The organism is Cellulophaga baltica, assembly GCF_018861125.1.
GTDB classification, from domain to species: Bacteria; Bacteroidota; Bacteroidia; order Flavobacteriales; family Flavobacteriaceae; genus Cellulophaga; species Cellulophaga baltica_A.
The window spans coordinates 328887-386557 of the sequence record NZ_JAHKQN010000005.1 but is presented as its reverse complement, the minus strand read 5'-3'; the positions used below and the strand labels follow the sequence as shown (position 1 = coordinate 386557).

At 31.3% G+C, this 57671-nt stretch carries 50 protein-coding genes and 1 tRNA gene (2 of these 51 cut by a window edge); 26 read left to right on the top strand and 25 right to left on the bottom strand.

All coding sequences use genetic code 11. The annotated features are described in order from the left end of the window. The 3 genes in view from KO500_RS02430 to KO500_RS02420 are tightly spaced (at most 25 nt apart) and all read right to left on the bottom strand, a layout consistent with a single transcriptional unit that may run on beyond the window. Positions 1 to 261, bottom strand: partial view of a pyridoxal phosphate-dependent aminotransferase gene (locus KO500_RS02430; RefSeq protein WP_215954904.1) — the beginning only. It extends 930 nt beyond the left edge of the window; 261 of the gene's 1191 nt are visible here — the first part of the coding sequence; the start codon lies at positions 259 to 261; its stop codon lies beyond the left edge, outside the window. A gap of 25 nt (positions 262 to 286) precedes the next feature. Next, a complete protein-coding gene (locus tag KO500_RS02425) occupies positions 287 to 880 on the bottom strand; it encodes a hypothetical protein (RefSeq protein WP_215954903.1) in 594 nt (197 codons plus the stop codon). Positions 881 to 905: 25 nt separating this feature from the next. Beyond that, positions 906 to 3830, bottom strand: a complete 2925-nt coding sequence (locus tag KO500_RS02420; protein ID WP_215954902.1) for a TonB-dependent receptor — start codon at positions 3828 to 3830, stop codon at positions 906 to 908. A gap of 663 nt (positions 3831 to 4493) precedes the next feature. Here KO500_RS02420 and hemN point away from each other — a divergent pair. After that, complete coding sequence (gene hemN, locus KO500_RS02415) at positions 4494 to 5855, top strand: oxygen-independent coproporphyrinogen III oxidase (protein ID WP_215954901.1); 1362 nt, start codon at positions 4494 to 4496, stop codon at positions 5853 to 5855. Positions 5856 to 5881: 26 nt separating this feature from the next. Further along, on the top strand, positions 5882 to 6706 hold the full coding sequence (locus tag KO500_RS02410) for a universal stress protein (protein ID WP_215954900.1): 825 nt from the start codon (positions 5882 to 5884) through the stop codon (positions 6704 to 6706). A gap of 56 nt (positions 6707 to 6762) precedes the next feature. On the opposite strand, the gene KO500_RS02405 is transcribed toward KO500_RS02410, so the two are convergent. The 9 genes from KO500_RS02405 to KO500_RS02365 form a co-directional block, all read right to left on the bottom strand. After that, positions 6763 to 7152, bottom strand: a complete 390-nt coding sequence (locus tag KO500_RS02405) for a group III truncated hemoglobin (protein ID WP_215954899.1) — start codon at positions 7150 to 7152, stop codon at positions 6763 to 6765. Positions 7153 to 7183: 31 nt separating this feature from the next. After that, positions 7184 to 7891 carry a sulfite exporter TauE/SafE family protein gene (locus KO500_RS02400; RefSeq protein ID WP_215954898.1) on the bottom strand — a complete coding sequence of 236 codons (708 nt, stop codon included), beginning with the start codon at positions 7889 to 7891 and terminating at the stop codon, positions 7184 to 7186. Between the two features lie 3 nt (positions 7892 to 7894). Continuing rightward, complete coding sequence (locus KO500_RS02395; RefSeq protein ID WP_215954897.1) at positions 7895 to 8341, bottom strand: FixH family protein; 447 nt, start codon at positions 8339 to 8341, stop codon at positions 7895 to 7897. A gap of 20 nt (positions 8342 to 8361) precedes the next feature. After that, on the bottom strand, positions 8362 to 9780 hold the full coding sequence (gene ccoG / locus KO500_RS02390) for a cytochrome c oxidase accessory protein CcoG (protein WP_215954896.1): 1419 nt from the start codon (positions 9778 to 9780) through the stop codon (positions 8362 to 8364). A gap of 28 nt (positions 9781 to 9808) precedes the next feature. Further along, entirely contained in the window at positions 9809 to 10756 is a 948-nt protein-coding gene (locus tag KO500_RS02385) for a cbb3-type cytochrome c oxidase N-terminal domain-containing protein (RefSeq protein WP_215954895.1), read from the bottom strand. Then, on the bottom strand, positions 10753 to 10944 hold the full coding sequence (locus KO500_RS02380) for a CcoQ/FixQ family Cbb3-type cytochrome c oxidase assembly chaperone (RefSeq protein WP_215954894.1): 192 nt from the start codon (positions 10942 to 10944) through the stop codon (positions 10753 to 10755). Before KO500_RS02380 ends, KO500_RS02385 begins: the two co-directional genes overlap by 4 nt. 70 nt (positions 10945 to 11014) lie before the next feature. After that, the gene (gene ccoN, locus KO500_RS02375) at positions 11015 to 13216 is read right to left on the bottom strand and encodes a cytochrome-c oxidase, cbb3-type subunit I (protein ID WP_215954893.1); all 2202 of its coding nucleotides are present in this window, start codon (positions 13214 to 13216) and stop codon (positions 11015 to 11017) included. Between the two features lie 19 nt (positions 13217 to 13235). Continuing rightward, positions 13236 to 13424: a cbb3-type cytochrome oxidase assembly protein CcoS gene (gene ccoS, locus KO500_RS02370; RefSeq protein WP_215954892.1), complete on the bottom strand. Its 189-nt coding sequence runs from the start codon at positions 13422 to 13424 to the stop codon at positions 13236 to 13238. Between the two features lie 73 nt (positions 13425 to 13497). Further along, positions 13498 to 15891 (bottom strand): heavy metal translocating P-type ATPase, encoded by a 2394-nt coding sequence (locus KO500_RS02365; protein WP_215954891.1) that lies wholly within the window; start codon positions 15889 to 15891, stop codon positions 13498 to 13500. A 122-nt stretch (positions 15892 to 16013) separates the two neighbouring features. On the opposite strand from KO500_RS02365, the gene KO500_RS02360 reads away from it, so the two are divergent. From KO500_RS02360 to KO500_RS02350, 3 genes are all read left to right on the top strand, one after another. Further along, positions 16014 to 16712, top strand: coding sequence for a Crp/Fnr family transcriptional regulator (locus KO500_RS02360; protein ID WP_215954890.1), 699 nt, complete (start codon positions 16014 to 16016; stop codon positions 16710 to 16712). A gap of 97 nt (positions 16713 to 16809) precedes the next feature. Continuing rightward, positions 16810 to 17712: a universal stress protein gene (locus KO500_RS02355; protein WP_215954889.1), complete on the top strand. Its 903-nt coding sequence runs from the start codon at positions 16810 to 16812 to the stop codon at positions 17710 to 17712. A 112-nt stretch (positions 17713 to 17824) separates the two neighbouring features. Continuing rightward, on the top strand, positions 17825 to 19102 hold the full coding sequence (locus tag KO500_RS02350; protein ID WP_215954888.1) for an NAD(P)/FAD-dependent oxidoreductase: 1278 nt from the start codon (positions 17825 to 17827) through the stop codon (positions 19100 to 19102). A gap of 159 nt (positions 19103 to 19261) precedes the next feature. Here KO500_RS02350 and KO500_RS02345 read toward each other — a convergent pair whose 3' ends face one another. After that, positions 19262 to 19573 (bottom strand): hypothetical protein, encoded by a 312-nt coding sequence (locus KO500_RS02345; protein WP_252732405.1) that lies wholly within the window; start codon positions 19571 to 19573, stop codon positions 19262 to 19264. Between the two features lie 186 nt (positions 19574 to 19759). Here KO500_RS02345 and KO500_RS02340 point away from each other — a divergent pair, with 186 nt between their 5' ends. The 3 genes from KO500_RS02340 to KO500_RS02330 all read left to right on the top strand — a co-directional run bounded on the left by KO500_RS02340 (position 19760) and on the right by KO500_RS02330 (position 22327). After that, positions 19760 to 20908, top strand: a complete 1149-nt coding sequence (locus KO500_RS02340) for an MFS transporter (protein ID WP_215954886.1) — start codon at positions 19760 to 19762, stop codon at positions 20906 to 20908. Further along, positions 20909 to 21697, top strand: coding sequence for a helix-turn-helix domain-containing protein (locus KO500_RS02335; protein WP_252732404.1), 789 nt, complete (start codon positions 20909 to 20911; stop codon positions 21695 to 21697). Positions 21698 to 21775: 78 nt separating this feature from the next. Further along, entirely contained in the window at positions 21776 to 22327 is a 552-nt protein-coding gene (locus KO500_RS02330; protein WP_215954885.1) for a nitroreductase family protein, read from the top strand. 2 nt (positions 22328 to 22329) lie between these two features. Here KO500_RS02330 and KO500_RS02325 read toward each other — a convergent pair whose 3' ends face one another. Together KO500_RS02325 and KO500_RS02320 are read right to left on the bottom strand one after the other, a co-directional pair. Next, the gene (locus tag KO500_RS02325; protein WP_215954884.1) at positions 22330 to 23088 is read right to left on the bottom strand and encodes a carboxypeptidase-like regulatory domain-containing protein; all 759 of its coding nucleotides are present in this window, start codon (positions 23086 to 23088) and stop codon (positions 22330 to 22332) included. 78 nt (positions 23089 to 23166) lie between these two features. Next, positions 23167 to 23676 carry a DUF456 domain-containing protein gene (locus KO500_RS02320; protein WP_215954883.1) on the bottom strand — a complete coding sequence of 170 codons (510 nt, stop codon included), beginning with the start codon at positions 23674 to 23676 and terminating at the stop codon, positions 23167 to 23169. 180 nt (positions 23677 to 23856) lie between these two features. Here KO500_RS02320 and KO500_RS02315 point away from each other — a divergent pair, with 180 nt between their 5' ends. From KO500_RS02315 to KO500_RS02270, 10 genes are all read left to right on the top strand, one after another. After that, on the top strand, positions 23857 to 24219 hold the full coding sequence (locus KO500_RS02315; RefSeq protein ID WP_215954882.1) for a BlaI/MecI/CopY family transcriptional regulator: 363 nt from the start codon (positions 23857 to 23859) through the stop codon (positions 24217 to 24219). Continuing rightward, a complete protein-coding gene (locus tag KO500_RS02310; protein ID WP_215954881.1) occupies positions 24216 to 25676 on the top strand; it encodes a TonB family protein in 1461 nt (486 codons plus the stop codon). Before KO500_RS02315 ends, KO500_RS02310 begins: the two co-directional genes overlap by 4 nt. 151 nt (positions 25677 to 25827) lie before the next feature. Then, positions 25828 to 26307, top strand: a complete 480-nt coding sequence (locus KO500_RS02305; protein WP_215954880.1) for a hypothetical protein — start codon at positions 25828 to 25830, stop codon at positions 26305 to 26307. Positions 26308 to 26312: 5 nt separating this feature from the next. Beyond that, the gene (gene ruvC, locus KO500_RS02300) at positions 26313 to 26909 is read left to right on the top strand and encodes a crossover junction endodeoxyribonuclease RuvC (RefSeq protein ID WP_215954879.1); all 597 of its coding nucleotides are present in this window, start codon (positions 26313 to 26315) and stop codon (positions 26907 to 26909) included. Between the two features lie 3 nt (positions 26910 to 26912). Then, positions 26913 to 28079 (top strand): radical SAM family heme chaperone HemW, encoded by a 1167-nt coding sequence (gene hemW / locus KO500_RS02295; RefSeq protein ID WP_215954878.1) that lies wholly within the window; start codon positions 26913 to 26915, stop codon positions 28077 to 28079. Positions 28080 to 28094: 15 nt separating this feature from the next. Next, entirely contained in the window at positions 28095 to 28844 is a 750-nt protein-coding gene (locus KO500_RS02290) for a cyclase family protein (RefSeq protein ID WP_215954877.1), read from the top strand. After that, positions 28844 to 29494 (top strand): DUF4230 domain-containing protein, encoded by a 651-nt coding sequence (locus tag KO500_RS02285; RefSeq protein WP_215954876.1) that lies wholly within the window; start codon positions 28844 to 28846, stop codon positions 29492 to 29494. Before KO500_RS02290 ends, KO500_RS02285 begins: the two co-directional genes overlap by 1 nt. 8 nt (positions 29495 to 29502) lie before the next feature. After that, a complete protein-coding gene (locus KO500_RS02280) occupies positions 29503 to 29859 on the top strand; it encodes an MmcQ/YjbR family DNA-binding protein (protein ID WP_215954875.1) in 357 nt (118 codons plus the stop codon). Positions 29860 to 30130: 271 nt separating this feature from the next. Then, positions 30131 to 31903 (top strand): MutS-related protein, encoded by a 1773-nt coding sequence (locus KO500_RS02275; RefSeq protein WP_215954874.1) that lies wholly within the window; start codon positions 30131 to 30133, stop codon positions 31901 to 31903. A gap of 5 nt (positions 31904 to 31908) precedes the next feature. Beyond that, the gene (locus KO500_RS02270; RefSeq protein WP_215954873.1) at positions 31909 to 32913 is read left to right on the top strand and encodes a metal-dependent hydrolase; all 1005 of its coding nucleotides are present in this window, start codon (positions 31909 to 31911) and stop codon (positions 32911 to 32913) included. Between the two features lie 13 nt (positions 32914 to 32926). Here the strand turns inward: KO500_RS02270 and KO500_RS02265 are convergent, their stop codons facing one another. Then, the gene (locus tag KO500_RS02265; RefSeq protein ID WP_215954872.1) at positions 32927 to 34027 is read right to left on the bottom strand and encodes a DUF4407 domain-containing protein; all 1101 of its coding nucleotides are present in this window, start codon (positions 34025 to 34027) and stop codon (positions 32927 to 32929) included. Between the two features lie 154 nt (positions 34028 to 34181). Here KO500_RS02265 and KO500_RS02260 point away from each other — a divergent pair, with 154 nt between their 5' ends. Next, on the top strand, positions 34182 to 34763 hold the full coding sequence (locus KO500_RS02260; RefSeq protein ID WP_215954871.1) for a PhnA domain-containing protein: 582 nt from the start codon (positions 34182 to 34184) through the stop codon (positions 34761 to 34763). 122 nt (positions 34764 to 34885) lie between these two features. On the opposite strand, the gene KO500_RS02255 is transcribed toward KO500_RS02260, so the two are convergent. The 3 genes from KO500_RS02255 to KO500_RS02245 form a co-directional block, all read right to left on the bottom strand. Continuing rightward, positions 34886 to 35590 carry a toxin-antitoxin system YwqK family antitoxin gene (locus KO500_RS02255; RefSeq protein ID WP_215954870.1) on the bottom strand — a complete coding sequence of 235 codons (705 nt, stop codon included), beginning with the start codon at positions 35588 to 35590 and terminating at the stop codon, positions 34886 to 34888. A 105-nt stretch (positions 35591 to 35695) separates the two neighbouring features. Continuing rightward, positions 35696 to 36595, bottom strand: coding sequence for a YHYH protein (locus KO500_RS02250; RefSeq protein ID WP_215954869.1), 900 nt, complete (start codon positions 36593 to 36595; stop codon positions 35696 to 35698). A 165-nt stretch (positions 36596 to 36760) separates the two neighbouring features. Beyond that, a complete protein-coding gene (locus KO500_RS02245; protein WP_215954868.1) occupies positions 36761 to 38152 on the bottom strand; it encodes a dipeptidase in 1392 nt (463 codons plus the stop codon). A 139-nt stretch (positions 38153 to 38291) separates the two neighbouring features. Between KO500_RS02245 and KO500_RS02240 the strand changes: the two genes are divergently transcribed. Then, positions 38292 to 38373: transfer RNA gene (locus KO500_RS02240), tRNA-Leu, on the top strand. 130 nt (positions 38374 to 38503) lie between these two features. Here KO500_RS02240 and KO500_RS02235 read toward each other — a convergent pair. Then, positions 38504 to 41323 (bottom strand): TonB-dependent receptor, encoded by a 2820-nt coding sequence (locus KO500_RS02235; protein WP_215954867.1) that lies wholly within the window; start codon positions 41321 to 41323, stop codon positions 38504 to 38506. A gap of 95 nt (positions 41324 to 41418) precedes the next feature. Beyond that, positions 41419 to 42696, bottom strand: coding sequence for a hypothetical protein (locus KO500_RS02230; RefSeq protein WP_215954866.1), 1278 nt, complete (start codon positions 42694 to 42696; stop codon positions 41419 to 41421). A gap of 481 nt (positions 42697 to 43177) precedes the next feature. Here KO500_RS02230 and KO500_RS02225 point away from each other — a divergent pair, with 481 nt between their 5' ends. After that, complete coding sequence (locus KO500_RS02225; protein ID WP_215954865.1) at positions 43178 to 43861, top strand: response regulator transcription factor; 684 nt, start codon at positions 43178 to 43180, stop codon at positions 43859 to 43861. A gap of 44 nt (positions 43862 to 43905) precedes the next feature. On the opposite strand, the gene KO500_RS02220 is transcribed toward KO500_RS02225, so the two are convergent. Then, a complete protein-coding gene (locus tag KO500_RS02220) occupies positions 43906 to 44916 on the bottom strand; it encodes a YHYH protein (RefSeq protein ID WP_215954864.1) in 1011 nt (336 codons plus the stop codon). A 400-nt stretch (positions 44917 to 45316) separates the two neighbouring features. Between KO500_RS02220 and KO500_RS02215 the strand changes: the two genes are divergently transcribed. The 3 genes from KO500_RS02215 (at position 45317) to KO500_RS02205 (ending at position 50825) form a co-directional block, all read left to right on the top strand. Continuing rightward, on the top strand, positions 45317 to 48361 hold the full coding sequence (locus KO500_RS02215) for a SusC/RagA family TonB-linked outer membrane protein (protein ID WP_215954863.1): 3045 nt from the start codon (positions 45317 to 45319) through the stop codon (positions 48359 to 48361). Positions 48362 to 48383: 22 nt separating this feature from the next. After that, a complete protein-coding gene (locus tag KO500_RS02210) occupies positions 48384 to 49934 on the top strand; it encodes a RagB/SusD family nutrient uptake outer membrane protein (protein ID WP_215954862.1) in 1551 nt (516 codons plus the stop codon). Positions 49935 to 50120: 186 nt separating this feature from the next. Next, positions 50121 to 50825 (top strand): FadR/GntR family transcriptional regulator, encoded by a 705-nt coding sequence (locus KO500_RS02205; protein WP_215954861.1) that lies wholly within the window; start codon positions 50121 to 50123, stop codon positions 50823 to 50825. Positions 50826 to 50866: 41 nt separating this feature from the next. Here KO500_RS02205 and KO500_RS02200 read toward each other — a convergent pair whose 3' ends face one another. Further along, entirely contained in the window at positions 50867 to 51364 is a 498-nt protein-coding gene (locus KO500_RS02200) for a heme-binding domain-containing protein (RefSeq protein ID WP_215954860.1), read from the bottom strand. A gap of 158 nt (positions 51365 to 51522) precedes the next feature. On the opposite strand from KO500_RS02200, the gene KO500_RS02195 reads away from it, so the two are divergent. Both KO500_RS02195 and KO500_RS02190 read left to right on the top strand, forming a co-directional pair. After that, on the top strand, positions 51523 to 52875 hold the full coding sequence (locus KO500_RS02195; protein ID WP_215954859.1) for a cytochrome-c peroxidase: 1353 nt from the start codon (positions 51523 to 51525) through the stop codon (positions 52873 to 52875). 116 nt (positions 52876 to 52991) lie between these two features. Further along, complete coding sequence (locus KO500_RS02190; RefSeq protein ID WP_215954858.1) at positions 52992 to 54002, top strand: YHYH protein; 1011 nt, start codon at positions 52992 to 52994, stop codon at positions 54000 to 54002. Between the two features lie 88 nt (positions 54003 to 54090). On the opposite strand, the gene odhB is transcribed toward KO500_RS02190, so the two are convergent. Further along, positions 54091 to 55314 carry a 2-oxoglutarate dehydrogenase complex dihydrolipoyllysine-residue succinyltransferase gene (odhB, locus tag KO500_RS02185; protein ID WP_215954857.1) on the bottom strand — a complete coding sequence of 408 codons (1224 nt, stop codon included), beginning with the start codon at positions 55312 to 55314 and terminating at the stop codon, positions 54091 to 54093. Positions 55315 to 55365: 51 nt separating this feature from the next. Then, positions 55366 to 57671 carry the 3' portion of a 2-oxoglutarate dehydrogenase E1 component gene (locus KO500_RS02180; RefSeq protein WP_215954856.1) on the bottom strand. The gene runs 487 nt beyond the window's last position, so 2306 of the gene's 2793 nt are visible here — the last part of the coding sequence; the start codon falls outside the window, past its right edge; it ends in the stop codon at positions 55366 to 55368.

The window sequence follows — 57671 nt, the reverse complement described above, 5'->3', positions numbered from 1 at the left end:
GCCAATTGCAGCGATTGCTTTAGATGATGGTCCATAAGGGTTTTCATTTGCGTTTAATTTAGCAGCAAGTTCCAAAGGTTTTGTTGCATTTTCAGGTAAAAATTCTTTAAAAAATGGAGTGTAGGATATATTGCCTTGCGCATCTAAATCTAATGGTTCAGATGCAAATGCTCCGTAAGATAAATAAGGTGCAGCTACAACACCTGCAGCGGTGAGGGCTCCTCTTTTTAACCAATCTCTTCTGTTTACTTTTGTTTTCATATTCGTGCTTATTATGTTAAAAATTCTAACTCTGTTCTACAGGCTCAGCATTTTCGCCTAAATCACCACTAGCTACTATAGTTCCTGTACCGTCACTTGAATAAATATTTAAATGACTATCCATAGTTAAAATAGAATCATAAAAATCAGTGTCTGTGATAACAAAGAATTTTGTTTCTCCTAATTCGCCATAATAATTTAATAGGGGTAATGCTTCTGTTGTATCGCCATCGCCATCAATATCATCAGAATCAACTTCAGTAGTTGATTCTCCATATTGATAAATAAACCCTTCAACATCTGATAATTCTACCATTGTTGTAGTTTCTGTTCCAATTGCTCCGGCTACAATTTCACTAGGGTATAACTCTTGGTATTCTGTATTGTAAACAGATACTTGAACTAAGGTTTGATTTAGGCTTGTTTGCCAAAAAACTATTCTCCCATAAATATTTGTGCCAGTTGGGTCAGTAGAGTTAACTGTGTAGGCAATATAATCTGTTAATGTTCCACCACCATCTGCAGTAGTTGTATCTGCATCTAACTGATCTACCTCACATGAGGCAAGAAATAGAATGATGAAAAGTATGCAAAGTTGTTTTATATAGATTTTAATCATGATATGTTTTTTAAATTAATAATAATTAGAAAGAAAAACTCATTCTACCAAAGAAATAGGCGCCATTAGAGCCTTGCTGGTAATTAGAATATAAATAGAAACCTCTATTTGCAGCAATAAGAATATCTGGATAATTATTAAAAATATTATTCCCACCAACCGTTAAACTAACATGTTCTGTAGCTTTATAAGTAAGTCCTATGTCTGTTACAAACTGCTTTGAAAAAGTTTGGTCGTCATATAAGCCATTAGAATCTAGTGTATTGTCTAAGGTAGTTACCTCACCATATAGCGTACCACGTAACATACCTGACCATTTGCCAATTGAATAAGTTGCGGAACCAATTAAATTAGTATTTGGTGTTCCTGTTTCGAACTGACCAATACTAGATCTATCGACATATTTAGCTTCTAATTCTTCATCAGTTAATGTTGTGTTTAAATCTGGTACATTAGAATTTTCAAATGTATTTTTTCTAAATACTCCTGATGCCATTAAACCTAACATACCTTCTCCGATACGTTCATTATAGTTGGCAACAATCTCGATACCTTTTGTGCTAACATCACCACCATTAATTCTAAAAGAAGCTAACCCAGAGCCAATTACTGGTTCTAGTGCTGGAGCATCAGTTGCGCTAAATGTGCTTGTTTCAAAAATTCGATCATCAATTTTAATAGAATAAGCATCTACAGTCAATTCTATTTTGTTAAATAATTTAGTGGTAAAACCAAGACTAAAATTAGTAGATTTTTCTTCAGTTAATTGTGGTATGCCTAATGCTCTTGCTGCACTACTTGAATTTTGATATGTAGTTGCATCAAATGGATCTAAACCTACAAAGAATGTAAATGTATGTGAGTAGTTTAATTCTTGCAATGAAGGTGCTCTAAAACCTGAACTAAAAGAGCCTCTTACAGCAAAGTTATCTGTGATAGAATATCTTGTTGCAAACTTACCTGTGAATACGCCACCGAAATCAGAGTAATTCTCAGTTCTAAATGCAGTACTTACAAACCATTTGTCAGTAACATCCAATTCCATATCTAAATATAAAGCGGTAACTGAGCGATATTCATCACTTTCATTAGTTGGAGCAAAACCCCTAAAACATTGGCAGTTAGCAGAATATTGTTTGTTGAATGATTGACTTACACCAGCATATTCTAAAACGGTTGCATCACCATTTTCATCAACTAAGGGTTGAGAGTCTATATCTTCTAACGGGAAACCGTCAGGACCTAAAAGAACTTCATTGTCTTCTGTGGCAGTGTAAATACCAGCGTCGCCAGCTTCATAACTTTCTTCTTGGCCTGCTATAATTTTGTAGTTTTCAACACGTAGTTCTGTACCTATTGCAATATTAAACCCTGAAAGAATATCATCGTAATATCTTGAGATATCAAAATTCATGGTGTTTTGAGCAAAACTATGAGTACCTAAATTCATTTCTGTAGGAGACTCAGACTGTAAGCTTGCATTGAATGTATTGAACATGTCAAAAGTCATTTTGTTTCTTCCAAATGTGTTACTGAAGTCAAAATCAAAATCACCTAATTTACCATCAATTCCACTAGTAAAACCTATATTAGTTTGTGTAGTTGTAATTTGCGGTCTAAATCCGTTAGGGTATAAATCGTAATTAGCTCTATCTGTTTGCGCAGGTCTTCTAAAGAAACAACTAAAAGCATCAGTATATTTATAACCAAAATCTCCAAAAGAATAGAAGTTTGTGTTCTCATTAATTGGTAATTCCATATGGTATGAAATAACTCCTAGATTTGATCCTGCAGAACCAGCAAAAGTTGAAAAATCTTTAGCGGTTAAACCTCTTGCCGCCATTAAACCAGCATCCGTTGTAAGTGTTGCTGCTAAATCTGTATCACCAGCTGCTTGAGCGGCAACTAATTCTGGGTTGGTAATAATTACATTACCATCTGTATCTGTTCTTTGATTATTCAAATAAGATTCTCCGTAAGGTGTAGCATCACTAATATTAGGTCTTATTGTTTTTTCTGCTTGGCGGTATGTACCTGTAACATTTATGTAACCACCGTTATCAAAACCTAAACCATAATTGGCTGATAACTGATAATTAAATCCATCAGCTTCTGTATCAGATAATAAATCTTGGTTTTCTTCACTTATGTCAGAATCACTCAAATCGGGAGCTTTGTTAGGATAACCACCCATAGTTAAACTTCCACTAAATTTATTTGTTCCTTTTTTAAGAACTACGTTCATAACACCGGCAATGGCATCTGAACCATACTGTGCAGAAGCACCGTCTCTTAAAATTTCTACTCGTTCAATAGATTCAGGAGCAATAAAACTCATATCTACGGCATTTGCAGCACTTCCGGTTTGTGAAGCAGCAAGTAATGCAGAGGTATGTCTACGTTTTCCGTTTACCAAAACTAACATTTGGTTTGGCGCTAAACCTCTTAGGGTTGGTGGATCTACTGAAGAAGATAAATCTCCACCTTGCGATTTAAAAGCACTAAATGATGGTGCTGAAGCAACCAACATTTCTGCTAGACCTAGTTGTGGCATGTTAATACTTTGTGTAGCGATGTTTATAACATCAACTGGCGAGGCTGTTTCTAGTTTTGTTCTAGCTTGTCCTCTTGATCCTACAACAACCATTTCATCTAATTGTTGGGCTGTAGCAGCCAACTGAATTGTAATGTAAGTTTTATTATTAATAGCTATTTCTTTTGAAGCATAACCTAATGATGAAAAGGTCAATGTTCCAGTTGACGGTGCGACTATTTCAAATTCACCATCAAAATTTGTTACGGTACCTTTGCTAGTACCTTTTACGACAACATTTGCTCCTGCTAATGGTTCACCGGTGTCATCGGTAATCTTTCCTTTTATATCAATTTCTTGAGCAGAAAGCACAGAAAAGGAGCCAAATAGTAATAATGTGAGTAAGAGTTTATTCATTTTCAGAGGGTTATGGTTATTAAAATAATGGTTGCAAAATCATTAGCCTTCTCGTTAGCTATATAGTTTTGTAAACATCAATAGTTTTTCTAAAAACAAAAGTTCCGGAACTTTTACTAAGGTAATTAAAACGTAAAATTTACGTTACTCAATATTAATTATTGTTTTTGATATATAAAAATCAATAAAAAACAAAAATGACTGAATAAAATGTATGTATTTTGTGTGTTTATAGAATATTTTATATTTTCACCTGTTTTCATTAATGATTTTTACAGAATGAATATTTGGCTCTTTTACAAATTGTCAAATTCGCAATTAATCTCACTTTTTATTATTGTCAAATTTTAATAATTATCTTAAATAAATTATATAATATTTATTTTTTTACTTTTTTTATTGATTATATTTAATTTTAATAAGTTTTTTTGCAGGTGATTTTTCTTCTTATTTTAGGTGTAAAGGGCTGTTATTAAGTGATGTAAATTTATTCTTTTATATATTTCGTAAAGTTGGACTACAAATAGTATAAACAATTACTTATGAATAATAGTTGTTTGGCAATTAATATCAAATGTATTTTTTTATTTTAAAATCGTAAACTGACATTTGTCATATTTATTTTGACTTATTGCCAGTAGGTTTGTAGCAAATAAATTACAAATGTGCAGTTTAGTTCAAAAATATAATATACCAGGTCCTCGATATACAAGTTACCCAACTGTTCCGTATTGGGATATGAATTCTTTCTCAGGAAAAAAATGGGAAGAAACATTACAAAAAAGCTTTTCAGCGAGTAATGCTACTGAGGGTATAAGTTTATACATTCATTTACCTTTTTGTGAAAGTATGTGTACATTTTGTGGTTGTCACAAACGTATTACTAAAAGAAACGATGTTCAAATACCATATATACAAACGGTATTGAAAGAGTGGGAACTATATTGCAAACTATTTGATGAGAAACCAGTTGTTAAAGAATTACATCTTGGTGGTGGAACACCAACTTTTTTCTCACCAGAAAATTTAAAATACTTAATAAACGGAATTTTAAAAACTGCAGTAAAAGCTAATAATCATGAATTTAGTTTTGAAGGCCATCCAAACAATACGACAAAAGAGCACTTACAAGCTTTATATGATGTAGGGTTTAGGCGTGTGAGTTACGGTGTACAAGACTATAATGAGAAAGTACAAAAAGCAATACACAGAATACAACCGTTTGAGAATGTAAAAAATGTTACCGATATAGCGCGTGAGATTGGGTATACCTCAATTGGTCATGATATTATTTTTGGTTTACCACATCAAACCCTTGAAGATGTTGAAGCTACTATTTTAAAAACAAAAAGTTTAAAACCAGATCGTTTAGCTTTTTATAGTTATGCTCATGTGCCTTGGATAAAAGGTAACGGTCAGCGTGGTTATAATGAGGCAGATTTACCTAGTGCCGATGAAAAACGAGAGCAATATGAAAATGGAAAAAAATTGCTCGCTGAGGTTGGTTATAAAGAAATAGGAATGGATCATTTTGCTTCAAAAACAGATAGTTTATATAAAGCATTAGATAATAAAAAATTACATCGAAATTTTATGGGGTATACTGCTTCAAAAACTCAGCTAATGATTGGTTTAGGGGCTTCAAGTATAAGCGATAGTTGGTATAGTTTTGCACAGAATGTAAAAAGTATTGAAGAGTATCAGCATTTGGTAGAAAATAACATAATTCCTATTTATAGAGGACACATTTTAAGTGATGAAGATAAAATTATCCGTCAGCATATTTTAGATTTAATGTGTCATTTTAAGACTGAAATAAAAGTTAACGAAGCTTCTTTTTTTAATGCTAATCTTGTATTAAAAAAACTGAAAGAAATGGAGGCTGATCAATTAATTGAGATTAATAACAATATAATTCAAGTAACAAAAAAGGGAATGCCATTTATTAGAAATATATGTATGGCATTTGATATGCATTTACACAGAAAAGCTCCAGAAACTAGGCTTTTTTCAATGACAATTTAAATATTCAACTTAAAAAAATAAATACCATGAAAAACATTATCGTACCTGTAGATTTTTCGATTCAATCAGAAAATGCATTAAAAGTAGCAGCTTCTCTTGCAAAAAAACATAATTCTGTAATTTATGCAATGCATATGTTAGAGTTAAACCAAGCATATATATCATCAACAGAAGGTTTTCAACCAGAACAGACCGTTTTTTTAATGAAACTAGCGGAAAAGCGTTTTCAAGACTTTATTAAAAAACCATATTTAGATGGTATCACAGTAAAACCTGTAATTAAACATTTTAAAGTTTTTAGTGAAGTTAATGAAGTTGCAGAAGCGAATAATGCAGACCTTGTGATTATGGGTTCACATGGTGTTGATGGATTGATGGAGGTCTTCGTGGGCTCTAATACAGAAAAGGTAGTTAGAAATTCAGACACTCCAGTATTAGTTGTAAAGCATGACATGGAAAATTTTGCGCCAAGCAAAATGGTTTTTGCTTGCGATTTAGAAGAAGAAAATATTCATGCTTACCAAAGAGCAAAATATATTGCGGCACAATTTTCAATTGATTTGCATTTATTATATGTAAATACACCTGCCGATAATTTTTTAAGTACTGAAGCTATTAAAGGTAAAATTGAAAAATTTTCTACGGCAGTAGGGCCAGAGCTCCTAGATGTAAAAGTATATAACGATTATAATGTCGAAAAAGGTGTTATTAATTATGCAGAAGCGGAAAATATAGATATTATAGGAATACCTACACACGGTAGAAAAGGGTTATCTCATTTTTTTATGGGTAGTATAGGTGAGGATATTGCTAATCATTCGACAATACCAGTGGTTACATTTAAGATCTAGTTTAGTTGGTTGAATTGTTGTTGAAAAGGGAATGTTTTTTATAAATATTCCCTTTTTTATTTAGTTCTGTGTTGAAAAATTTTCATGTACAGCATCGTATTCATTTGTCGAGCTCTGTTTTTAGCAATAAAAGCGGTATCACCAGTATATAACTCATCAATAGTTTCAAACCATAAATTTAACCAAAGCCCGAAATGTTCAGGACTTACAGTATGGTTCATTTTATCATCAACATCGTTATGCGCTTTAATTGGGTTGCCGTGATATTTTCTTTTTAAGAATAATTGTGTTTCCCAAAAATTAGTAAGTAACTCTAAATGACTTTCCCAATCGGTAATAATACCATTAAAAATAGGACCCAAAACAGTATCTTTTCGAACCTTTGCATAAAAGCTTCGAACCAATTTACTTACATCAGTTCTATTTTCTAGTTCTTTTTGAGCCATAAGTTTTTGTGGTTTGTGAGTATGAAGGTACTTAATTTACATGACATTCCATCGTTGCTGAAACAACTTCGGTTATAGGTTTTGGTGATACATAAGGTATTCCTAAACTTAGGCCTCTTAAAATAAATAAAGCGCCAATGAGTACTACAAATACAGGAATTAGTTTTTGTATTTTTTGTTTCAAACCGTTTTTAAGTAAACTACTAAAGTAGATTGCTGTTGTCATTAATGGAATAGTTCCTACGCCAAAAAGTGTCATGTAAAGGGCCCCTTGTAAAGGTGAACCCATTGCAATTGCACCAAAAAGTGCCATATATACTAATCCGCAAGGTAAGAACCCATTTAAGAAACCTATAGTTAAAAAAGTATCAGGTGTTTTCTTTTGAAGTTCTTTACCAAGTTTATTTTTTACTTTTCCTATAATCTTATAGATTGGTTTTGATAGGTTGAATTTATTAAGTTTTTGGTGTGGAATTAAGACAACTATTATCATTAAAACTCCAATAGCAATCGATAGTTTTTGTTGCATACCAAAAACAAATAGCCCTTTACCAAGCAAGCCAAAAATTAAGCCTAAAATACTATAAGCAAGCAACCTTCCGAAATGATAAATAAAAATCTGACTTATTTTTTTAAAATTACTAGATCTATCAACTGGAAGCATAAAGGCAATTGGTCCGCACATACCTACGCAGTGTAAACTCCCCATAAAACCTAATATGATTGCAGCTAGTAGCATAGTTTAATATGTAATATTTTCTTTAAATAAATAGTCTTCATCATTGTATTTCCAGGTAACTTTAATGTCCCATCGACCTTCCAATAAACGTTTGTCAGGTATGAGCAAATTGGAGTCAGAAATACTTATGGGAAAGTAAAAATCCAAGTGTTTATTAGAAGGTCTGTATAGAGACACTGTTCCTGTTATACTCTTATAGTCAATATTATCTGGAAATTTTAATTGTAAGCCATCAGCAGTTTTTTGCATTGTAACAACAGCATTATTATGTATTGAATTATTCTCAGCATCAATCTCTTGTTGGTAAGCTAATTCAGCTTTATAGTATTCTGGAGTTACTAAATCGTGATTGGCACGATCATCCATACTCATTCTAATTATAAAAAATAGAATAAAACTTATAAAACCAATAATAGCAATTACAATTCCGGTTCCCCAATTAATCTTCATGATTTCTTTCTTTTAAAATATTATTTATAGCTTCTTGGAGCTAAAAATGAAGTTGTAGTAGTTTCTATTAATTTGTCGCCACTATAAACCCCGATTTCAAGTTTTTCTTTATCGTCTTTTAATGCACTATTGTTAATTTCAATAAATAACGTACCTTCAGATAAATCTTGAGCAGGAACATCAAAATCTTCGTGTCTGACTAATATAATATTTCCTTTATGTGATAGTAATTTAAAATGTACATCATCAACATTTTTAGTTGTTTTATTAATTAGTTTATAAGTGAAAACATTACTTATTACATTGTTTGGTTTGTGTTCATATAATTGGCCAGGTAATCTTAAAATAGTGGCTTCAAGATCATTTCTTAAAAACAACATACCTACAAGAATACCAGTTAAAATAAAAAGTACTGCAGTATACCCTTTTAAACGAGGAGTGAATTTAAATTTTTCCTTTTTTACGATTTCATCTTCACTCGCATACCTAATTAATCCTTTAGGTAAGTTTACTTTATCCATTATAGTATTGCACTCGTCAATACAGGCAGTACAGTTTACACACTCTAGTTGAGTACCATTTCTAATATCAATACCCGTAGGGCATACATTTACGCATTGGTTACAGTCAATACAATCACCATTACCTAATGCATTTCTATCTTCACTTTTACGAAATTTTTTACGACCATTTTCACCTTCACCTCTTTTGTGATCATAAGCAACCACAATTGATTTGTTGTCTAATAAAACGCCTTGCATACGACCATAAGGACAAGCAATGATACACACTTGCTCTCTAAACCAGGCAAATATGAAATAGAAAACACTGGTAAATATTAATAATGACACTAAAGTTCCGACATGCTGTAAAGGGCCATCAATTACATATCTAATCAAGCGATCACTACCTATTAAATAAGCAAGAAAAACATTTGCAATTAAAAATGATATAATAAAAAATAGAAACCATTTTAAAGTTCTCTTTCTTATTTTTTCAGCATTCCATTCTTGTCTATCTAACTTTATTTGAGCACCTCTGTCACCATCAATCCAGTATTCAATTCTACGGAAAACCATTTCTAAAAATATGGTTTGCGGACACATCCATCCACAGAAAATACGACCAAAAGCAACAGTAAATAAAGCTATAAAGACAACTCCAATAATCATTGAAATAACAAACAAATGAAAGTCTTGTGGCCAAAACGGAAATCCAAAAATATTGAACCTACGCTCTAAAACATTAAACATCAAAAATTGGTTTCCATTTATTTTTATAAATGGAGAAGCTACTAAAAATAACAACAAGGCGTAGCTAACATACTTACGATATTCGTATAATTTTCCACTTGGTTTTTTTGGATATACCCAAGCTCTTTTACCATCTTCGTTAATAGTACCAATAGAATCTCTAAAATGTTCGCTGTCTTGAGCCATTTTTTTTGATGTTTAATGCTTTATTTTATTAATTCAGAGCTACACTTACAGAATCAGTAACAACATTTAATTCCTCAGCAGGAGCTACTTTTTCAGCATTTGGATCTACCCAAATATCACCTTCAGCAGGTTTTGGGTTTGCAGGTGTAGAACCGTTAAGAGTAGTTAATACATAACTAGCTACTTGAGCAATTTCTGCAGGTTTCAAAGTTTGTTTCCAAGCAATCATCCCTTTACCATCTCTACCACCTTCTGAAATAGTATGGAAAACATTTTTAATACCACCGCCTAAAATCCAATGTTGATCGGTTAGGTTAGGGCCTATACCACCACCACCATCAGCCATATGACAAGCAACACAGTTTGATTGAAATGTTTTTTCACCAGCACTTAAGTCAGAAGCATCAGTTAATAGTTCTACAGTATCTTCATCAACTAAATCTTTAGCAGTCTTTTTGTATTCTTCAATTTCTTTCAAAGCTAAAGCTACTTCTTGTTCATATTCTATATCTTGGTTGTCACCGTTGAAAACGTGAAAACGTAGTAGGTAGACAAAACCAAAAACGATACTTGCATAGAACATATATACCCACCAAGGCGGTAATTTGTTATCTAGCTCTCTAATACCATCATAATTATGATCTAAAACTATTTCACTTTCAGCTTCCATTGGTTTAGAACCTAAAAGTTTTATATAAGTTTCTTTACCCCATTTCCATTCCCATTTTTGTTCTTTTTTGGCTAGGTAACGTTTTTGAGCTTCTTCAGATAGTGTTTGAAACATTACATTTTCAATGGCACTAAGTATTAGCTCTATTGCCCCTAATATTACAAGAACTAGTAATAAAAAAAGTTGAGTTATTGGATACTTTATTATTGCGGGTTGATCACCAGAGTCTATAAAATATTCCATTAATCCGAAGATAATAAAGAAGATTACTGGAACTCTAATCCACCAATTTGATTTATTTTTCATAATTCGAAGTTTTGTTGGTTGTCTTTTTCAATAGGTAATTCACTAACCTCTTTTATATATTCTTTTGATGCAGTAAAAACCCATCCAAAAAGAACTATAAAAAAGATAAAGAAGATTAATAATGATATGATAGGGTAGGTTGCTACACCATCTATAGTTTCCATGTAACCTTTTACGAATTTAAACATGATTTCTTTTGTTTTAAGAGATTATTCAGAGGTAGATAAAAGGTATTAGTTACCTCTGAATAATCAGTTTTTATTTTGTTTCAGGTACTAACTCTCCTGTTTCTTTTATTTTAATATCTGTTCCTAAACGCTGTAAGTAAGCAATTAAAGAGACAATTTCACGATCTTTCATTTCAATAAATGCTTCACCATTTTCAGCAGCATACTTTTTATCAGCTTCATAGTTTTTTGCAAAATCAGGATCAGCATACAAGCTCTTTTCAATTTTAGTTGCTTGTTTATCCATAGTAGCATTTGCATTAGCTATATCTTCATCTGTATATGGTACACCTAGACTAACCATAGCTTTCATTTTATCTTGAATATCAGATCTATCGTGTTCATTTCTAATTAACCAAGCATATGATGGCATAATAGAACCAGATGAGGTGCTTTGTGGATCGTACATGTGGTTTAAGTGCCAGTTGTCAGAATATTTACCACCAACTCTTAATAGATCTGGTCCGGTACGTTTACTTCCCCATAAAAAAGGATGATCATAAACAAACTCTCCAGCTTTAGCATATTCGCCGTAACGTTCAACCTCACTTCTAAAAGGTCTTACCATTTGTGAGTGACAACCCACACAACCTTCTCTAATATATAAATCACGACCTTCAAGCTCTAGTGGAGTGTAAGGTTTTACACTAGTTATGGTTGGTATGTTTGATTTCACTAAGATGGTTGGTATAATTTGTATTGCTCCACCAATTAAAATGGCAACTGTTGCTAATATGGTTAGCTGTACAGGCTTACGCTCTAACCAAGTATGGAAAGTTTCACCAGCAGTTCTACTTTTAGATACTTTAGTTAATGCGGCAGCTTCAGCTAATTCATCTTCAACATCGCTACCAGCTTTAATAGTTAATACTACATTATAAATCATAACACATGCGCCAATAATATACATTGTACCACCAATAGCACGCATCCAATACATTGGCATTATTTCAGTTACGGTTTCTAAAAAGTTACCATAAACTAATGTTCCGTTAGGGTTAAAATCTTTCCACATTAATGCTTGCGTGAACCCAGCAACATACATTGGTAGTGTGTATAAGATGATACCTAAAGTACCAATCCAGAAGTGAAAATTAGCAAGTTTTAACGAAGCCAAACGAGTTTTGAACATTTTTGGAACCAACCAATAAATCATACCAAAAGTCATAAAACCGTTCCATGCTAAGGCACCTACATGTACGTGAGCAATAATCCAATCGCTAAAGTGAGCAATGGCGTTTACATTTTTTAAAGATAACATTGGACCTTCAAAAGTTGCCATACCATAACCAGTAATTGCAACAACCATAAATTTTAAGGTAGGATCTGTTCTTACTTTATCCCAGGCACCACGTAAGGTTAGTAAACCATTAATCATACCACCCCAAGATGGAGCTAAAAGCATAATTGAGAAAGCAACACCTAAATTTTGTGCCCAGTCTGGTAAAGCAGAATACAATAAGTGGTGTGGACCTGCCCATATATAAATAAATATTAATGACCAGAAGTGAACAATAGATAATTTATATGAGTAAACAGGTCTGTTTGCTGCTTTAGGAACAAAATAATACATTAAGCCTAAAAATGGAGTAGTTAAGAAAAAGGCAACAGCATTATGGCCATACCACCACTGCACTAAAGCATCTTGAACACCAGCGTAAACGGAGTAACTTTTTAAACCACTAACAGGTAATTCTAAACTATTGAAGATATGAAGAACAGCAATAGTTACAAATGTGGCTAGGTAAAACCAAAGAGCAACATATAAATGACGTTGTCTTCTTTTTATCATGGTACCAATAAGGTTAATGCCAAATGCAACCCAAACTACAGCAATAGCAATATCTATTGGCCATTCAAGTTCAGCATATTCTTTTGATGTACTATACCCTAATGGAAGTGTAATTGCAGCAGCAACTATAATTAATTGCCATCCCCAAAAATTAAAATTACTTAAAAAGTCGTTGAACATACGTGCTTTAAGTAAACGTTGGGTAGAGTAGTATACACCGGCAAAAATAGCATTACCTACAAAAGCAAAAATTACTGCATTTGTATGTAAAGGTCTCAAACGTCCAAAGCTTAACCATGAAATACCATCAGTTAAGTTTGGGAACATAAACATAAATGCAAGTAGAAGCCCTACTGACATACCTACTATTCCCCAGAACATAGTTGCGTAGAGGAATTTTTTAACGACTTTGTTGTCGTAATAAAACTGCTGTAATTCCATAATAGATTATTTAAACTTTTTATTTAGTTGGATAGGTTTGTTCTTTGTTTTTTGGAGATTTTTCAACAAGTTCATCTTCAAAAAGCATGCGTACAGAAGGTGTGTAAGAATCATCGTATTGTCCATTTTTTACGGAGTAAATAAATGCAACAAAAAAGATAATCGCCACAACAATACTTATTGCTAATAACATATAAATAACACTCATACCTACCTGAATTATACTGTAAAACTACATTGATGTTAATGCTGATAAAATGACATTTATCATGTTTAAAAAATTATCTTAATTTTTTTCCTAAAATATTGGTGCTTACTGTCGTAAATACCACAATACTTATTGAGCTTAAAGGCATTAGAATAGCGGCTATAACAGGTTCTAATTGGCCCGTGATGGCAAAATAAAGCCCAACAACGTTATAGAGTAATGATAACATAAAACTCCATTTTATAATCTTCATAGCCTTTTTAGAAGCTATAATGTAGTTGTATAATTCTTTAAACTTAGTAGCATCTAAAATAGCATCGCAAGCAGGAGAAAAGATGGTTACATTTTCAGATATGGCTATACCAACATTACTTTGTGCTAATGCTCCGGCATCATTTAAACCATCACCTACCATAAGTACTTTTTTATTTTGGTCTTGTAGTGATTTTATAAAACTTAATTTATCTTCTGGTTTTTGATTAAAATATAATGGAGTAAGTTTTGGTAATAAAGCTTCAAGTCTACTTTTTTCGCCTTCATTATCACCCGATAAAATAGCCACTTGAATGGTCTCACTCATGGCCTTAAAAAAATCAGAAATACCTTCGCGATATTCATTTTTAAAAACATAACAGCCTTTGTATGCATCATTCGTGCTTATGTAAACTGATGTGTTTTTATCCGTTTCAGCTACTGTGTTCCCCACATAATTTGCAGAACCAATTTTTATTTTCTGATTATTAATTGAGCCAACAATACCTTTGCCTAAATGTTCTTCATAATCATCAAGTGTTGCAATATCATTTTCAGCAAGCATATTATATAAACTTCTACTTAATGGATGGTTTGATGCTCTTAACGTACTTTTTAATAACAATTCTTCTTCATCAGTAAGAGTGATACCTTCATAAACTGCAGTACTTTTTTTAGCAGTAGTTATAGTTCCAGTTTTATCAAAAATTGCAGTATCTATTTGTGCTAATTGCTCAATAGTTTGAGTATCTTTTAAATAGAATTTTTTTCTACCATAAATCCGAAGCATATTACCCAGTGTAAATGGTGAAGCTAATGCAATTGCACATGGGCAAGCAATTATTAAAACGGCAGTGAAAACATTTAATGCTTTACTTGGGTCGTAAAACAACCAAAATAAGGTTGCTATAAAAGCAATACTTAGTACAAACGTTGTAAAACGTTTTCCAATACTATCCGTAAGAGTTTGAAATTTACTTGATTTATCTTCTTGAAAAACGGCATTACTCCATAATTGAGTTAGGTAACTTTGTGAGACAGATTTTAATACATCAATCTCAATAACCCCGTTTAATTGTTTTCCACCAGCAAAAACCTTATCTCCTGAATTTTTAATAACAGGTTCAGATTCACCCGTAACAAAACTATAGTCTATAGTCGCATTGCCTGAAATTAGAATAGCATCAACAGGTATTAATTCTTCATTTCTTATTAATAAACGATCTCCTTTTTTTATGTCATGTACTTGAATTGTTTTTTCAGTATTGTCGCTTAAAATTTTTGTTACTGCAATGGGGAAATATGATTTATAATCACGTTCAAACGATAAAAATGAATATGTTTTTTGTTGAAAAAATTTACCTAGTAATAGAAAAAACACAAGCCCAGTTAGGCTGTCAAAAAAACCAGGCCCCCAATCAAAAATAATTTCTAAAGTACTTCTAATAAATAATACCAAAATACCTAGTGCAATTGGCACATCAATATTTAGTAATTTCGAACGCAACCCTTGATATGCCGCTATAAAATAATCACGACCAGCGTAGAATACTACAGGCAATGAAAAAATAAACATTAGCCACCTAAAAATTGTTTGATATTGGTTAAGCCAAAATTCACCACCAGAACTTTTACTTGATGATAAATCAAAATACTCAGGGAATGATAAAAACATAACATTGCCAAATGCAAAGCCAGCAACACCAAGTTTATAAATTAAACTACGATCGGTACTTTTCTTTTTATTATCAACATCATCTAATGAAATATAAGGTTCATAACCAATATGAGCTAAAAGCACTACAACATTTTTTAATGTAGTTTTAGTTGGGTTGTAACTTATTCTTACTGTTTTATTAGGAAAGTTAACTTGTGAGTTTGTGATTGAAGGAGCTAGTTTGTTTAAATTTTCTAATACCCAAATACATGAACTACAGTGAATTTTTGGAATATAGAGATTTACAATCTGTAAGTTTTTGTCATTAAATTCAGTTAGTTTTTCTACTATTTCTGTGGCTTCAAGAAAGTCAAATTTTCCTTCAATAATATTTGGTGTTGAACCTGCACCAGACTGCAAATCATAATAATAAGACAAGTCGTTTGAAGAGAAAATTTCATAAACTGTTTTGCAACCATTGCAACAGAAATCCTTTTCATCAAAATGGATTAAAACTTTACAATCATCGTTGCAATGATAACATTTTTTTGAAGCCATAATTTGTAACTTTATTCCTGAGTACAAAATTGAAAATCAGATGTATAGTAAAACATGATAATTGTCATGTTTAGAATTTTTAATAACTTGTAACTTTGTTGTGTCAGGTAAAAAATAAGGGAATGGAAAGCGATAAAAAATCAAGGTGTGAGCAGTGTATTATTCGTCAATTTAACTCATTAAGGGCGATGAGTAAAGATGAATTACGTAAAATTTCAGAAACCAAGACTACAAAAACAATTAAAAAGGGAGATCCTATATTCGAAGAAGGTGAAAAGTTAAATGGTGTTTTTTGTGTTAGAAATGGTATATCAAAACTTTCAAAGTTGAGTCCGAATGGTAAAGATCAAATCGTAAAATTGGCAACTAAAGGTCAGGTTTTAGGACAACGATCTGTGATTGCTGAAGAGACTTCGAATTTAAGTGCTGTAGCGGTTAATGATATGGAAGTATGTTACATACCGAAAGACGGTATTGTAAATACATTAAATACGAACCCAAATTTTGCTGTTGAAGTACTTCGTCATATGGCACATGATTTAAAAGAGGCTGATGATGTAATTGTAAACATGTCACAGAAAACGGTAAAGCAACGTGTTGCTGAAGCTTTTTTATACATGAAAAATAATTTTGGAGAAGATAGTGATGGCTTTTTAGCTTTGACATTATCTAGAGAAGATATTTCTAATGTAGTTGGAACCGCAACAGAGTCATGCATTAGAATTATATCAGAATTTAAGAAGAAAGGCTATTTAAAAACTTCAGGCAAAAAAATAGGAATTGCGGACGAAAAATCACTTTTAGACCTTGTAGAAAGTTGAAAAACAACACCCTGCAATAAAAACTTGTAAACCTGATAATTGTCATAGTTTTCATTTTTCAGTTGGTATAGTTTTACATCAAGTAAAAACTAGAAGCATGAAAAATATATTAATCCCCACTGACTTTTCTGAAAATGCCTGGAACGCTGTAAAATATGCGATTGAGTTGTTTAAAAATGAGCAATGTAATATCTATTTATTAAATACATACACGCCAAATATTTCGGCGAGTAGGTTTATGGCAACAGCAGTATATGAAGAAAAAAATACGGTAGAAAATTCTTCTAAAAAAGGCTTGATAAATCTTTTAAGAAGGATAGAAAAAGAATACCCTGATCCTGCACATATTCATAATTTCAAAACCATTTCGTCTTTTAGTTTTTTAGTTGATGAGGTGAAAGAGTTGGTTGATGATTATAACATTCAAATGGTTATTTTAGGCACAAAAGGAGCATCAGGAGTATCAGAAGTTTTTATGGGTAGTAATGCTGTTCGTATTATAAAAGCTGTAAAAAAATGTCCGGTATTGGCGATACCTGAACATTTTGAATATGAAACTCCTAAAGAAATTGCTTTTGCAACAGATTTTAATCGTTTTTATACCCTATCAGAATTACAACCTTTACTAGAGCTAGCAGAAACTTTTGAAGCTGTTATCCGTATTGTTTATGTTCAAAATAAAATAAAGGCGTTAACAGAAGTCCAACAATTTAATTTAAATATGCTAAGAAGATATTTAAATACTACGGAATATTACATTCACACCATTTCAGAGATGAATTCGGTTTCAAACACGTTAGAGGTTTTTACGGCTGAATTACAAGTTCATTTATTAGCAATGCTAAATTATCAGCATAGTTATATGGAGCGCATGACTCGAGAGCCTATAGTTAAAAAAATGGCTTTTCATACACAATTACCTTTATTGGTACTTCCTGAAATGGGAATTGGACTTATGCCTAAGAAAGATATTCCCGTTTTTTCGGCAAATAAATTATAGTTTTTTTAAGGATAGTATTGTTTTGTTATAGAACTTAAAAAAAAGTGTTATAGATATGTAAAATAAGGTTCAAACAGCCTTTGTTTAACTAAATTTGTTAAAAATTTAGCGTATGAATCTTCCTAATACTAATCAGAAGAGAATCGTCATTATCGGCGGCGGATTTGCCGGTATATCGTTAGCAAAAAAGCTAAAAGAGTTAGATGCTCAAGTTGTTATGATTGATAGGCATAATTATCATACATTTCAGCCTTTACTTTATCAGGTTTCGACTAGTGGTTTAGAACCAGATTCTATTGCTTATCCAATTCGTAAAATACTAAAAGAGCTAGACAATTTTTATTTTAGATTAGCTAATGTTGATAAGATAGATCCTGAAAAACAAGAAATATTTACAAGTACAGGGGTATTAAGTTATGATTATTTGGTAATGGCAACAGGTACAAAAACCAATTATTTTAATAACGAGAATATTGCTAAAAATGCCATGCCAATGAAAAGTGTTCCGCAGGCATTAAATATTAGAAGTTTGGTATTACAAAATTTTGAGAAAGCTGATGATTCTACTTCAGAAGAAGAACAAAAAGCTTTATTGAACTTTTGTGTTGTTGGTGCAGGGCCAACAGGGGTTGAGTTAGCAGGTGCTTTAGCGGAGTTGAAACATAATGTTTTTCCTAAAGATTATACACATTTAGATATTTCAAAAATGCGAATTCATTTGTTTGAAGGCGGACCTAGAGTTTTGCCTCCAATGAGTGAAAAATCCTCAAAAAAAGCTACTGAGTTTTTAGAAAAGCTAGGGGTAGAAATACACTTAAACACTATTGTTCAAGACTATAATGATGGTATTGTTACTATACGTGGGGGAGAAACAATGAGAAGTGAAAACTTCATATGGTCTGCAGGGGTTACCGGTGCTACTATAGATGGTTTTAAAGAAGAACATTTGGTTGAACGGTTGAACAGGTATAAAGTAAATAGTTTTAACCAAGTAGAAGGTTATACCAATATTTTTGCTATTGGTGATATTGCGTATATGGAGACTGAAGATTTTCCGAAAGGTCACCCGCAGGTAGCACAGCCAGCAATACAGCAAGGAGAAAATTTAGCTAAAAACTTTAAAAAATTATTAGCGAATAAAGCACTAAATCCTTTTAAATATATAGATAAAGGTTCAATGGCAACAATTGGAAGAAACAAAGCTGTTGTTGATTTACACAAATTAAAATTTGGAGGTTTTTTCGCTTGGTTTATATGGATGTTTGTTCATCTTATGGCGTTAGTAGGTTTTAGAAATAAAGTGATTGTATTTTTTAATTGGGGTTATAACTATATTAATTATGATAAGGCCGCACGATTAATTGTGCGACCTTATAAAACAAAATCATAAAGATTATATAAAACAAAAAACCTTTTCTATATTTGCAATGTTGTGTTGTACTTAGTAATAAGTACAAGTTGTGGTAAATCATTTTAAAGCAACTTTAAAATGTATAAACCGATGAAAGGCTTTCCTATTATGGGAGGCTTTTTTTGTTTAAAATAAGTCTTAATTACCAGATTTATCTAAGTTCGCACGTTCAGGTTCTTCTAAGTTATCTTTACTTTCACCTCCTTGGCCAAATAGACTGTTCTCTTCATCTTTTAATTTTAAATGATTAGTAGTGTTAGGTTCATTTCTGCCCGGTACATCTAATTCATCACCTGAAAAATCTACACGATTTTCTCTTTTTTGAAGCAGGCTATCATCACCGGCATCCATACTCAATCCTTTTTTTCCTAAGGCTTGTAAATCATCTTTAGTAACGTTAGAATTATATTTTTTAGTTTCTACAATATTTTCATTTTTTTTCTTTTCCATCATCTTCATTTTTAAAAGTTCAAGTACAATTTCTATTTAATTTGAAAATTGGATGATCTTTATTGAGTTTATAATTGATGCAGTAGATAAATAGCTGCCAATTTCCAAAATGGTATAATTATTTAGAAATTAGGAAACATTTTATTCGTGTTTTACACGGAATTTTGCAGTCTAAATATGTAACACATGAATAAAATTAATACACTAGGTATTGCTATAATACTTTTTACCAGCTCATTAACAATAATGGTTGGTACTGTTATTGCTCCATCATTAACAGAAATAGCTAAACAATTAAACTTTGCTTATAGTCCAGGATGGTTAATTACGTTACCTTCTTTAGGTGTAGTTTTATCAGCTTCACTTGTAGGTAGGTTGTTAAATAAAATAGGAGCTTTTAAACTATTGTGCTTGGGGTTAATACCTTATGCTGCTTTTGGTTTTTTAGGTGGTTATATAACTAACTCTTATCTATTAATTGCAGATAGAATTTTGTTGGGTCCGGCTGCAGTTGCGGTACAAGTTGCATTGACTTCTTATATCGCAGATTATTTTGTAGGTAAAGAACGTATGAAACTTATTGCATGGCAAGGTATGGCCATAGAATTAGGGGGCGTTGTATTTTTATCATTAGGAGGAATATTAGGTGACATAAATTGGCGTTTTCCTTTTATAATTTATCTAATTGCTTTATTGTGTTTTGTTTTTGCTTTAATTTTTCTTCCTAAAAATAATAAGGTAGAAATTGATTTGAATACTGAAAAAACTTTAATTAATAGTAATGAGAAAAGAGAAGTAAATCTAATATTTTGGGGATCATTTGCAGCAATGGTTTTGTTTTTTGTAAGTTTTGTACGCTTGCCTCAATTTTTACCTGATAGTTTTGGTTTTTCTGATAGTTATGTAGGATATTTTATGGCATCAATATCATTAATAGCAGTAGTGTCAGCTAGTCAAATGCCTAAAGTAGTAGATAAGTTAAGCCCATACAAAACAGTAGTTTTAGGTTTTATATTTTTTATGATGGGGTATATCTGTTTTGCATTTGCCACATCAATTATACTATTGGTTTTCGGAGCATTATTTACAGGTATTGGTTTTGGTTTTACCATTCCGTTATTCAATCATATGATGGTTGAAGTCAGTACGAGTAAAACTCAAGGTAAGAACTTAGGTTTGTTTTCAATGGGAGTTTTTGCTGGCCAGTTTATATCAACATTTATTGAATTTGTGGCTGATGATGCACGTTATATTTTTGGTACAGCTTCATTTTTAGCACTATTAATAGGCATTGTTTTTTTCGTTATTTTTAAAAAAATAAAGCTTATTCAGTAAATGAATAAAATGTTTTATATCTTTTCAATTGTGAAAAACTGGAAAGATAAAATTTATATAAATAATAATTTAGGCCAAGATCCACCTTTATTGTCTAAAAATTCATTTGGAATTTTTTTTGACACCAAAAATGATACAACGGTATACTTTAAGCCTTTAAATGAAGTGTTTTCTTCGTCATTAAAAACTGATACAAAAGGCCTTGTTCTATATTTTGAAAGGGACTTTATTGAAGAAGATGATGAAGAATATGCTTTAGATATTTTAAATTTATTTAAGCTTAGTTCAGATAGTATATTAAAAATTAAAGAAAAAGATTTTACAGCTATTGCTACCGTATTATCTTTAATTAAAGAAGAATATAAACATAAAGAAAACGCATATTTACTTATTAAAACACTATTAAAAGTGTTGATGCTTAAACTAATTAGGATACAAAACTCAGGGTATTTAAAACAAGATTTAAATCAGAAACGAGTTTTTTTGTTCTTAAAATTGATGGAATCTAACTATATTGAAGAAACTTCAGGTGATTATTATGCGCAACAAATGGGTATTAGTGAAAAAAGGTTAAATCAGATTTTAAAAGAAAAATTAAACTTAACGGCAAAGCAAGTAATTCAACAAAGACAGGTGACCGAAATTAAAAGAATGTTAAAGCAAAGTAGTATTACTTTAAAAGAAATGGCTTTTTATTTCGGATTTGAATCTTTAAGTAGTTTTTCTCGTTTTTTTAAACGTCATGCATTTATGAGTCCAAGCGAATACAAAGAAATGATTGAATCTTAGTTTTAATACAAAACCTTATTAAGAGTTTAACCATTTAAAATCTATCACTTAACTTTGGTGTTCTAAAAGAAGTTTAAGATGTTATTTGATTTAATCAAGAATAGAAGATCTGTTTTTCCTGCTCAATATAATGATCAACCTATAGCGAAAGAGACTATTGAAAAAGTTTTAGAAGCAGCTAATTGGGCTCCTAGTCATAGGAAAACTGAACCGTGGCGTTTTAAAGTTTTACAGGGGGAATCTAAAGAAAAATTAGGGTTGTTTTTATCTTTAAAATACTTAGAGAATGATGCTTCGCCAAAAGAGTTTAAAGCAAAAAAAATAATACAAAATCCTAAAAGTGCAGCTGCTGTTATTGCTATTTGTATGCAACGTGACCCTGAAGAAAGTGTTCCCGAATGGGAAGAAGTTGCAGCTGTAGCTATGGCTGTGCAAAATATGTGGCTAATGTGTACAGAGTTAGGTATTGGTGCTTACTGGAGTTCTCCAGGTTTAATAAAATATATGGGAGAGTTTTTTGAAATGAATAGAGGGGAAGTATGTCTTGGTTTCTTTTATATGGGTAATTATGATGAAAAAGTTTCTGATGCAGTACGAATGCCACTAGAAGATAAAGTAGATTGGTTGTAGTTTTATTCTATAATCAAATTTTGAGCATAGCTGTTCCATTCATTTATTAAAAAGAAGGCGAATTTATCATGTTGATAATTTTCAATCATTTTTTCAATATTTTCATCTTCAATAAGATGAGTGTAAAATAATTGTAGTTCGCCATTTTCTATTTTTAATTTATCTAAAAGATAAGCGCTATAGTTTTCTTCTAAAAAGGTAATTCGATTTTCTTTTTTCTCAAGTTCTATTGCATATTTCATTCGTTTGGTACGGCCACTAATCTTATTTATTATGGGATCTACAGCTAATTTACCACCCAATAATGATAGAAGATGAATAGCTTTAAAGTCACCTGCTGTTGCAAGTTTACGCTCATATTGTGAAAACTCTTTTTTCTCTTTTGAAATTATACCTAGAGAAAGGGAGTTTACAGAAGAATACTCCACAACTTCAACACCCTCTAAAACTACAGTTTTTTCAAACATTTGTATGTTTAAACTGTCATTCTTCAAGTCGTTTTGAGTAATAATTCTTTCTAAATTTTTCATTCCAATATAAGAGAAGTGTAAGGTGTCTCCAATGGCAGCTTTTAAAGAAAATAAACCCTTATTATTTGAGATCGTATTTTCATTACTTGAAAGGTTTTTTACAGTGACACTTTCTAGCACTATATCATTATAAATTACCTTAGCGCTAATTGTATTTACTTGAGAATAAATACCAATTGGAAGTGCTAATATTATAGTAATACTCAATAACTTATTTATAGTTAATAACATACAGAAAGTTTTGTGAGAAAAATAATGACTTTCTGAAAGTATGAAATTTTAAAAGGTATGTAAAAGAATTAACATTTTTTAATACAAAAAGGAGAATAATGCATACCTGTATTCCCAGCTTTTTGATATAAAAAGTCCGAAATAGATAATACTAATCATAAACTTCATAAAAGTACCAGTTAAAAACCCTAGAAAAGAACCAAAAGCAGCCTTAAGTGCTGTTTTGTTATCGGCTTTATTAATTAACTCACCAATAAAAGCCCCTAAAAAAGGACCAATTATTATCCCGCCAGGTATAGGTGCAATTAAGCCAACAATAAGGCCAACAGTAGTACCAATCATTCCCGCTTTTGTACCGCCAAATTTTTTAGTTCCCACTGCAGGTATTATATAGTCCATCGCAAAAACTAAAATTGCAATACCTAATGTTATGCCTAAAAACCACCAATCTTGTGGTATGACACTAGTTAAAAAAAGCAATAATAAACCTAGCCAACTAATAGGTGGCCCCGGTAAAATTGGTAAAAAACTACCAAAAATACCTACGATTACACAAATAAGACCAAAAATAAATAAAGTAATATCCATAGTTATTGTTTACACGTAAGACGAATATAATCTGTTTTTGTTACAGTTTATTGATGAATTTAAAGGTAAATATAATTAAATCAACTAAAAAGTTAGTTTAAACTAATAATTTAGTTATATTTGAACTAATAATTTAGTTGAAAGGTTTTTGTAGAACAGATTTAACTATAAATATATACAATGAAACAGTTAACAAAAGCAGAAGAAGAGGTAATGCAGGTTTTATGGCAATTAAGTAAATGTAATGTTGCTTCAATTATTGAAAAATTACCAGAACCTAAGCCGAAATATAATACCGTTTCTACCATTGTTAGAATATTAGAGAGTAAAGGTTTTGTTGATCATGAACAAGAGGGTAAAGGCTATTTGTATTTTCCAATTTTAAAAAAGGCGGAATATAGTAATCAGTCTATAAATAAATTGGTTGATGGTTATTTTCAAGGTTCTTTTAAAAGTATGGTGTCATTTTTTATGAAAAAAAATGACATGAATTTATCAGAGCTAGAAGCTGTTTTAGACGAAATTAAAAAAGAAGAAAAATGATACAGTATATCTTAGAAGGTATAGCTTTTCAGCTTTTGTTTTTAATTATTTATGATCTGTTTTTAAAGAAAGAAACCTTTTTTCAATGGAATAGAGTGTATTTAATTGGTACTTATGTTTTGTCAATGGTTTTGCCTTGGGTAAAGATTGAGGCTTTAAAAACAAAAGTGTCAAATGAATCTATTTTTTATCCGGAATTCTTATGGAATTTAAATGATGCAGAGCTTGTAGTTAATGCAAGTCAGCAAACAGAAGTATCATGGGTATTAATTTTTTTCCTTTCAGGAATAGCAATAGCAACATTACTATTTGTATATAAACTGATTCAAATATTTTCATTAAAGAAAAAAGGAGACGTACATTATTTTAATGATTATACTAGAGTTGTAATTAAAAATAGTGAGATTGCATTTTCATACTTTAAGTCTATATTTTTAGGAGATAAGGTAGTTTTAAAAGAGCATAATAGTGTTATAGCGCATGAGTTAGTTCATATACAACAAGGTCATTCTTACGATTTAATCTTTTTTGAAATTTTACGAATATTAAACTGGTTTAATCCCTTAGTTTACGTTTACCAAAGTAGAATATCAGAAGTTCACGAATTTATTGCAGACTCTATAGTTGTAAAGACAAATAAAAAAGAACATTATCAACTGTTGCTGTCACAAGTTTTTCAGACACAACATATTTCATTCATCAATCCATTTTTTAAATCATCATTAATCAAAAAACGAATCGTCATGTTACAAAAATCAAAATCAAAAAAAGTATTTCAATTAAAGTATTTAGTTTTAATTCCACTAATATCTGGTATGTTAGTATATACCTCTTGTGAAGGGGAAAGTAAAATTGAGGCAGAAACTGAAATCACTGAAACTTCATTAATTGTAGCTTCAAGTAAAACAATTGAAGTTAATGATTTGGAAAACCAATCCGAAGAAGAAAAAAAAGAAATGAATGCTTTAGTTGAAAAAGCTAAAAATGCTAAAGAAACTGCTATATATACTATTAACGATAAAAACGGAAAGTATATAGAAATTAAAACAGATGAAACAGGAATAGTTTCTGTTGATGTTCATACATCAGAAACTGATTATGATAATGAGTTGAGTGTTCCTTTTGGTGTTGTTGAAGAAGTTCCAGTTTTTCCAGGTTGTGAAGATGCTGAAGACAAAAGAGCTTGTTTTCAGAAAGCAATGTATAAACATATAAGTAAAAACTTTAAATACCCTGAAGAAGCACAAGAACAAGGTATACAAGGTAAAGTAAATTTATTATTTATAATTCAAGAAGATGGTTCTATAGGTGGTCTTAAAATGCGAGGCCCTAGTCCTTTATTAGAAGATGAAGCTTCTCGTATTATATCAAAATTACCAATAATGACTCCAGGGAAACAAAAAGGGAAAATAGTAAAAGTTCCTTTTTCTATTCCAATTACATTTAAGTTAAAATAAGTAGTATTATAATTGATAGAAAATTAAACAAAAGTCAAAGTGTAAACTTTGACTTTTTTGTTTATTGTTATTTAATTAAAACAGGAAATACACTTAACAAGTAATTAAATACACTAAAAAATCGTAATTTTCGCAAAAGATTTAAGCGCACATGCGTATAGTACTAATTTTATGTGGATTTTTTCTTGTTGTTTCTTGTGATTTTTTTACTTCAAATGAAGTGAAAACACAAGAATTGATTACTCAAGAAATGCAACAGATTAATTTTAATGAAGTGGATCAGTTTCCGCTTTTTGAAAATTGTAATGAAGCTGATTCTAAAGAAGAAAATAAAGATTGCTTTAAAGAGACTTTAATTCGTAATTTATATACCTCTTTAGACGGTTTTGAATTTATATTAAAAGAAGAAGTTGTTGATACGCTTTACGTTGATTTTTTAATTGATAAAGTAGGGGAGGTTGTTGTTTTAGATATTTCTCATAATGCAATTGTTGAAGAACAAATACCAGAATTTGACGCTGTAATCACACGTTGTTTATTATCATTACCACAAGCTTCACCAGCTTTAAAAAGAGGAATTCCTGTAAAGGCAAAATTTAGAATTCCGATTGTACTTAACACCAAATATTAATCCTTTTGGCAAACGAAAAAATTATATTAGGGATTGATCCTGGAACTACTATTATGGGGTTCGGACTTATAAAAGTGGTCAATAAAAAAATGGAGTTTTTACAAATGAATGAGTTGTTATTGCAAAAATATGACGACCATTATGTGAAATTGAAGCTTATTTTTGAACGTACAATTGAGCTTATTGATACGTATCATCCAGACGAAATTGCTATTGAAGCTCCCTTTTTTGGCAAAAATGTACAATCTATGCTAAAATTGGGTAGAGCACAAGGGGTTGCAATGGCGGCAGGTTTGTCTCGTGAAATTCCGATTACTGAGTATTTGCCAAAAAAAATTAAAATGGCCATAACAGGTAACGGTAACGCAAGTAAAGAGCAGGTTGCTAAAATGTTGCAAAGTATGTTAGGTTTAAAAACTTTGCCTAAAAATTTAGATAGTACTGATGGTCTTGCTGCTGCAGTATGTCATTTTTATAATGCAGGAAGAATAGAAGCTGTTGGTAAAAGTTATACAGGTTGGGATGCTTTTGTAAAACAAAATTCCAATAAAGTAACTAAAAGAAAAACACCTGCTACAAACCTAAATAAGAAGAAACTTTAGTTTATGGAAAATAAGTTGAGTTCTTCTTTCAATAGTGGAGGCGGAATTTATATCCACATACCTTTTTGTAAACAAGCTTGTCATTATTGCGATTTTCATTTTTCAACCAGTATGGGGAAAAAAGAAGAAATGCTATTGGCTATTCAAAAAGAACTAGAACTTCGTAAACTAGAATTTGAAGGTGAAATAGTAGAGACTATTTATTTTGGTGGTGGTACGCCATCAGTTTTAAGAACTAATGAAATTCAAAGTTTAATAAATACTGTTTACAAAAACTTTAATGTTGTAAATAACCCAGAAATTACGCTTGAGGCTAATCCTGATGATTTATCAGAAGAAAATATAATAACACTTTCTAAAAGCCCAATAAACAGACTCAGTATTGGTGTGCAATCTTTTTTTGAAGAAGATTTAAAATTAATGAATAGAGCACATTCAGCAGCAGAAGCGGATGAGACTTTGAAAATAGCTACTCAGTATTTTAATAATATTTCAATTGATTTAATCTACGGGATGCCTAATATGACCAATGAGAGGTGGGTTGCGAATATTGATAAGGCGTTATCATTTAAAATCCCTCATATATCAAGTTACGCGCTTACGGTTGAACCTAAAACAGCATTGGCTAGCTTTATAAAAAAAGGTTTAATTAAACCTTTAGATGATGCTTTGGCTCAAGAACATTTTGATATTTTACTTCAAAAAATGAAAGCTAATAGTTTTGTAGCTTATGAGACTTCAAACTTTGGTAAAGAAGGTTTTTTCTCTAAAAACAATACTGCATACTGGTTAGGTAAAAAATATATAGGTGTTGGACCATCAGCACATTCGTACGATGGTATTCGTAGAGGTTGGAATGTAAATAATAACCCTAAATATATTAAAGCAATTTTATCTAATGAATTGCCAATGGAAACAGAGACGCTTTCTAAAACCGATGTGTATAATGAGTATGTGATGACGGGTTTGCGAACTATTTGGGGTGTTTCTTTAGAAAGAATTGAAGATGAATTTGGTATTAGATTTTATGATTATTTACTGCAACAAGCTAAAAATCATATAGAATCAGAACTTTTGAAGGTGGAAAATAAAACATTGTTAACCACTAAAAAAGGAAAATTTTTAGCAGATGGTATTGCTTCAGATTTATTTATGATTAACTTGTCGTAAACAAGTAATCATTACGTGAAATCAACAATTACACACAAAAAACAGCAGTATACTATTGATTTGTCTAAACCTTTAGATATTTCAATACCAATAAAAGGCACTACATCAAATGTAAATGCATGGTATATTTCAGAACCTAAAATAGCACCACATACTGAAGGTGATTTTATAGGTAAAGTAACTGAAGGGGCTTCAACAAATTTTAATGATATTTGGTTTAATCCTCATGCGCACGGTACACACACGGAGTGTGTTGGTCATATAACCAAAGAGTTTTATTCTATAAATAAGAATTTAAAAAAGTTTTTCTTTCTAGCTAAAGTAATTACGGTTGCTCCAGAAAAATTGAATGATGACTTTATCATTTCAAAAGCACAATTAGAATACGCCTTGGGTGATGCTTCACCAGAAGCTTTGGTGATTAGAACTTTGCCAAATACAAGAGGCAAGTTATCAAGACAGTATTCAAATACAAATCCGCCATACTTGGTAGAAGAAGCTACTGAGTTTTTAGTAACAAAAGGTATAAAGCATTTATTAATTGATTTGCCTTCGGTAGATAAAGAAAAAGATGCAGGTGTTTTAGTGTCACACAATGCTTTTTGGAACACGAAAGGTAAAGTAAGAATGGATGCTACAATTACAGAGTTTATCTTTGTGAAAAATACAATTAAAGACGGTCACTATATGCTGAATTTACAAGTCGCCCCTTTTGAGAATGACGCCAGCCCAAGTAGACCAATATTATATAAAATTGAAGCATAGTGGATAATATATTTGATACTTTTTTAGGGTTAATTTTAGGAGCAATAGCTACATATTGGGGTTATTCTTATTTTAGAAAAAAGAAGAATAAAGAACTAACACAAGTGCAATCGCATGTTTTATTAGAAAAAATAAAGAGTGTGTGTAAGCTAATTTCTGTTGAAGGTGATTTTGCTGAAATTTACAGGTATGAGAACACCAAAGAGCATTTTTTGAGTCTAATATCAAGTAAAAAGAAAGCATTAATTGTAATTAATGCAAAAGCACAAATTGGTTACGATTTAAAGAAATTGATTTTAAATGCAAATACCGATAGCAAAAAGATAGTGCTCTCAAGTTTTCCGCAACCTGAAATATTATCTATTGAGCCAGAACTTGATTTTTATGATATTAAAAATGGTATGTTTAATTCATTTACACCTGATGATTTAACTGTGCTAAATAAAGAAGCAAAAGAACATATTTTAGAGAAAATTCCAGAAAGCGGATTAATGGAAACGGCTAGAAGCGAAGCCTTAGAAGCTATTTTGTTAATAGAATCTATAGTTGAGACTATTGGTTGGAAATTAGATTATACAGCTTTAAAAATAGAAAATAAAGAAGATATAATTGACCGCAAAAATAAACTACAACGGTTTTTAGAAAAGTGATTTTTTGAATGAATATAGAAGAACTTAGAGCATATTGTATTGCTAAAAAAGGAATCTCGGAAGAGTTTCCTTTTGATGAAACCACCCTGGTTTTTAAAGTAATGGGTAAAATGTTTGCTTTAATTTCATTAACACGCCTACCTACACAAGTAAATTTAAAATGTGATCCTGAACGGGCGATTGAACTTCGTGAAATTTATGATGGGGTTATTCTGCCAGGTTATCATATGAGTAAAGTTCATTGGAATACCGTTTTAATTGAAAATATTTCTCCTACAGTTCTTACAGAATTAATTGACCACTCTTACGATTTAGTTGTATCGAAACTTACTAAAAAAAACCAAAATTTATTAGGTGAGTTTTAGTTATGTCTATGAATAATTTCTATTCGTCGACACTTTTTTTATGTTTTGACGAAAAAAAACCAATAATTCTTAATGAAATGTTAATTTTACTTTGTAGTTTTAATGAAGGTGTTAATACAAAACTTAAAAACTTGTCTATAATAGGTTCAATCCCCCCCGAACTTAGGACATGTCAAAAGGCTGGCTTTTAGCTGGTCTTTTTGTTTTTAAATTATATAAAAGACTTATTTAGTTTCTAGTATCTTTACAATTCATTTACTAGAAAATTTTAATGCAAGAATTAGCATCTTTTTACAACAAAAAAATAGGCACTTACCAAGAACAATTATCAAAAATTAAAAAAGAACTATTTGTTTCAAGTATGGTAAGGTTAACCATATTTATATTAGCAGTAATAGGTATTTATTTTTACTATAATACTATTAATGTTGTTATAGGAATATTAATAGTTTCAATAGCTCTTTTTTTATTTTTAGTATCGAGGCATACTGATATTCTTTATAAAAAAAACAAGGTGCTTTCGCTTATAAAAATTAATGAAACTGAGCTTAAAGCATTGAAACGTGATTTTTATGATTTGCCAACAGGTAAAGAATACAAAAACCCACTGCATCACTTTAGTCAAGATATTGATTTGTTCGGCAAAGGTTCCTTTTACCAGTATTGTAATAGAACTGTTTTGCCTCAAGGAAGTGAAACCTTAGCAGGTTTGTTTACCGAGAATTCTATTAATGATATTGAAATAAAGCAAGAGGGTATTAAAGAACTTGCTCAGTTGCCCGATTGGCGACAAGAGTTTTCTGCGGTAGCATCATTAGTAGAAACTGAAACCCCTTATAACACAATTCTAAATTGGTTAGCTAATTACAAAAGGTTTTTGTCTAAACCCATGAAAATAGCACCTTTTATATTTGGTAGTATTTCAATATTGGCTTTTATAGGTTTTTTTATAGTACCATTATCAATATTTGCATTGCTAATTGTGCTTGTTGTTGGTTTATTAATTACAGGTTTTTTTGTAAAAAACATTACCAAACTATCAGCTGATACGGGTCGGATACAAACAACATTTCATCAGTATCAAAAATTAATTTTAGAAATTGAGAATATTGAATTTAATTCAGAATTATTAAAAAAGAAAAGAGATGCTGTATTGACTAATGGCGTAAAAACTTCAAAAATACTTCATGAATTTTCTAGAATATTAGGAGCTTTAGATCAGCGTAATAATATATTATTTGGCATTTTTGCAAACGGCTTTTTCTTGTGGGACATATACCAATCGTATAAAATTGAAGAATGGATATCTAAACATGGTGACCAAGTACAACATTGGTTTGAGACTATCGCTTTTTTTGACGCGTATAATAGTTTAGGAAACTACAGTTACAACCATCCAAATTATGTTTTTCCTAAACTTACGAGTAATAATACGGTTTTAAACTCAAAAGGAGCAGGGCATCCGTTGTTGAAACCTGAAAAGAGTGTGCTGAATGATATTCATATTGATAGTGAACAGTTTTTTATTATCACAGGCGCAAACATGGCAGGTAAAAGTACCTTTTTGCGTACCATTTCATTACAAATTGTTATGGCAAATGTTGGTTTGCCAGTTTGTGCTAAAGATGTTGAATATTCGCCAATTAAATTAATTACAAGTATGCGAACTACAGATTCATTGACAGATGATGAATCGTATTTTTTCTCTGAATTAAAAAGACTTCGTTTTATTGTAGATGAAATTAAAATTGACCGTTATTTTATTGTTTTAGATGAAATATTAAAAGGGACCAATAGTACTGATAAAGCCACCGGATCTCGAAAATTTGTTGAGAAATTAATAGGTTCAAAAGCAACCGGAATTATTGCTACGCATGACTTAAGTCTGTGTGAAGCTTCAAACGATTTATCGCAGGTCGAAAATCATTATTTTGATGCAGAAATTATAGATAATGAATTGCATTTTGATTATAAATTTAAAGATGGTATTTGCCAGAATATGAATGCATCATTTTTACTTAAAAAAATGCAAATAGTTGATTAGTTAAAATGGATTCATTAACTCAAATAGTATTAGGAGCTGCGGTAGGTGAAGTAGTATTAGGGAAAAAAGTAGGTAATAAAGCCATGCTTTTTGGAGCCATTGCAGGTACAATTCCTGATTTAGATGTGTTTACTAAATATTTTACTGACGATCCTGTTTCTGCAATAGAAATGCATCGTGGTTTTAGTCATTCTATTTTATTTTCGGTACTATTTGCGCCAATATTTGGTTGGTTAATTTACAAACTACTTCCAAAAGCAGGTGCAAATTGGAAAGAATGGTCTTGTTTGATGTTTTGGGGGCTTTTTACGCACCCAATACTAGATTCATTTACAACTTGGGGTACGCAATTGTTCTGGCCTTTTAAAATGCGTTTAGCTTTTATGAATATTTTTGTGATTGATCCGCTATATACCATTCCATTTATGGTGTTTTTAATATTGGCGATGTGCCAAAAGAGAACTTCAAAAAAACGTAAAAAATACAATCGGTTAGGTTTAATTGTGAGTACAAGCTATATGGTGTTATCTTTATTTTTAAAGTTTATAACGTATCAAAAATTTACTAATGCATTAGAAGAACAGGGGATTGATTATCTTCAAATAGATACAAGACCAAGTGCTTTTAATACTATTTTATGGACTGCAAATATTGAAACAGAAAATAGTTATTTGATTGCTAATTATTCTTTTTTTGATTCACAACCTATTTATTTTGAAAACTATCCAAAAAATAGAGCTTTGTTAGGCGAGTTATCCGATAATAAAAATATCAAACGTTTAATAGCTATTTGTGAAGGTTGGTATATTATTTCAGAAAAAAATGGAGAACTCTATTTTAATGATTTAAGATTTGGTTTAATGAGTTTTGATAAAACAGAAAGTAGGTTTGCCTTTAGCTACTTACTAAAACAAAACGGATCAACATTAGAAATAGAAGAAACACCCAAAGATTCCAAAGATGCTAAAAAATTATTGGCGGGGCTCTGGAACCGTATTTGGGGTAACTAGCTTAGTTTTAAATTTAAAGATTTTTAATTTGAATGTCTTGAAATGCATCAGCTTGAAGTTTTAAAAGTGCTATTGCTTTTTTCTTCTTATAGGTATATATTTCGTCCTCTGAAGCAATTTCATTATAAATTTTTGAGTTTAAAATCTCATCAGTGTCTACCAATAATTGTCTTTGTTTTACTTTTTGTGAAGCCCATGATTTTACAATACTTTCGGCTTCTTCTAATTTTATATCATAAATACCTTTCGGAGCAAGTAATTTTGCAATAATTGGTGAGGTTTCAATAGCTAAGAATAATAAAAAAATAAAGAAAGATGGTAACCAAGGTAATTTGTTTAAAGCGGTAATTCTAGCCATTAATCCATCAAAAGCTTCAATAATTGGCTGTGATTGTACTACAGATTTATCATAAAGCTTATTTAGTTCTGTAATTTCGTTTTCAAATAATCTTATTTTTTTTGAGTTTTCTTCTTTCAGTATTTTTAAATCAGCAAGTGCAGTATCATGTTTTTCTCGTTTTTCTTTATAAACAGGGCCTTTGCCTAATAATTTAGTGCCTGCAGTTCCTTCTGCTTCTGAAATATATGTATTATACAAGTTGTTTGTTTCTATTTTTTTAGTAGTTATTTCAGCTTTCAAATTTAGAATGTTGTTTTTTAAGCTTTCTATTTTTGGCTTGTACTGTAGTGCAAGTTGCTCTTTATTGGCTAATGTTAGTTCGTTTTTTTGTTCTAATAAAATTTGATTTACCTCTTTTTCAAAAATTTTGAGTTCTAAAGGTTTTGATATTACGACAGCAATAATAACTGCTAATATTAACCTTGGTGTAGCTTGTAATAATTCAGCTTTAAAATTATCTCTTTTCTTTATAGTAGCAACAATAAACCGATCAAGATTAAAAATTAGAAGTCCCCAAATAAAACCAAAAAAGACAGCTGTGTAACTATTGTCAAAAACAGTGAATAATGCATAACTGCTAGAGATAAAAGCCATAACTGCAGTAAAAAATATAGTGGCGCCAATACCTGCATATTTATTACGCTCACCTTCTGAACATTCATTTAGAATTGAAGAATCTGCACCAGAGCACAGAATAAAGAATTTTTGTAACATGATGATTTGATTTTTGATTGATGATGTATTAAATATACAATATGTATTTAGTACTGCAAAAAGGTGAAACGTTACATGTTTTTAAATATTAAATGGTTGTGTTAAAGTGAATATTAAATTATAATTTTAAGTTTGTACTTATAAAGTTTATGTTATGAGTAGTGTTTTAGAAGAGTTACAAGCCCGAAGTGGTAACACATGTGAATTATGTGCGTCAACAGATGATTTAAAAGTTTATGAAGTACCACCAGTATCGGTTAGTGGTATTGATAGTAGTCTTTTAGCTTGTGGCATTTGTATAGATCAAATAGAAAATCCTGACAATACCGATCCAAACCATTGGCGTTGTTTAAATGATAGTATGTGGAGTGAATTTGATACTGTAAAAGTTGTTGCATGGAGAATGCTATCACGTTTAAAAGGTGAAGGGTGGCCTAAAGATTTATTAGACATGCTGTATTTAGAAGATGATACTTTGAGGTTTGCTAAAGAAACAGGAGAACACTTAACCGAAGCAGATAAAATTATTCATAGAGATGTAAACGGTGTTATTTTAGAAAATGGAGATAACGTAGTTTTGATAAAAGATTTGAAAATTAAAGGCTCGAGCCAAGTAGCAAAACAGGGTACTGCAGTTCGTAGAATATCATTAGATCGTGAAAATGCTGAATTTATTGAAGGTAAAGTTGGCCCAACAATGACAGTGATAGTTACTAAATACGTAAAAAAAATATAGTTGTATTACAGTTACAAAAATAAAATCTGCTTTCTAAAAGCGGATTTTATTTTTTAAAGTATTCGTAGTAATTTTAGTAAAACAGAAAGAGCCGTAACACCTAAAATTAATTTTTGTTAGTATTATTTTCTTGGTTTTTTTGGTCTTTCAGTAGAATAACCTATAAGATCCGGTTTTTCGTTTTGAACATTGTAGCAAAGAGATGCTCTATTTAAACCATATGTATTGCCATTTATAATTTCATTATTAATCTGAAGTTTTCCTGATGTTCTCCATGCTTTTTGCTTTCCATTTCGTTTTCCATTCTTATAATTAAACTCACAAAAAGGAGAGCCATCTCTATACCACCTTTTTTGAACACCTTCTTTAATACCATTATAGTACCAGTAGCTTATTTTTAAGTTGCCATTTTTCCAATAGATATAATGTCGGCCAGTAATTTTGTTGTTTTTATACTGTTTTGTTTGGCATAGTCTACCATTTTCATAATAACTATTGTAAGGACCATGTCGTTTTCCATTATAAACAGAAATATAAACAACCATTTTAACTTTAGGATGGTACTTTTTTAAGATTCCAGAATATTTTTTGTCTTTAAAATAAAAAAGTCCATTCTTAATAGAAAAATTAAGATTAGAATAAGTAATAGTATCGTTTGGAACTCCCGATAGGTCAATAACAGTTTTAACCTTTTGCGCCAGTAATGCTTCACTATTTATCACTTGTTTATCATTTTTATTTATAGCTTGTTTACATGAGCTAATCCCAAATAGTATGATAAAGGCTAAAACAAAATAATAGTGATATTTTAAGAAAAGTGCTTGCATAGTGAATTAGAAAGTTAACTATAACTAGTCTGTAGTTTAAAATAAGTAAAGAAAAAGATAGCTATAATAGTTTTTAAATTATTTGAGCTATCTTTTTATTAAATTTTAACCTCCAGTATAAGGGCCGGGGGTACCGTGGTAAGCACCTTCTTTAATCACATACCAACCAGTATTTAGGTAATTTGTATTACTACAGTGGTAATGATATATTCCATCAGGAAAATCTGCTGTAACATCAGTATGACCTCCGTTTTCATCTAAATCATCAGGATAAGTGCCATCTTCTTCTTGACGCCCATATATTGGATATCCGTCTCTTAAAAAACCAATTAAATTAGAATCATTTACAGTCGGATAACTACTTCCATCGTCATCCGCATAAATACCTAATTGTGCTGCTGTATGGTAATGATAATCTGAATTTGGACCAGGGTGTGCACCTGCCGAATCAAAAGTACTCATGGCAACTACACCAAGTACAGTAGCACCTTCATAATTATTGTAGATTGGAACTCCGTTTAAAGCTAATCCTATTAAACCAAGATCTGTCTCTTCTTTATTTTCGGCTTCTTCAGGATATGTAGGAATTTCCATGCTATAATCAAAAACAATCATTTCCGTATTCATGTTATTTTCATAGGTAATAATTGTATTGCCGTCATCATCGCTACTCATTAACCTACTTAATTCATCATAATCATCATCATAAGCATCAGTATCGTCAATAATGTAGCTCGGAAAAGGCTCGTACAATTCGTGCTCCATATTTTCAATATCCCAATATGGTGTCTTATGATCAGGTAAACCTGTACTAGTTATAGTGATAGTTTCACCATCTACATTAACCGTTACATCATTGTCTGTATAAAATGAACTTTCAACTACCGATGAAATATCTACAGTTGTTTCTTCATCATCTTCTGTTGTACTATCATCAGTATTATCTGAATCACTACAACTAGAGAGATAGAATAGTGGTATTAAAATTAAAAAATACTTTTTCATTGTTTAGCTTTTTATAGATAAGTTGTTTTTGAATTTAAGATTTAAAAAGCTAACTTATTTTACTATTATGTGAGTAAGCCTTATAATTCAGTAAATAATGACTATCTATCAGTTACTATTTTAATGAAAAAGTATTTATGTAGCTTTTAAGCTGTAAATAATTGTTTATTTATTAGTCATTTCAGTAAAGTACTTATAAAAATACGGTATAGTTTCAATTCCTTTTAGGTAATTCCATACTCCAAAATGTTCGTTAGGTGAATGAATAGCATCACTATCTAAGCCAAAGCCCATTAAAATTGTTTTACTATTCAATTCTTTTTCAAAAAGAGAAACAATTGGTATACTACCACCACTACGTTGTGGTATTGGCTTTTTGCCAAAGGTGGTTTCATAAGCTTTTGATGCAGCTTGGTAGCCAAGTGTATTTATTGGTGTTACATAACCTTGGCCACCGTGGTGAGGTTTTACTTCAACAGTTACACCTTTAGGTGCAATACTCTCAAAATGAGTTTTAAATAAATCTGTAATTTCTTGCCAGTCTTGGTTAGGAACTAATCGCATAGAAATTTTAGCATAGGCTTTACTTGCAATTACTGTTTTAGCACCTTCACCTGTATAACCACCCCAAATTCCGTTTACATCAAGTGTTGGTCGAATAGAATTACGTTCATTTGTAGTATAGCCTTCTTCACCATATACAGCATCAATATCTAAAGCTTTTTGATAGTTTTCAAGGTTAAAAGGAGCCTTACCCATTTCATCACGTTCTTCTGTTGATAGTTCTTCTACCTTATCATAAAAACCAGGAATAGTAATATGGTTGTTTTCATCATGTAAACTCGCAATCATTTTTGTAAGTACATTAATTGGATTTGCAACAGCACCTCCATACAAACCAGAATGTAAATCTCTATTAGGGCCTGTAACTTCTACTTCAACATAACTTAAACCACGCAAGCCAGTTGTTATTGAAGGTACATCATTAGCTATCATTCCTGTATCAGATATTAAAATAATATCATTAGCAAGTTTCTCTTTATTATTAGCAACAAAAATACCAAGGTTGTTACTGCCAACTTCTTCTTCACCTTCAATCATGAATTTCACATTACAAGGTAAATTATCAGTTTTTACCATGTATTCTAATGCTTTTACATGCATATACATTTGACCTTTATCGTCACAAGCACCGCGGGCAAAAATTGCACCTTCAGGGTGTAATTCTGTTTTTTTAATAACAGGTTCAAAAGGAGGAGAGGCCCATAAATTAATTGGATCTGCCGGTTGTACATCATAATGACCGTAAACTAATACTGTTGGAAGCTTTTCGTTAATTATTTTTTCACCATAAATAATTGGATAACCATCCGTTTCACAAATTTCAGTAATATCACATCCAGCTTTTTCTAAAGCCTCTTTAACAGCATTTGCTGTTTCTATAACATCTTGTGAATAAGCAGTATCTGCGCTTACTGAAGGCATTTTAAGTAAATCAATTAGCTCGTTTAAAAAACGATCTTTGTGTTCTGAAATATAATTTTTTATAGAATCCATTAAGTCAAATTAATCTTTTATAAAAATACAAAAAAGAAGTTTTTTTAAAGAAGTATTTATAAATTGATTTTTTAATTTATATTTGCACTCCTTTAGCGAAATAAATATTATTTTTCTGAAGGAAAAATTAGGGTTTTATGCAGGCGTGGTGGAATTGGTAGACACGCTAGACTTAGGATCTAGTGCCGCGAGGTGTGAGAGTTCGAGTCTCTCCGCCTGTACAAATAAAAAGCCGAAGATGTAAATCTTCGGCTTTTTTGATTTTAAAAAACATTCCTTTCTAATATTCAAAACAAAGAAAAGCCCCAAACGGGGCTTTTATATATTAATTATGAATGAGATTCTATAAATTTAGAACTTATAGCTGTATCCTAAAGAAATTGCTTGCCCAGGAGTTCTTATCGAGTAGATTTGATCTTCTGCGCCAAAAGATTGGTAAACACTTTCTCTATCATCATTTAAGATGTTTTGGAATCGTAATGAAATTTTTGATCTTTCTTCTTTACCAAATGATTTTCCAAAATTCATTGAAACATTATGAAAAGGTAAAGTATAAACATCAGGCACTGCTCTAATTCCTACAACCTCTAATGTTTTTCCTTGTACGTTATAAAACATTCCGGCAGTAAAACCGTTTGTTTCTCCATTATAGTTGAAACCAACATTAATTAGGTAAGGTGATTGTCCTTGTAATTCACGTGTGTCTTCAATAGTTTCACCATCACGAGCTGCTGATACTCTAGAGTTGTATTCAGTTTCACTCATATCTACGCTAGATTCTATAATTGAAACATTTAAGTTTAAGCTTATTTCTCTTAAACCTGCATCTATAAACTCAAGTCCTTGCCTTAATTCTACCTCTGCACCAAACACATTTGCTGAAGATACATTTTGAGGTTGAAAGTTGTTAGGTGCTGCTTCAAATGCTACAATTTCAATAGGATCTTTAAAAGCTTTATAAAAACCACTTAATGCGAAAAATTGCGAGCTAGATCCGTAACGTTCAAATCTAAAATCATAGTTGCTTATGTATGTAGGTTCAATATCAATATTACCAATAAAAACAGTACTGTTTAATGGGTTTGCTATTTCGGCAATAGAAGCTTCTTTAAATGAAGGTCTAGCTGTTGTTCTACCATAAGAAGCTCTTATTTTAGTGTTACCTTCTTCATTTAAGTCATAAATAACATTTGCAGTTGGAAAAATGTCTGAAACATCAATTATTTTTTCATTATCATAAACAATGCTACCAGAGTTATTTTGCCCAGTATAGTGTAAGTCAAACTTTTCAAATCGGACACCTAATGTACTTTTAAACCTATCACTTAACTGAAATTCTTCTGATACATACGCTGATGATACTGATGAATTAGCATCAAAAGTATTTACAGGCTCATAGTTTCCTGAAACATAAGTTCCTTCATCCGTATCTGTAGTCCAAATATTTTCTTCAAGTAATAAGTTATTTGGGTCACCATTAATAGCAACTGCTGGTGTACCTCTAACTTCAACTAGATATTGATCAATTCCGTAATCACGTTGTTTGTACGTATGACCACCACCGAATAATAACTTAGCATTATTACCAAATAACTCGTGTTTTTTAGTTAAATCTATTTTTCCAGATAAATTAGTTTCAGTTAACTCTCTCCATATTCTTGTAGGAGCACCAAGCGTGTTTGCATCTAAAATTAAATTTCCAAGGCTGTTATATACAAAAGAAGTTACTCTTATATCTTTATCTTTAATAACAGAATAAGTTGGAGATAATTTCCAATCAAAAGTCCAAGAAGCATCTTCATTAGTATGTGTACCGGCTAATAAAGCATTAGATATTGATCTTTGTGTATATTCAATATTATCTCTAACACCAGTAACAGTATTATCAATTAAGGTTTCAACATTAAAAAAGGCATTGGTAGATTCACCATTTTGAATATGCAATAAATTTAATCTGAATTTAGATTTTTTAGTTTTTAAAGCGATACCACCTAATGCACTTGTTAAAACATTATCTACAGAAATATCTCCTTGTTGTAAACGGTCAGCCACCAATTCAAAATCGCTTGAATCAGTAGATTCTTTCTGCCAATAATTATTTTCTGCATCTTCAAAAAATTCTGAAGTATAGCGGTAATTTAATGCCAATTGAAAACCTAATTTAGATGTTTCACCTACATTGTATTGATTACCAAAAGCTAATCCCATATTATAATTCATGAAATTTTGCTTTTTTTCAACACCCATTTGTGGGGTTAAGCTACGAGTAAGTGTTGTTAACTCACTATCACCTGAGACTGGATTTGGGATTGATTGTGAACGTGAGAAAGGTAAATCTCTATCGCCATTATCAAAACCAAGAAAATCAGTTGAACTTTTATCTGAAGATAAATAGTCTTTGTTAAAATGCATTGATGAATTATAGGTTAAACCTACCGTTACACCTAGCTCTTTTCTTACTGGAATATCTTTAGTTACAATATCAACAAACCCTCCTGTAAAATCAGCTGAAGATTCAGCAGTAAAAGATTTTACAACTTGGATATTATCTAGAATTGTTGTTGGGAATAAGTCTAATTGTAATGTATTTCTATCTGGATCTAATCCAGGAACATCCATCCCGTTTAAGGTTGTCTTTGTGTATCGATCACCCAAACCACGAACATAAACGTACTTTCCACCTTGAACAGAAACTCCAGGAACTGATTTTACAGCTGATGCTATATTATTTGCTCCTGTACGTTTGATGCTTTGTAAAGAAAGTCCGTCTAATAATTTCACAGATGCTTTTTGCATTTGTAGAACAGAAGCTTCAGAGTTTTTTTTAACTGTTGTTGTAACAACAACTTCATCTAAGGCATTTGCAGCAGGATCAAGTGTTATATCTACAATTGAAAATTTGTTTGCTGTAACTGCTACTCCTGTAACTTCTTTAGATTCATAACCTAAGTAAGAAAATATTAAAGTATAAGTACCTGGTTCTAATTCAATAGAATATTTACCATCAAAATCTGATGTTGTTCCTTTTGTACTTCCTTTTACGAAAATGTTAGCAAATGGTAAAACATCATTTGCTTCACTGTCAAAAAGTGTCCCAGACACGCCACTTTGGGCGAATATAATTGATGAAAATAATAATGAAAGTACTAGTAATGTATTTTTGATTGTCATTATCTTATGTTTAGATGTAAAGGCTCGTTCGAAATTTATTTCAAACGAGCCTTAATTTTATAAAACAGACTTATTAAGTTTGTTGGGTTTATTAATTAAAATCCAAGTCCACCTTGAGTGTTAGCATAAGTCCAAGCAAAAACTGAAGTATCAGCTCCTACTGTTGCAGCACCAGCTTCAATAGCAGTTGCAAAACCAGTAGAATCATCAACAAATGTTGTTGTAACTTCTTCTAATCCTGTAGTAGCGAATATTTCAGTTACTTCAGTTATATCACTTGGAAGAACAATTTCCCAGCTAGAAAGAGTTAACTCTTCGTTGTTATAATTAGTAGCTGAATCATCACCATTTAAACGTACAGTTGAAGAACTTGGGAAACCAGTAACATAAACATTGTTTAAGTTAGCAAGTAAGCCACTTCTAAAATCAGCCATACGACGATTGTTTGCTGATTCATCATCATCATTATTTCCAATTAAAGTAATACCATCTAAAGTGAAAGTTCCTTCTAATGTACCTTCTGGTCCGTCTAATTCTAAAGCAGAATCAGAATTTACACCTTGAGCAACAACAGAATTAGAAATTGTACCTGTGTAAGCTTGATCTAAATCAATACCATCATCATGACCAAGATATACTAATATGTTACTAACGTTAACAGCACCACCAAAAATTTCAATACCATCATCATCATTAGAAACAATTTCAATGTTAGAAACTGAAGTTGCAGAACCAACACCACCTAATGTAAGACCGTTAATTTCGTTATCAGTACCTAAATCAGCACCACCATGACGAATAGAAATATAAGATAAAGTACCTGAGTTATCAGCTGAATCATCTCCACCGTAAAGACCATAAGTATCACTAGCAGAAATACCTTCAATTTGTTGTTCAGTAGCATCACCTTCTAAAGAAACAGGAGCGTTACCTAATACTATTAAACCACCCCAAAGACCAGCTTCGTCAGTGCTTAAAGTTCCAATGTAGTCACCAATAGTAACATCATCTAAAATAGAAGTAAAAATAATTGGATCATCTTCAGTTCCCACCGCATAAATACTAGCGTCTCTTTGTACAATTAAAGCAGAAGCTAAAGAACCTGTACCTTCTTCACCTTTGATGATTGTACCTGGCTCAATAGTTAAAGTAACACCTTCACCAACAATAACTTTACCATCTAATACATAAATAGTATCTGCAGACCATGTTGTGTCTTCAGTAATTTCACCTGTTAATGTTACTGTAGTTTCATCAACTACTTCTTCCTCCTCTTCTTCAGTGGTTGAATTATCATCATCACTACTACATGCCACAAATAAAATAAGTGTGAATGCAGTAAAAATAAATTTTAAATTTTCTAGAATTTTCATAATTAAATATTTAGTAAATGTTTTGCTGCAAATAAACATGATTTTAGATTTTACTTTTGCAAAGAACCATTTATGTTTGGTTTAACTGTTTATTATATTAATGTTTACAATTTTTAATTTTGTTACCTAGTTGTTACTAAAATCTAAATAAAAGAAATATTTCTTAACAAATATTTATTGTAAATTTGCTAAAATATCAAATGTGATTCATTTTTTTAAATGTTGAAATACTAATGTTTATAGGGTCTAAAGAGTAGTATTATTTTTTTAATTTTACTTTTTGATATATTAATTTTTAAGTGTGTGATTTATGTTAATTAAACGTTATGTCCTACTGTCTTGATTCAATTAATTTCTGGTTTACAATAAGTGTCCTATTGAAAATATTTCATTTTAAAAGCAGGAATTAATAACGAAAATGCACTAATGAATTTATGTTTTTTACTCGTTTTTACCTTACGCTTATTTAAAATTATAGAACTTGAAACAATCAAAAAATAAAATATTACTTGTTGATGACGACGAAGATATTCTTGAGATATTAGAGTATAATTTAGTTAAAGAAGGTTTTAATGTTCACATTGCTAAAAACGGAAAACTAGCAATAGAGGAAGCTAAAAGTATTATGCCAGATTTAATTGTTCTTGATGTTATGATGCCAGGTATTGATGGCGTTGAAACTTGTGAGCAACTAAGAAGTATATATAACTTAAGAAATACATTAATTGTCTTTTTTAGTGCACGTAACGAAATGTATACTCAATTGGCTGGTTTTGATGCAGGTGCTGATGATTATATAACAAAACCTATTAAGCCAAAATTAATAGTGGCAAAAATTAAAGCATTATTGCGCAGGCAATCTATTGAAAATTTTGAAGAAGTAAGTTTTGATATTAATGGACTTACTATAAATAGGGATGAATATTCTGTAATTGCTGAAGGAACTAAAATTATTTTGCCTAAAAAAGAATTTGAACTTTTAGCATTATTAGCATCAAGTCCTAATAAAATATTTAAAAGAAAAGAGATTTTAAATAAGGTTTGGAAAGATAATGAGGTCAGTTCAAGAACAGTTGATGTTCATATTACAAAGCTTAGAAAAAAAATAGGAGAGAGTCATTTAAAAACAATGACAGGAGTAGGTTATAAATTTGAGACAGTTTAAAGTACTATAAAAACTTGTACTTTAAACTGTCTTATTTTTTATAATTAGTAACTGGCTACATAGGCCCCGTGTAAACAATCGATAAAATTGTTATTTCCTGCAGAATCTATATGATAATGGTATCCACGGACATCATCTGAATGACCACGACAGTCATCAAGGTCACTAGGTTCGTTCCCATCTGCATCAGTCAGTTCGTAAATTGCGTATCCATCCATGGCATAACCTATTAATGCAGCATGATCATCAGTTTGCGTAATTGTAGTGCTATAACCAGTTGCTGCATGGTAGTGGTATCCTTGGTGAACATTAATGTGACCACCTGCATCATCAAAAGGGGCAAGTGTATAAGCGCCTAAAATGTCACTTACTGGTGCGGGTGCGGAATATTCAATACCATTAAGCGCAATTCCTCTCGTTGAAGGACCAGCTTCTACTCCTGGACCACCTGTAGCTAAAAAATTATATGTACTTGTTTGGTATTCTGGAGTTATAGGTATTATCCATGTTTGTTCAAGATCAGAAATATAAGAAGGTAGACACTCTACACAATAGTTTTTATATTCTTCACCAACATCAGGGTTAGCTGCCGCTATACAGTCTTCTTCTGTTTCTGTAATATAAACGTCTCCGTTATCATCATACATTAACCAAGTGTCGTCATTATAAAAGGTTGATAAATTTTCAACAAATGCACCATCAACATCGTATACGTTGCCATCATCCAACCAAATTCCACCAGCTTCAGCATCGTCTTCAATATTATCAGGACACCAAGGGCCCATATCATGATCTTCAGGTGTACTAGTTGTTACAATTTGGTAACAATCTGTTTCCGTTCCATCAGATAGAGTGCAGGGTATTGTTGAAATTGAAAGCGATGAGGTGAAGTAATCAGAATTTACATCAATAGAAGTTGAAGTTGTTACGTCATCTTCAGTTGAAGTTTCATCGGTATTCTCACTGTCACTACTACAAGAATAATTTATAGTTGTAAAGGTTATTACTAAACTAAAAATTTTGATTCTCTTAATAATTGTTAAGCTCGTATTCATAATTAGGGATTTTTAAATAAAATTCATATCAAATATGAGTTAAATTATGTTATAATATATACAAATTCAGTCAATTAGGCTTAATTATAAGTGAAATATGTTAGCTGTTTATGTTAATTAACAAAATTCTTTATATTTTTTTTTAATTCCATAATACCATCCGATTTTGTCGAACTTTTCAATGTTGGCGTAGGTTTGCTGATATATGAGACTCGTAATTTTAATTAATTAAAATTGTCAAATGCCTATTTTTTACTCATTTTAAATATCAAATTGATAAATAAATTATTTTTTAACTTTAAAATAACATACATTTGGTTTTCCAAACTGGTTCACCAATTTGGAAAACCATTATAAAAACACTCTTAAAAAGAAATTATTAATTAAAACAAAATTTGAAATGAATTTAAAAACTCAACTTATTTTAATGATGATATTGTTTTTCAATTTGTCATTATTTGCACAGGACGGTTACAATTTGACCGGTACTGTAATCGACGAGACTAGCGTTCCTGTTCCCGGAGTGAACGTAGTTATTAAAAATACTACAACGGGAACATCAACAGATTTTGATGGGAACTATTCATTAACTGTAAAAAAAGGAGATGTTTTAGAATTCTCTTCTTTAGGATATTCTAAAAAATCAGTTACTATTACAGGGCAAACAACACTAGACATTACGTTAGCAGAAGATGCTAGTTTATTAGAAGAGGTAGTTGTTGTTGGTTATGGGTCACAAAAAAAGAGTGATATTACAGGTTCTGTGTCTTCAGTAAAAACAGAAGATTTAACTGCTTTTCCGGTATTAAATGCAGAACAGGCACTGCAAGGTCGTGCAGCTGGTGTAGTTGTACAATCTAATAATGGTGGTGAACCAGGTGCTCCTATAAGTATAAAAATTAGAGGTAATACTTCAATTAATGCAAGTAGTTCACCTCTTATTGTAGTTGATGGTTTTATTGGTGCAACAATGCCACAAGCTAATGATATTCAATCTATGGAGGTGCTTAAAGATGCATCAGCTACTGCAATTTATGGTTCTAGAGGATCTAATGGTGTTATAATGGTGACTACCAAAAAAGGTAGAAGTGGTAGAATGGATATTGATTTTAATTCAACGTATTCTGTTCAAAGTACTTCAAATAGATTAGACTTGTTAAATGCGTCTGATTTTGCTGATTATCAAAATCAAATAAGAACTAATCAAGGTAATTCAACTCCTTATGTTCAAGGAGATTATGATACAGATTGGCAAGATTTGATTTATAGAACTGGTAGCACTCAAAATCATCAAATCGCTTTTTCTGGTGGTTCTGAAAAAATTAATGTTTATGCTTCTGGTACTTACTTCAATCAAGAAGGTGTTTTAATAAATTCTGGATATGAGAGATTATCTTTCTTATCAAATATAGATGCTCAAGTTTCTGATAAATTAAAATTAGGATTAAACTTAACAGGAAGTAGTAGTACTAAAAATGGTGTTTCTACTCAATCAGATGGTTCAGCTTCTGTTGGTGGTGATGATGTAGTTTCTTTAGCTATGCGTTTTGCTCCAGATAAAGGTATTTATAATGATGACGGTACATTTGCAACAAATGATCAAATTGGTGATGAAGTTGATAACCCTTATGCAGTTGCAACTGAAAAAATAGATGAAACCGAAATAGATATTTTTAGAGCTAATTTATTTGCTGATTATGAAATTTTTGACGGTCTATCTTTTAAAACAACTTTTGGTTTAAGTACTGAAAATGAATTTCGAGGAGTTTACACTCCTAGAACTTTAACATTAACATCAGGTGGTGTAGATGGTAGAGCAATTATTTCAGAAGATAAAACTAAGTCTGTATTAAATGAGAATTATTTAACGTACAAAAAAGAGATTGGAAAAGGAAATTTAACTCTTTTAGCAGGTTATTCTTATCAAAAAACTACAAATAAAGGTTCTTATAGCGAAGGTACTGGTACAATTGATGATTCATTTTCTTATTATGGATTATATACTGCGACAAGTTTAATTAATGGTTCTTCAGGAGATATATATTTTAATGAAACAGAAATTCAATCTCAGTTTGGTAGAGCGAATTTTGATTTTGATGATAGATTTTTACTAACTGCAACGGTAAGAAGAGATGGTGCTTCAAACTTTGCAGCTAATGAAAAATATGCAATTTTTCCTTCAGGAGCTTTAGGTTGGAAAGTGTCTAATGAAGACTTTTTAAAAGATAGTCAGACAATTTCAAATTTAAAATTAAGAGCTAGTTATGGTGTTACAGGTAACCCATCAATTGGTGCTTACGAATCTTTAGCAGTTTTAAGTAGCATATACGCCTCAAGTAATGGTGAGACGGTAACAGCAGTTACTCCATATCAAAATTCTAACCCAAATTTAAAATGGGAATCTTCTTATCAAATGAACCTAGGTTTAGATTTAAGTTTATTTAGTAGTGCAGTCTCTCTTTCTGTTGATTATTATAACATTGATACCAAAGATGTACTTATGTTTGATAATAGTATACCATGGTCTTTTGGTCTTCTTAACGATGAGATTATTACAAACGTTGGTGAGATTAATAATAAAGGATTTGAGATTTCTTTAAATACTAGAAATATTACAAATGATAATTTTAGTTGGTCTACTGATTTTGTTTTTGCTACAAATAAAAATACTGTAGAAAGCCTAATTAATGGAGCTGATTTCTTTGGTAATGGAGCGCCTAGTTATTTTAGTGTAGATAATAACTACATATTAAGAGAGGGAGAAGAAGTAGGTCTGTTTTACGGTTTAAATTATGAAGGTGTATATCAAGGAGGTGACTTACCAGAAGGTACAGCAACATTAACTGATGGTGTTGCCGGTGACCCATTATTTTCTGATTTAGATGGTGATGGAGATATTGATACTTCTGATAGAGATATTATTGGTAATCCAAATCCTGATTTTACTTGGGGTATTACAAATAACTTTAACTATAAAAGCTGGGATTTAAATATCTTTTTTCAAGGTTCTCAAGGTGGAGATATTTTTAATATGACTAATGTGCAATTGTATAATGGTGATTCTAATACTACTTACGATTATTACAATAATGCTTGGACAGCTACAAATACTGATACAGATGACCCTAGAGTTGGTAACAATAGTAATAGAGAAATTTCTTCTCGTTTTGTTGAAGATGGTAGTTATGTAAGATTAAAAAATATAGCTATAGGTTATAATTTGCCTGCAGATATTCTTGATCAAATAGGTCTGTCAAAATTAAGATTATCATTAAGTGCTCAGAATTTATTGACTTTCACAAATTACTCTGGTTTGGATCCTGAAGTAAACTATTTTGGAGCCTCTGGTGATAATAATACATCGAGTAATACAGTGAGAGGTTTTGATTTTGGAAATTATCCAACAGTTAAATCTGTTAGTCTTAGCCTTAATTTAACATTTTAAGAATATTTAAAAACAAAAAATAATGAAAAATATAAGATTTATATATAAGTTAATTCTAGGTATAAGCTTAGGGTTTTCTGCGATAGGATGCTCTGATTTAGAAGAAGAGCCTATAGCTTTATTATCTCCTGAAGGATATTTTGAAGATACAAGTGATATTCAATCAGCAGTTGATGGAGCTTTAACGCATGCAATTAATGAAGAGGTTTGGGGTAGAAAATTATCTGTAGCATTAATGTTACGTTCTGATATGGTAGATCTTCAGTCTACAGAAACTAGAAGGGTTGAGATGAATACACATACAATTTCAGGTGATAATGAAATGGTTTATGATCCTTGGACAAGAATGTATCTTGGAATATCAGCTGCGAATACAGCTATTGCTGGAGCTGAAGATGTAGATGCAGAAGATAGTGTTAAAAACCCTGTTACTGCACAAGCTTATTTTGCAAGAGCTTTTTATTATTTTCATTTAGTGAGATTGTTTGGTGAGATTCCATATTTTGATTCTCCGGTTACTGATACTGATGCTGGTGCGAATGTAAGTGGTACTTCAGAAGAAGAAGTTTATGCGAATATTATTTCAGATTTAGAATTTGCTAAAACTTGGTTGCCAGAAACTGTTACTTCTAGAGCAATACCTTCAAAAGGAGCAGCGAGTTCTTATTTAGCTTTAGTTTATTTAACAATGGCTGGTAATGATTCTGGAAGTGAATATTGGCAAATGGCTTATGATGAAGCAAAAGAAGTTATTGATAATGCAGGTACGTATAATTATGCGTTAGATAGTGATTTTCAAAGTTTATTTAATGCAGAAAAGATTGACGCTTCTCTAGAGCCTATTTTTGCTTTAGATTATAACAACGTAGAAGCTGATGATAATGCTTACGATCAAACTTGCCCTATGACAGGTGTAAGAGGTGATGATGATGATGAAGGTTGGTCAATTGCAGTTCCTTCTTTAGATGTTTACCAATCTTTTGATGAAGATGATTACAGAAGAAGGGTTTCTTTTCAAACCGAAGCAACAATTGGCGGTGTAACAGTAGATTATACAAACTTTACTGAAAGTGGACATGCATTTGCAGCGAACAGACCATACATTGCAAAATACACACGTTACCCTGGTCCATATGCAAGATCAAATAAAAGAGCAACTAGTCATAATTATTCAATGATACGTTATGCTGAAGTATTATTAATTGCTGCAGAAGCAGCTGTTGAAATAGGCAATAATGCGGCGGCGCTTACTTATGTTAATTTGGTTAGAGAAAGAGCTAGATTAGGTGGTAGTTCAACTAATGGAGGTTATGTTGAAGAAACTATAGCAGCTAGTACTGTTCCTGCTGATCTTACTGGTACTGTCACTGTTGATGATGTTTTAGAAGAGCGTAGATTAGAACTTGCTTTTGAAGGAATTAGATGGTATGATATAAAAAGAAGAGAATTAGGAGATGAGGTATTTAGTGCTTCTGGTTATGAAGGTGCAAAATCAGATTGGAGTTCTGCTGTTGATTATGATACACCAATTCCAGACGAAGAATTAAATAGAATGCCTAATATTTCTAATTAAGGAAATTTTTATAAGTAAAAACTTTTAAGAAAACTTTATGTATTGATTGTTTTTTAAGTGGTTGATACATAAAGTTTTCTTTTTAAAAATTAATTTTAGTAGTTAAAATATATTCATTTAATAGTATTCATTTCTTCAGGTTAAATAACCAATTTGATCAACTATTTTAAATGCATTTTGAATAGTATGGAATTAAAATTTGGTAAAAAATCAGAACTTAGTAATATTCAAAATGAGTTGCTTTCTAAAATTAAAGATTACATTCTTTATAAAAACTTAGAACCCGGAGATAAGCTTCCATCAGAAAGAGTATTATGTGAAAAGTTTGATGTTTCAAGAAGAAATCTTCGAGAAGCAATAGCCAAACTTGAATATTACGAATTATTAAAATCAGTGCCTCAAACAGGTACTTTTGTTGCTGATGTAGGGCATACAGCGCTGAATGGTATTATAGAGGGTATTGTAAGTTTAAAAAAGCAAAATTTTAAATCATTAGTTGAGACTAGGATTATGCTTGAAGCTAAAACTAGTTTTTTGGCGGCTAAATATAGGTCAGATAATGACCTTGAAAATATAGCGTTAGCGTTAAATAATTATATTGAAAAAATTAATAATAAAGAGGATGCTTTAGAGGAAGATTTACTCTTTCACTTAGCAATAGCAAAAGCTTGTGGAAACAGTACTATAAATGCATTAATGTTACAAATTATGCCTAAAATTATTTTTGTCTTCAAAAATACAAGGGTTTGTAATGAAGATGATTTTACTGATGAAATTGATAAGCATAAAGCTATATATCAGGCAATAAAAAATAAAGAACCTGATATTGCTATTAAAGCTATGAAAGTTCATTTTAATGCATTAATTGAATTTTGTAACAATTATAAATAAGCAAAAAGCCAGTAATTTTATTTACTGGCTTTTTGCTTATTTTAGTTACGTTTTCTTTTTAAAATTAAACTATCAGCAGGGTATGTTTGTTTTAAATAATTCATTTGTGTTTCAGCCCAATTTATTATCTCATTTCGCTCTTCATCAGTTAAATTTGCTTCTTCATGTAACCCGAATTTTGTATAATCATCTATAGGCATATATTTTTTTTCAACCATTTCAATGGTTTCTTCTAGTTTATGGTTTTGTACTGCTATGGATTTTTTAGTAAACTCAGAAAAATTTAGATGCCTTTTCCCGTCTTCAATGTGATCATTTAGCCACCATCCCACAGGTTGAATATTTGCATACCAAGGGTATTCTGTTTTATTAGAATGACAATCATTACAAGAAACCTTTAATAAATTATTCACTTCTTCAGGTATTTCATATTTAGTTGAAATATCATATGTTATATCATTAGAGTTATTTTTTTCAGGTCTAAAGAATTGTAGTATTATAAAAATTACAACAAGTAGTAATAATATTTTTTTTAGCATAATAGTTTGTTTTTTGTATTGCTTATAAAGCTAATTTATCGTTATCAGTGATAAGTTAATTATTTTTTTTAACATAACATTAAGTAGTTTATCGAATTTAGTTAGGATGAATTATCTTCTTCGTTATTTTTGCAAACACTAACCATTCAAATATTCACATGGACATTAATTTAAGATTAAGAAAGCTTTTAGTTTTACTTATATTCTCATTTCTTATAAGCTGTAATGATGAATCTGATTACGTTTCTATAGAAGGTTATACAAAAACAGATCAGTTATTGGAAACTAAATTATTGAGTTTGGCTACTGATTTAGATTATTTTATACTTCCTTCAAATACTGACTATATCAATATACCTGCTGATCCTAATAATCCAATTACTGAAGCTAAAGTAAATTTAGGAAAGCTTCTCTTTAATGAAACAGGTATAGGGCTTGCCTCTTTAAGTGATAGTAATAAAGAAACGTATTCATGTGCTTCATGTCACCACAGTGCAGCTGGTTTTCAAAGTGGAATACAACAAGGTATTGGTGAAGGTGGTATGGGCTTTGGGGTTCAAGGTGAGAGTAGAATTGCTAATCCTTTATTTGTTGATTCTTTAGATGTTCAGCCAATACGTTCACCCACTGTTTTAAATGTAGCATATCAAAAATTAATGCTTTGGAATGGTCAGTTTGGTGCTACTGATGCTAATATTGGAACGGAAGAAAACTGGACCGAAGGGACACCTAAAGCTATAAATTTTTTAGGTTTTGAGGGTGTTGAAATTCAAGCTATCGCAGGTTTGTCTGTTCATAGAATGATGTTAGATAAAGATTTTTGTGACACCAATAGTTATACAACTTTGTTTGATGATGCTTTTTCTAATATAGATATTTCTGAAAGGTATTCATTAGAAACAGCAGGATTAGCAATTGCAGCTTATGAGAGAACATTATTAGCAACAAATACAAATTTTCAAAATTGGCTAAAAGGTGATGCCTCTGCAATGACTGAAAATGAAAAAGAAGGTGCAATATTATTTTTTGGAAAAGCAAAATGTTATGAATGTCATACTGGCCCGGCTTTAAATTCAGAAGCTTTTTACGGTTTAGGAATGAATGATTTAGCAGGAGCTGATGTTCATGGTGTTATTGATGATGCTACTAAAAAAGGACGTGGTGGTTTCACTAACGATGCTAATGATTATTATAAGTTTAAAGTTCCTCAGCTTTACAATTTAGCCGACGTTAAATTTTTCGGTCATGGAGGTAACTTTTCTACTGTAAGAGAGATTATTGTTTATAAAAATAATGCTGTAAGAGAAAATGATAACGTGCCTACAAGATCACTTTCTGATAAGTTTGTTCCTTTAGGTTTGACTGAAGAGGAAATTGATTTAATGACTGTGTTTATTGAAAAGAGTTTGTATGATAATAATTTAAAAAGATATGACCCTTTAAGCCTGCCTACGGGTTTTTGCTTTCCTAATGCTGATGTTACTTCTAAAAGTGATATGAATTGTGATTAATTAATGTAACTTTTATTTTATTCACTTATAATAAATACTCATTTGCATATTGGTTTGATCATTGTTACTGAATTATAAGTAAATTTGACTTGTATCAACTTAAAGTTAAGTGAATTATGATTTCAAGATTACTATTTTCAATCTCATTTATATTAATCTCTTTATTAACTTCATGTAATGGCTGTAGTGATCCTAAAAATAAAAACACTCCTAATGAAGATTCAGAACTTGATTATCGAATAGATGAAACTTTTTTTAATAGAAGTTCTTTAATCTCATTAGAGATTGTAGATTCTAAATTAGAAGATGGTTCTATAGCAAAATGTTATCAAATTAAATTTTCAAGTAATCCAGTTGAGTACGGTCCTTTTTGCCCGGAAACTGTAGATGAAACTGCAGGTGTTGGTTTCTATGACGGTGCAACGGGTGCAGGATTAAGAGTTTGGAATAAGCAATTACTTGAAGATATTAAGAATGATGGTTATGATATAATTGATGGTGAGGGTAATGTAAATATTTTTGAATTTGTTGGTCAGCCTAGAGACGATATATCATATTGTTTAGATCCTGTTGCGAATGATGATTTGGTATTAACTTTCACCATGCCTGTTAAACCTGTTTTAGCAAAAGAAAATAATGATATTGAAGAGATTGAAATAGTGGGGTTTTCTGTAGACGGTGTTCCGATAAATGGTGCTCCGCCATCAGCTATATATGGACCAAAAATGTTTATGTCTGATAATCCAACAGAACCCGAACAAATTAGAATGCCCTCACTAGATCCCTGTGGTGGACACTTAGATCCTGCGGGTTACTATCATTGGCACTTTATTCCAGAAGTGATAAATCAAGTTTATGAAGCACAAGGTCTCGTTGATCAAGTTGAATGTAAATTTATTGAACAAGCTACTTCTGGAACAACTCTAACTGGTTTTGCTAAAGATGGTTTTCCTATTTATGCTTATGCTAAAGAACCTACTAATCTAGATGATTGTGGTGGTTTAACTGCGGTAACTAAAGAATTTCCTAATGGAACATATCATTATGTAGCAAGTACTACTAAAGCTTCAAATATACCAAAATGTTTAAAAGGTGTTGCAGCTAGAAGAACATATAGATTTGAATAAATTTTATAGCCTTATAAGAAAGGTATAATATTAAGAAAGCCTGTATCATCATGATACAGGCTTTCTTATATAATAGAGTTTTAGAAATTTATAATTCTAAAGCTTTTGTAACATTATTATCCATTAATAATTCAGCAGGGTTTTCTAGAGCCTCTTTAACCGCAACTAAGAAACCAACAGATTCTTTACCGTCAATAATTCTATGGTCATAAGAAAGTGCTACATACATGATAGGGGCAACTACTATTTGACCGTCTTTAACTACTGGACGTTCAACAATGTTATGCATTCCTAATATTGCACTTTGTGGAGGGTTTATAATTGGAGTTGATAACATAGAACCAAATACACCACCATTTGTAATAGTAAATGTACCGCCAGTCATTTCATCAACTGTAATTTCACCTTCTCTAGCGCGTATAGCAAGTCTTTTAACTTCAGCTTCAACACCTCTGAATGATAAGTTTTCTGCATTTCTAATTACAGGAACCATTAAACCTTTAGGTCCTGAAACAGCAATACTAATATCACTAAAGTCATAAGAAATCATTTCTTTTCCGTCAATCATAGAATTAACAGAAGGGTATATCTCTAATGCTCTAACAACAGCTAATGTGAAGAATGACATAAAGCCTAAACCTACACCGTGCTTGCTTTTAAATTCTTCTTTATATTGTTTTCTTAATTCGAAAATAGGAGACATATCAACCTCGTTAAAGGTTGTAAGCATAGCAGTTTCGTTTTTAACAGATACCAAACGCTCAGCAACTTTTCTACGTAGCATTGATAATTTCTTTCTGCTTTCGCCTCTTTTTCCGCCAGTTGTTGGTGTTCCCATAGAAGGAACAGCTTTTACAGCATCTTCTTTGGTTACTCTACCATCTTTACCAGTGCCAGATACAGCACCAGCTTCAATTCCTTTTTCGGCTAATATTTTTTTAGCTGCAGGTGAAGCAGTACCTGAAGCATAAGTTTCTTTTGCTTGTACAGGTTGTGGAGCTTTTTTCTCTTCTTTAACTTCTTCTTTTTTAGTTTCAGTAGCAGGAGCTGATGAAGAATCACCACTAGGTTTAGTGGCACTTGTATCAATTAAACAAACAACTTGCCCAACTGCAACAGCATCACCTTCTTCAGCCTTTAAAGTTATTATTCCACTTTCTTCAGCAGGTAATTCTAATGTAGCTTTATCTGAATCAACCTCAGCAATTGCTTGGTCTTTTTCAACATAATCTCCATCTTGAACTAACCATTCTGCAATTTCTACTTCTGTAATAGATTCCCCTGGCGAAGGAACTTTCATTTCTAAAATCATTTCTTATAATTTTAATTTATTGTAACCCGTATTTTTATTATTTCGTTTGTTTTATTTAGTTGAGCGTACCATGTTATCTTTTGTTTTGTCAAAAACATAATCGATAACTTCTTGATGACGTCGTTTTGATCTCACTGAGCTACCTGCGGCAGGAGATGCATAAAAGCGCCTTGATGCTACTCTAAATTTGTTAGCATTTTTATAATGCATCATTATATGACTCCAAGCACCCATGTTTCTAGGTTCTTCTTGTGCCCATACAATATCATCAGCATTTTCGTATTTCGCTATAAGTTCATCAATTTTATTTCCTGGTAATGGGAACAATTGTTCTACACGTACTAAGGCTATATCATCTCTAGAATTTTCATCACGAGCTGCTAATAAATCATAGTAAAATTTACCAGTGGTGAATACTAAAGTTTTTACTTTTTTAATGTCAAATGAACTATCGTCAATCACTTTTTGGAAACTTCCGTTAGTAAAATCTTCAATAGATGAAACTGCTTTAGGATGACGTAATAAACTTTTAGGAGTAAAGATGATTAGTGGTTTTCTATAGTTAACCTTCATCTGCCTTCTTAAAATATGAAACATATTTGCAGGCGTGGTAACGTCAGCAATAAACATATTATCCTTAGCACAAAGTTGTAAATATCTTTCCATACGTGCAGAAGAGTGTTCAGCTCCTTGACCTTCATAACCATGAGGTAATAACATTACCAAACCATTTTGAAGTTTCCATTTATCTTCAGCTGCAGATATGTATTGGTCAATCATAATTTGTGCTCCATTGCTGAAATCTCCAAATTGTGCTTCCCAAATAGTAAGTGTATTAGGGCTTGCCATAGCATAACCATAATCAAAACCTACTACGCCATATTCTGATAAGTGTGAGTTGTATACTTCAAATTCTCCTTTTTTGTCTGAAATTAAGTTTAGAGGAATCACTTCCTCTTCACTATCTTCAACTTTTACAACCGCATGACGATGTGAGAATGTACCACGCTCAACATCCTGACCAGACATACGAATATCATGTCCTTCTTGTAATAAAGTACCGTAGGCTAATAATTCTCCCATAGCCCAATCAAGAGTATCATTTTCAAAGAACATTTTTCTACGGTCTTCAATAAGTTTATTTACTTTACGTAAAAACTTTTTATCTTTTGGTAAAGCGGTAATAGCTTCGGCAACAGTAGTAAGGTCTTTTTTAGTACTTGATGTTTTAATGGTTTTGGCCATTTCGTCTTCTTGTACAGTAACAAAACCTTTCCATTCATCCGCCATAAACGGAGTAATGACTGTTTTATCTTCTTTACGAGAATCTTCTAATTCTGTTTCAAGAGAGGCTTTATATTCTTTTTCTAATTTTCCAATATATGAATCATCAATGATACCTTCTGCAATTAATTTTTTAGCATAAATATCTCTTGGATTGCTGTGCTTAGCAATCGCTTTATATAATTTAGGTTGCGTAAAACGAGGTTCATCACCTTCATTATGTCCATACTTACGGTACCCTAATAAATCAATAAAAACATCTCTTTTAAAACGCATTCTATACTCTAATGCAAATAATGAAGCATGTACTACAGCTTCTGCATCATCAGCATTTACGTGTAATACAGGACTTAATGTTACTTTGCCAACATCAGTACAATATGTAGAACTACGAGCATCTAAATAATTTGTTGTAAATCCAATTTGATTATTTACTACTATATGTATCGTTCCACCAGTTTTGTAACCATCTAAGCTAGCCATTTGAACAACTTCATACACAAGACCTTGACCAGCAATAGCAGCATCACCATGTACTACAATCGGTAATACTTTTGATGTGTCATCTTTAAAATGAGCATCTTGTTTAGCTCTGGTAATACCCTCAACAACTGCACCTACAGTTTCTAGGTGAGAAGGGTTAGGAGCAATGTTCATTTTAATTTTATTTCCGTTGTCAGACATTCTTTCAGAAGTCCAACCTAAGTGGTATTTTACATCACCATCAAAAACAACTTGCTCGTAATCTTTACCGTCAAATTCGCTAAAAATGTCTTTAGCTGCTTTTCCAAAAATATTTGTTAAAACGTTTAACCTACCACGATGGGCCATACCCATAACAAACTGTTTAACTCCCATTTCGGCAGCACGTTCTACAACAGCATCTAATGCAGGAATTAGTGATTCATTACCTTCTAAAGAAAAACGTTTTTGACCAACATATTTAGTATGTAAAAAATTCTCAAAAGAAACAGCTTGATTTAGTTTTTTAAGAATATTCTTTTTTTGATCTGCATTGTATTTTGGGTGATTGTCATTTACGTTCAACCAATTTTGAATCCATTCAACACGTT

Excerpts from the sequence above, each read along its gene's own strand:
- KO500_RS02395 (WP_215954897.1), bottom strand. The coding sequence starts at position 8,341 with ATGAAGATTAATTGGGGAACCGGAATTGTAATTGCTATTATTGGTTTT.
- KO500_RS02245 (WP_215954868.1), bottom strand. The coding sequence starts at position 38,152 with ATGGATTCTATAAAAAATTATATTTCAGAACACAAAGATCGTTTTTTA.
- KO500_RS02360 (WP_215954890.1), top strand. The coding sequence starts at position 16,014 with ATGGAAAGCGATAAAAAATCAAGGTGTGAGCAGTGTATTATTCGTCAA.
- KO500_RS02330 (WP_215954885.1), top strand. The coding sequence starts at position 21,776 with ATGTTATTTGATTTAATCAAGAATAGAAGATCTGTTTTTCCTGCTCAA.
- KO500_RS02355 (WP_215954889.1), top strand. The coding sequence starts at position 16,810 with ATGAAAAATATATTAATCCCCACTGACTTTTCTGAAAATGCCTGGAAC.
- KO500_RS02420 (WP_215954902.1), bottom strand. The coding sequence starts at position 3,830 with ATGAATAAACTCTTACTCACATTATTACTATTTGGCTCCTTTTCTGTG.
- KO500_RS02400 (WP_215954898.1), bottom strand. The coding sequence starts at position 7,891 with ATGCTACTAGCTGCAATCATATTAGGTTTTATGGGGAGTTTACACTGC.
- KO500_RS02320 (WP_215954883.1), bottom strand. The coding sequence starts at position 23,676 with ATGGATATTACTTTATTTATTTTTGGTCTTATTTGTGTAATCGTAGGT.
- KO500_RS02310 (WP_215954881.1), top strand. The coding sequence starts at position 24,216 with ATGATACAGTATATCTTAGAAGGTATAGCTTTTCAGCTTTTGTTTTTA.
- KO500_RS02270 (WP_215954873.1), top strand. The coding sequence starts at position 31,909 with ATGGATTCATTAACTCAAATAGTATTAGGAGCTGCGGTAGGTGAAGTA.
- KO500_RS02365 (WP_215954891.1), bottom strand. The coding sequence starts at position 15,891 with ATGGCTTCAAAAAAATGTTATCATTGCAACGATGATTGTAAAGTTTTA.
- KO500_RS02250 (WP_215954869.1), bottom strand. The coding sequence starts at position 36,595 with ATGAAAAAGTATTTTTTAATTTTAATACCACTATTCTATCTCTCTAGT.
- ccoN (WP_215954893.1), bottom strand. The coding sequence starts at position 13,216 with ATGGAATTACAGCAGTTTTATTACGACAACAAAGTCGTTAAAAAATTC.
- KO500_RS02385 (WP_215954895.1), bottom strand. The coding sequence starts at position 10,756 with ATGAAAAATAAATCAAATTGGTGGATTAGAGTTCCAGTAATCTTCTTT.
- hemN (WP_215954901.1), top strand. The coding sequence starts at position 4,494 with ATGTGCAGTTTAGTTCAAAAATATAATATACCAGGTCCTCGATATACA.
- KO500_RS02265 (WP_215954872.1), bottom strand. The coding sequence starts at position 34,027 with ATGTTACAAAAATTCTTTATTCTGTGCTCTGGTGCAGATTCTTCAATT.
- KO500_RS02220 (WP_215954864.1), bottom strand. The coding sequence starts at position 44,916 with ATGAATACGAGCTTAACAATTATTAAGAGAATCAAAATTTTTAGTTTA.
- KO500_RS02255 (WP_215954870.1), bottom strand. The coding sequence starts at position 35,590 with ATGCAAGCACTTTTCTTAAAATATCACTATTATTTTGTTTTAGCCTTT.
- ccoS (WP_215954892.1), bottom strand. The coding sequence starts at position 13,424 with ATGAGTGTTATTTATATGTTATTAGCAATAAGTATTGTTGTGGCGATT.
- hemW (WP_215954878.1), top strand. The coding sequence starts at position 26,913 with ATGGAAAATAAGTTGAGTTCTTCTTTCAATAGTGGAGGCGGAATTTAT.
- ccoG (WP_215954896.1), bottom strand. The coding sequence starts at position 9,780 with ATGGCTCAAGACAGCGAACATTTTAGAGATTCTATTGGTACTATTAAC.
- KO500_RS02190 (WP_215954858.1), top strand. The coding sequence starts at position 52,992 with ATGATTTCAAGATTACTATTTTCAATCTCATTTATATTAATCTCTTTA.
- KO500_RS02275 (WP_215954874.1), top strand. The coding sequence starts at position 30,131 with ATGCAAGAATTAGCATCTTTTTACAACAAAAAAATAGGCACTTACCAA.
- KO500_RS02345 (WP_252732405.1), bottom strand. The coding sequence starts at position 19,573 with ATGGAAAAGAAAAAAAATGAAAATATTGTAGAAACTAAAAAATATAAT.
- KO500_RS02305 (WP_215954880.1), top strand. The coding sequence starts at position 25,828 with ATGCGTATAGTACTAATTTTATGTGGATTTTTTCTTGTTGTTTCTTGT.
- KO500_RS02350 (WP_215954888.1), top strand. The coding sequence starts at position 17,825 with ATGAATCTTCCTAATACTAATCAGAAGAGAATCGTCATTATCGGCGGC.
- KO500_RS02325 (WP_215954884.1), bottom strand. The coding sequence starts at position 23,088 with ATGTTATTAACTATAAATAAGTTATTGAGTATTACTATAATATTAGCA.
- KO500_RS02280 (WP_215954875.1), top strand. The coding sequence starts at position 29,503 with ATGAATATAGAAGAACTTAGAGCATATTGTATTGCTAAAAAAGGAATC.
- KO500_RS02210 (WP_215954862.1), top strand. The coding sequence starts at position 48,384 with ATGAAAAATATAAGATTTATATATAAGTTAATTCTAGGTATAAGCTTA.
- KO500_RS02260 (WP_215954871.1), top strand. The coding sequence starts at position 34,182 with ATGAGTAGTGTTTTAGAAGAGTTACAAGCCCGAAGTGGTAACACATGT.
- odhB (WP_215954857.1), bottom strand. The coding sequence starts at position 55,314 with ATGATTTTAGAAATGAAAGTTCCTTCGCCAGGGGAATCTATTACAGAA.
- KO500_RS02195 (WP_215954859.1), top strand. The coding sequence starts at position 51,523 with ATGGACATTAATTTAAGATTAAGAAAGCTTTTAGTTTTACTTATATTC.
- KO500_RS02235 (WP_215954867.1), bottom strand. The coding sequence starts at position 41,323 with ATGACAATCAAAAATACATTACTAGTACTTTCATTATTATTTTCATCA.
- KO500_RS02380 (WP_215954894.1), bottom strand. The coding sequence starts at position 10,944 with ATGTTTAAATTCGTAAAAGGTTACATGGAAACTATAGATGGTGTAGCA.
- KO500_RS02215 (WP_215954863.1), top strand. The coding sequence starts at position 45,317 with ATGAATTTAAAAACTCAACTTATTTTAATGATGATATTGTTTTTCAAT.
- KO500_RS02340 (WP_215954886.1), top strand. The coding sequence starts at position 19,760 with ATGAATAAAATTAATACACTAGGTATTGCTATAATACTTTTTACCAGC.
- KO500_RS02410 (WP_215954900.1), top strand. The coding sequence starts at position 5,882 with ATGAAAAACATTATCGTACCTGTAGATTTTTCGATTCAATCAGAAAAT.
- KO500_RS02205 (WP_215954861.1), top strand. The coding sequence starts at position 50,121 with ATGGAATTAAAATTTGGTAAAAAATCAGAACTTAGTAATATTCAAAAT.
- KO500_RS02230 (WP_215954866.1), bottom strand. The coding sequence starts at position 42,696 with ATGAAAATTCTAGAAAATTTAAAATTTATTTTTACTGCATTCACACTT.
- KO500_RS02315 (WP_215954882.1), top strand. The coding sequence starts at position 23,857 with ATGAAACAGTTAACAAAAGCAGAAGAAGAGGTAATGCAGGTTTTATGG.
- KO500_RS02405 (WP_215954899.1), bottom strand. The coding sequence starts at position 7,152 with ATGGCTCAAAAAGAACTAGAAAATAGAACTGATGTAAGTAAATTGGTT.
- KO500_RS02425 (WP_215954903.1), bottom strand. The coding sequence starts at position 880 with ATGATTAAAATCTATATAAAACAACTTTGCATACTTTTCATCATTCTA.
- KO500_RS02335 (WP_252732404.1), top strand. The coding sequence starts at position 20,909 with ATGAATAAAATGTTTTATATCTTTTCAATTGTGAAAAACTGGAAAGAT.
- KO500_RS02200 (WP_215954860.1), bottom strand. The coding sequence starts at position 51,364 with ATGCTAAAAAAAATATTATTACTACTTGTTGTAATTTTTATAATACTA.